The sequence below is a fragment of the Amycolatopsis sp. NPDC049252 genome (assembly GCF_043197175.1).
GTDB lineage: Bacteria > Actinomycetota > Actinomycetes > Mycobacteriales > Pseudonocardiaceae > Amycolatopsis.
Map to the genome: position 1 here is coordinate 169,324 of NZ_JBICSQ010000007.1, position 54,274 is coordinate 223,597.

General features: G+C 70.8%; 49 protein-coding genes and 1 pseudogene (1 of these 50 cut by a window edge). 28 read left to right on the top strand and 22 right to left on the bottom strand.

What is annotated here, in order from left to right:
• On the top strand, positions 1–359 hold the 3' portion of the coding sequence (locus ACGFMK_RS12770) for a hypothetical protein (protein ID WP_392761388.1). It extends 49 nt beyond the left edge of the window; the window shows 359 of its 408 coding nt (coding positions 50–408); the start codon falls outside the window, past its left edge; its stop codon occupies positions 357–359.
• Positions 360–368: 9 nt separating this feature from the next.
• On the opposite strand, the gene ACGFMK_RS12775 is transcribed toward ACGFMK_RS12770, so the two are convergent.
• On the bottom strand, positions 369–671 hold the full coding sequence (locus tag ACGFMK_RS12775; protein ID WP_323337435.1) for a thiamine-binding protein: 303 nt from the start codon (positions 669–671) through the stop codon (positions 369–371).
• 78 nt (positions 672–749) lie between these two features.
• Between ACGFMK_RS12775 and ACGFMK_RS12780 the strand changes: the two genes are divergently transcribed.
• Positions 750–1,250, top strand: coding sequence for a MarR family transcriptional regulator (locus tag ACGFMK_RS12780; RefSeq protein ID WP_323337433.1), 501 nt, complete (start codon positions 750–752; stop codon positions 1,248–1,250).
• Between the two features lie 61 nt (positions 1,251–1,311).
• Here the strand turns inward: ACGFMK_RS12780 and ACGFMK_RS12785 are convergent, their stop codons facing one another.
• The 3 genes from ACGFMK_RS12785 to ACGFMK_RS12795 all read right to left on the bottom strand — a co-directional run bounded on the left by ACGFMK_RS12785 (position 1,312) and on the right by ACGFMK_RS12795 (position 7,597).
• Positions 1,312–1,677 carry a DUF3817 domain-containing protein gene (locus ACGFMK_RS12785; protein WP_323337431.1) on the bottom strand — a complete coding sequence of 122 codons (366 nt, stop codon included), beginning with the start codon at positions 1,675–1,677 and terminating at the stop codon, positions 1,312–1,314.
• Between the two features lie 215 nt (positions 1,678–1,892).
• The gene (locus ACGFMK_RS12790; RefSeq protein ID WP_392761391.1) at positions 1,893–4,280 is read right to left on the bottom strand and encodes a GH92 family glycosyl hydrolase; all 2,388 of its coding nucleotides are present in this window, start codon (positions 4,278–4,280) and stop codon (positions 1,893–1,895) included.
• A gap of 92 nt (positions 4,281–4,372) precedes the next feature.
• Entirely contained in the window at positions 4,373–7,597 is a 3,225-nt protein-coding gene (locus ACGFMK_RS12795) for a GH92 family glycosyl hydrolase (protein ID WP_392761506.1), read from the bottom strand.
• Between the two features lie 311 nt (positions 7,598–7,908).
• Here ACGFMK_RS12795 and ACGFMK_RS12800 point away from each other — a divergent pair, with 311 nt between their 5' ends.
• The 12 genes from ACGFMK_RS12800 to ACGFMK_RS12855 all read left to right on the top strand — a co-directional run bounded on the left by ACGFMK_RS12800 (position 7,909) and on the right by ACGFMK_RS12855 (position 19,688).
• A complete protein-coding gene (locus ACGFMK_RS12800; RefSeq protein WP_392761509.1) occupies positions 7,909–8,892 on the top strand; it encodes a LacI family DNA-binding transcriptional regulator in 984 nt (327 codons plus the stop codon).
• Entirely contained in the window at positions 8,889–9,926 is a 1,038-nt protein-coding gene (locus ACGFMK_RS12805) for a class I mannose-6-phosphate isomerase (RefSeq protein WP_392761394.1), read from the top strand. The genes ACGFMK_RS12800 and ACGFMK_RS12805 overlap by 4 nt, the downstream gene beginning before the upstream one ends.
• Complete coding sequence (locus tag ACGFMK_RS12810; protein WP_392761395.1) at positions 9,923–10,687, top strand: ATP-binding cassette domain-containing protein; 765 nt, start codon at positions 9,923–9,925, stop codon at positions 10,685–10,687. Before ACGFMK_RS12805 ends, ACGFMK_RS12810 begins: the two co-directional genes overlap by 4 nt.
• Positions 10,684–11,733 carry an ABC transporter permease gene (locus ACGFMK_RS12815; protein ID WP_392761398.1) on the top strand — a complete coding sequence of 350 codons (1,050 nt, stop codon included), beginning with the start codon at positions 10,684–10,686 and terminating at the stop codon, positions 11,731–11,733. Before ACGFMK_RS12810 ends, ACGFMK_RS12815 begins: the two co-directional genes overlap by 4 nt.
• A gap of 46 nt (positions 11,734–11,779) precedes the next feature.
• Positions 11,780–12,778 carry an ABC transporter substrate-binding protein gene (locus ACGFMK_RS12820; RefSeq protein WP_392761400.1) on the top strand — a complete coding sequence of 333 codons (999 nt, stop codon included), beginning with the start codon at positions 11,780–11,782 and terminating at the stop codon, positions 12,776–12,778.
• Positions 12,779–12,968: 190 nt separating this feature from the next.
• Positions 12,969–13,661, top strand: coding sequence for a hypothetical protein (locus ACGFMK_RS12825; protein WP_392761402.1), 693 nt, complete (start codon positions 12,969–12,971; stop codon positions 13,659–13,661).
• 58 nt (positions 13,662–13,719) lie between these two features.
• Positions 13,720–14,775, top strand: coding sequence for a sensor histidine kinase (locus tag ACGFMK_RS12830; RefSeq protein ID WP_392761405.1), 1,056 nt, complete (start codon positions 13,720–13,722; stop codon positions 14,773–14,775).
• A complete protein-coding gene (locus ACGFMK_RS12835) occupies positions 14,772–15,527 on the top strand; it encodes a LytR/AlgR family response regulator transcription factor (protein WP_392761408.1) in 756 nt (251 codons plus the stop codon). Before ACGFMK_RS12830 ends, ACGFMK_RS12835 begins: the two co-directional genes overlap by 4 nt.
• A complete protein-coding gene (locus ACGFMK_RS12840; protein ID WP_392761411.1) occupies positions 15,524–15,874 on the top strand; it encodes a hypothetical protein in 351 nt (116 codons plus the stop codon). Before ACGFMK_RS12835 ends, ACGFMK_RS12840 begins: the two co-directional genes overlap by 4 nt.
• Positions 15,875–15,914: 40 nt before the next feature.
• Positions 15,915–17,639, top strand: coding sequence for a cation acetate symporter (locus ACGFMK_RS12845; protein WP_392761414.1), 1,725 nt, complete (start codon positions 15,915–15,917; stop codon positions 17,637–17,639).
• 70 nt (positions 17,640–17,709) lie between these two features.
• A complete protein-coding gene (locus ACGFMK_RS12850; RefSeq protein WP_392761417.1) occupies positions 17,710–18,060 on the top strand; it encodes a DUF485 domain-containing protein in 351 nt (116 codons plus the stop codon).
• On the top strand, positions 18,057–19,688 hold the full coding sequence (locus ACGFMK_RS12855; RefSeq protein ID WP_392761420.1) for a cation acetate symporter: 1,632 nt from the start codon (positions 18,057–18,059) through the stop codon (positions 19,686–19,688). The genes ACGFMK_RS12850 and ACGFMK_RS12855 overlap by 4 nt, the downstream gene beginning before the upstream one ends.
• 78 nt (positions 19,689–19,766) lie before the next feature.
• Here the strand turns inward: ACGFMK_RS12855 and ACGFMK_RS12860 are convergent, their stop codons facing one another.
• Together ACGFMK_RS12860 and ACGFMK_RS12865 are read right to left on the bottom strand one after the other, a co-directional pair.
• Entirely contained in the window at positions 19,767–20,507 is a 741-nt protein-coding gene (locus ACGFMK_RS12860; protein WP_392761423.1) for an isocitrate lyase/phosphoenolpyruvate mutase family protein, read from the bottom strand.
• A complete protein-coding gene (locus ACGFMK_RS12865) occupies positions 20,504–20,965 on the bottom strand; it encodes a carboxymuconolactone decarboxylase family protein (protein WP_392761425.1) in 462 nt (153 codons plus the stop codon). The genes ACGFMK_RS12860 and ACGFMK_RS12865 overlap by 4 nt, the downstream gene beginning before the upstream one ends.
• A gap of 46 nt (positions 20,966–21,011) precedes the next feature.
• On the opposite strand from ACGFMK_RS12865, the gene ACGFMK_RS12870 reads away from it, so the two are divergent.
• Entirely contained in the window at positions 21,012–22,382 is a 1,371-nt protein-coding gene (locus ACGFMK_RS12870; RefSeq protein ID WP_392761428.1) for a PLP-dependent aminotransferase family protein, read from the top strand.
• 341 nt (positions 22,383–22,723) lie between these two features.
• On the opposite strand, the gene ACGFMK_RS12875 is transcribed toward ACGFMK_RS12870, so the two are convergent.
• From ACGFMK_RS12875 to ACGFMK_RS12885, 3 genes are all read right to left on the bottom strand, one after another.
• On the bottom strand, positions 22,724–23,452 hold the full coding sequence (locus ACGFMK_RS12875; protein ID WP_392761430.1) for a peptidylprolyl isomerase: 729 nt from the start codon (positions 23,450–23,452) through the stop codon (positions 22,724–22,726).
• 291 nt (positions 23,453–23,743) lie between these two features.
• Positions 23,744–24,709 carry a methylmalonyl Co-A mutase-associated GTPase MeaB gene (gene meaB, locus ACGFMK_RS12880; RefSeq protein WP_392761432.1) on the bottom strand — a complete coding sequence of 322 codons (966 nt, stop codon included), beginning with the start codon at positions 24,707–24,709 and terminating at the stop codon, positions 23,744–23,746.
• Complete coding sequence (locus ACGFMK_RS12885; RefSeq protein ID WP_323337543.1) at positions 24,710–25,897, bottom strand: acetyl-CoA C-acetyltransferase; 1,188 nt, start codon at positions 25,895–25,897, stop codon at positions 24,710–24,712.
• 137 nt (positions 25,898–26,034) lie between these two features.
• Between ACGFMK_RS12885 and mce the strand changes: the two genes are divergently transcribed.
• On the top strand, positions 26,035–26,490 hold the full coding sequence (mce, locus tag ACGFMK_RS12890) for a methylmalonyl-CoA epimerase (protein WP_392761435.1): 456 nt from the start codon (positions 26,035–26,037) through the stop codon (positions 26,488–26,490).
• Positions 26,491–26,782: 292 nt separating this feature from the next.
• On the opposite strand, the gene ACGFMK_RS12895 is transcribed toward mce, so the two are convergent.
• Together ACGFMK_RS12895 and ACGFMK_RS12900 are read right to left on the bottom strand one after the other, a co-directional pair.
• On the bottom strand, positions 26,783–27,355 hold the full coding sequence (locus ACGFMK_RS12895; RefSeq protein WP_392761438.1) for a TetR/AcrR family transcriptional regulator: 573 nt from the start codon (positions 27,353–27,355) through the stop codon (positions 26,783–26,785).
• Positions 27,356–27,374: 19 nt separating this feature from the next.
• Positions 27,375–27,743, bottom strand: coding sequence for an SPW repeat protein (locus ACGFMK_RS12900; protein ID WP_392761441.1), 369 nt, complete (start codon positions 27,741–27,743; stop codon positions 27,375–27,377).
• A 205-nt stretch (positions 27,744–27,948) separates the two neighbouring features.
• On the opposite strand from ACGFMK_RS12900, the gene ccrA reads away from it, so the two are divergent.
• The 4 genes from ccrA to ACGFMK_RS12920 all read left to right on the top strand — a co-directional run bounded on the left by ccrA (position 27,949) and on the right by ACGFMK_RS12920 (position 32,312).
• Positions 27,949–29,289 (top strand): crotonyl-CoA carboxylase/reductase, encoded by a 1,341-nt coding sequence (ccrA, locus tag ACGFMK_RS12905; protein ID WP_392761443.1) that lies wholly within the window; start codon positions 27,949–27,951, stop codon positions 29,287–29,289.
• Between the two features lie 171 nt (positions 29,290–29,460).
• Complete coding sequence (locus ACGFMK_RS12910) at positions 29,461–30,657, top strand: chromosome segregation protein (RefSeq protein ID WP_392761513.1); 1,197 nt, start codon at positions 29,461–29,463, stop codon at positions 30,655–30,657.
• 93 nt (positions 30,658–30,750) lie between these two features.
• Positions 30,751–31,203: a universal stress protein gene (locus tag ACGFMK_RS12915; protein ID WP_392761446.1), complete on the top strand. Its 453-nt coding sequence runs from the start codon at positions 30,751–30,753 to the stop codon at positions 31,201–31,203.
• 2 nt (positions 31,204–31,205) lie between these two features.
• Positions 31,206–32,312, top strand: coding sequence for an adenylate/guanylate cyclase domain-containing protein (locus ACGFMK_RS12920; RefSeq protein WP_392761449.1), 1,107 nt, complete (start codon positions 31,206–31,208; stop codon positions 32,310–32,312).
• A gap of 239 nt (positions 32,313–32,551) precedes the next feature.
• Here the strand turns inward: ACGFMK_RS12920 and ACGFMK_RS12925 are convergent.
• The 7 genes and pseudogenes from ACGFMK_RS12925 to paaZ form a co-directional block, all read right to left on the bottom strand.
• Positions 32,552–33,443, bottom strand: a pseudogene (locus tag ACGFMK_RS12925) (IS5 family transposase).
• A 219-nt stretch (positions 33,444–33,662) separates the two neighbouring features.
• Positions 33,663–34,712 carry a 1,2-phenylacetyl-CoA epoxidase subunit PaaE gene (paaE, locus tag ACGFMK_RS12930; RefSeq protein ID WP_392761452.1) on the bottom strand — a complete coding sequence of 350 codons (1,050 nt, stop codon included), beginning with the start codon at positions 34,710–34,712 and terminating at the stop codon, positions 33,663–33,665.
• Complete coding sequence (gene paaD, locus ACGFMK_RS12935; RefSeq protein WP_392761454.1) at positions 34,713–35,201, bottom strand: 1,2-phenylacetyl-CoA epoxidase subunit PaaD; 489 nt, start codon at positions 35,199–35,201, stop codon at positions 34,713–34,715. It abuts the gene before it with no gap.
• Positions 35,195–36,052: a 1,2-phenylacetyl-CoA epoxidase subunit PaaC gene (gene paaC, locus ACGFMK_RS12940; protein ID WP_392761456.1), complete on the bottom strand. Its 858-nt coding sequence runs from the start codon at positions 36,050–36,052 to the stop codon at positions 35,195–35,197. The genes paaD and paaC overlap by 7 nt, the downstream gene beginning before the upstream one ends.
• Positions 36,049–36,333, bottom strand: coding sequence for a 1,2-phenylacetyl-CoA epoxidase subunit PaaB (gene paaB / locus ACGFMK_RS12945; RefSeq protein ID WP_247025279.1), 285 nt, complete (start codon positions 36,331–36,333; stop codon positions 36,049–36,051). Before paaB ends, paaC begins: the two co-directional genes overlap by 4 nt.
• The gene (gene paaA, locus ACGFMK_RS12950; RefSeq protein WP_392761459.1) at positions 36,330–37,271 is read right to left on the bottom strand and encodes a 1,2-phenylacetyl-CoA epoxidase subunit PaaA; all 942 of its coding nucleotides are present in this window, start codon (positions 37,269–37,271) and stop codon (positions 36,330–36,332) included. Before paaA ends, paaB begins: the two co-directional genes overlap by 4 nt.
• On the bottom strand, positions 37,268–39,298 hold the full coding sequence (gene paaZ / locus ACGFMK_RS12955; RefSeq protein WP_392761460.1) for a phenylacetic acid degradation bifunctional protein PaaZ: 2,031 nt from the start codon (positions 39,296–39,298) through the stop codon (positions 37,268–37,270). Before paaZ ends, paaA begins: the two co-directional genes overlap by 4 nt.
• 192 nt (positions 39,299–39,490) lie before the next feature.
• Here paaZ and paaI point away from each other — a divergent pair, with 192 nt between their 5' ends.
• From paaI to ACGFMK_RS12970, 3 genes are read left to right on the top strand one after another with little or no spacing between them, the layout of a single operon-like run.
• A complete protein-coding gene (gene paaI, locus ACGFMK_RS12960) occupies positions 39,491–39,886 on the top strand; it encodes a hydroxyphenylacetyl-CoA thioesterase PaaI (RefSeq protein WP_392761515.1) in 396 nt (131 codons plus the stop codon).
• Positions 39,883–41,160, top strand: a complete 1,278-nt coding sequence (gene paaK, locus ACGFMK_RS12965; protein WP_392761463.1) for a phenylacetate--CoA ligase PaaK — start codon at positions 39,883–39,885, stop codon at positions 41,158–41,160. The genes paaI and paaK overlap by 4 nt, the downstream gene beginning before the upstream one ends.
• Positions 41,157–41,750 (top strand): TetR/AcrR family transcriptional regulator, encoded by a 594-nt coding sequence (locus ACGFMK_RS12970; RefSeq protein ID WP_392761466.1) that lies wholly within the window; start codon positions 41,157–41,159, stop codon positions 41,748–41,750. Before paaK ends, ACGFMK_RS12970 begins: the two co-directional genes overlap by 4 nt.
• Position 41,751: 1 nt before the next feature.
• Here the strand turns inward: ACGFMK_RS12970 and ACGFMK_RS12975 are convergent, their stop codons facing one another.
• Positions 41,752–42,066, bottom strand: coding sequence for a hypothetical protein (locus ACGFMK_RS12975; protein ID WP_392761469.1), 315 nt, complete (start codon positions 42,064–42,066; stop codon positions 41,752–41,754).
• Between the two features lie 196 nt (positions 42,067–42,262).
• On the opposite strand from ACGFMK_RS12975, the gene ACGFMK_RS12980 reads away from it, so the two are divergent.
• The gene (locus ACGFMK_RS12980; protein ID WP_392761472.1) at positions 42,263–42,934 is read left to right on the top strand and encodes a TetR/AcrR family transcriptional regulator; all 672 of its coding nucleotides are present in this window, start codon (positions 42,263–42,265) and stop codon (positions 42,932–42,934) included.
• Here the strand turns inward: ACGFMK_RS12980 and ACGFMK_RS12985 are convergent.
• Positions 42,855–43,913, bottom strand: a complete 1,059-nt coding sequence (locus ACGFMK_RS12985; RefSeq protein WP_392761475.1) for an AraC family transcriptional regulator — start codon at positions 43,911–43,913, stop codon at positions 42,855–42,857. The two genes, ACGFMK_RS12980 and ACGFMK_RS12985, sit on opposite strands and share 80 nt — an antisense overlap.
• Positions 43,914–43,993: 80 nt before the next feature.
• Between ACGFMK_RS12985 and ACGFMK_RS12990 the strand changes: the two genes are divergently transcribed.
• From ACGFMK_RS12990 to ACGFMK_RS13000, 3 genes are all read left to right on the top strand, one after another.
• Positions 43,994–45,085 carry a winged helix DNA-binding domain-containing protein gene (locus ACGFMK_RS12990; RefSeq protein WP_392761477.1) on the top strand — a complete coding sequence of 364 codons (1,092 nt, stop codon included), beginning with the start codon at positions 43,994–43,996 and terminating at the stop codon, positions 45,083–45,085.
• A gap of 94 nt (positions 45,086–45,179) precedes the next feature.
• Complete coding sequence (locus tag ACGFMK_RS12995) at positions 45,180–46,637, top strand: flavin-containing monooxygenase (RefSeq protein WP_392761480.1); 1,458 nt, start codon at positions 45,180–45,182, stop codon at positions 46,635–46,637.
• The gene (locus ACGFMK_RS13000; protein WP_392761483.1) at positions 46,637–48,295 is read left to right on the top strand and encodes a GMC oxidoreductase; all 1,659 of its coding nucleotides are present in this window, start codon (positions 46,637–46,639) and stop codon (positions 48,293–48,295) included. The genes ACGFMK_RS12995 and ACGFMK_RS13000 overlap by 1 nt, the downstream gene beginning before the upstream one ends.
• Here ACGFMK_RS13000 and ACGFMK_RS13005 read toward each other — a convergent pair.
• The gene (locus tag ACGFMK_RS13005) at positions 48,288–50,012 is read right to left on the bottom strand and encodes a BTAD domain-containing putative transcriptional regulator (RefSeq protein WP_392761486.1); all 1,725 of its coding nucleotides are present in this window, start codon (positions 50,010–50,012) and stop codon (positions 48,288–48,290) included. The two genes, ACGFMK_RS13000 and ACGFMK_RS13005, sit on opposite strands and share 8 nt — an antisense overlap.
• Before the next feature lie 188 nt (positions 50,013–50,200).
• The gene (locus tag ACGFMK_RS13010) at positions 50,201–51,685 is read right to left on the bottom strand and encodes a chitinase (RefSeq protein WP_392761488.1); all 1,485 of its coding nucleotides are present in this window, start codon (positions 51,683–51,685) and stop codon (positions 50,201–50,203) included.
• A 160-nt stretch (positions 51,686–51,845) separates the two neighbouring features.
• On the opposite strand from ACGFMK_RS13010, the gene ACGFMK_RS13015 reads away from it, so the two are divergent.
• Positions 51,846–54,233, top strand: a complete 2,388-nt coding sequence (locus ACGFMK_RS13015) for a Tex family protein (protein WP_392761491.1) — start codon at positions 51,846–51,848, stop codon at positions 54,231–54,233.
• Positions 54,234–54,274: the final 41 nt, after the last annotated feature.

The window sequence follows — 54,274 nt, forward strand, 5'->3', positions numbered from 1 at the left end:
TCGCCTGGATCGGCGCGGTGACGCTGCTGATCGTGCACGAACCGGACCCGGGCGCGGCCTCCCCCGCCGAGCTGCGCGAGCAGCTCACCACGGCGCTCGCCGAGCACGACGCCGACGCGCTGGCCGGCCTGCTCGACTACCCCGGTTCCGGCGCGGACGACTTCGCCAAGGACTACGTCGCGGTGCTGGCCGGCAACGGCGTCCACGCCGTCACGGTCCGGCTGGCCCCGGACGACCGGGACCCGACCCGCGCGACGGTCGACGGCGTCCTCGCCGACGGCCGGCCGTTCAGCTACCCGCTGACGGTGACGACCGAAGAAGGCCGCTGGACCGTGGCCTTCACCCCGCCGCTGCCCTAGCCGGTCGCCTCAGGACTCGCGCAGGTGGGCTTCGATCCGGTCCACCTTGGCCTCGAGCTGGTCGGCGAAGCCGGGCCGGATGTCGGCCTTGAGGACGAGCCCGACGCGCGCCGAGCCCTCCCCCGCCGCTTCGACCGCGCGCTTGACGACGTCCATCACCTCGTCCCACTCGCCCTCCACGTTGGTGAACATGGCGTTGGTCGAGTTGGGCAGCCCGGACTCGCGGACCACCTTCACCGCGCGGGCGACGGCCTCGCTGACTCCGCCGTCGGGCTCCCCGCCGGACGGGCTGACACTGAACGCGACGATCATGCTCGGAAGTCCCTTCTTCGTTGCTCTTTCCGCCGGTCGTGCGACACTCGCCGGTACCCGCTGGTAACTTCGCGTGTCATGAACCGTCCGCTGCCGTTCGACCCGATCGCCCGCGCGGCACAGCTCTGGGAGGCCCGGATCGGGCCCTCCGGCACCATGGCCGCGGTCACCGGCGTGATGCGGGTCCAGCAGATCATCCAGTCCGCGGTGGACGGCGCGCTCAAGCCGCACGGCCTGACCTTCGCCCGGTACGAAGCACTGGTGCTGCTCACCTTCGCCCGCAGCGCCAGCCTGCCGATGCGGGTGATGGGCGAGCGGCTCCAGCTGCACCCCACCAGTGTCACCAACATAGTCGACCGGCTGGAGCGCGACGGGCTCGTGAAGCGGGTCCCGCACCCGACCGACCGCCGCACGACGCTCGTCGAGATCACCGACGAGGGCCGCAAGCGCCGCGAGACCGCGACCGTGGCGGTCACCGAGATCGACTTCGGGCTGAGCGGGCTGACCGAACGGCAGACCGAGCAGCTGACCGACCTGCTGACGAAGGTGCGCCGCGCCACCGGCGACTTCACCGAATAGCAACCGCGCCCGACAGCAGAAAGGCCCGCACCGAAGTGCGGGCCTTTCTCACATACCGGGATCAGGCGGCGACGGGTTCCTGCACCTGGAACAGGCCGACACCACCGTGGGACAGCCGCTGCGGGCCGTCGAGCTTGCCGTTGCGCAGCGCCCACTTCTCGAACAGCCAGGTGAACAGCGGCGGGATGCTCGCGAGCAGCGCCAGGACCAGCGTCTTCGGACGCCAGCCGAGCGGCTTCGCCACGGACAGGGAGACGACCACGTAGAGGACGAAGATCACGCCGTGCACCATGCCGATGACGGGCACGCCGCCCTCACCGGAGGAGTGCACGACGTACTTGAGGAACATCCCGACAAGCAGCGCGGCCCAGGAAAGGGCTTCGGCAACTGCGGCCACGCGGAACACTAGAGCGGCCTTGCTGGACACTTCTTCCTCCTGTGGGGTCTCACCACTTTGGTCGTGACATGAGAAAACGCCCGACACACCGTCCAAGGCGGACTGCCTGTGGACGTCAACGGCGCTGTCGGACGTGCTGATACCAGTGTGAGGCGTGATGGCCCTCACGGGAACACCGGGGCCCGTGACGATGCTCACGACCGTGGTCCACTGTGGTCTGAACCACGGCCGTGAGCGTCGGTTGTCTACTTTCCGCAGGGTGAAGTCGGTGCCGACGACGCCCACGTCGCCCACGTCGTCTTCGCGGCGTCCTCCGTGATGCCGAAGTCGAGCGTGGTGCCACGCTTCAGCTGTTCGAAGCCGACGTACACCTTGTCACTCGGCTTCGAGCCGACCTCGAGCCCCGAGACGTACTGGAGCTTCGAGCCGTCCGCGCCGGGCGCCTTGATCGTGACGTCGCGGCCGTTCTCCAGGTGCAGCACCGAGCGGGAGAACCGCGGCGCGTTGAGCACGAAGTTCCCAGTCCCCGGGACGGCCGGGTAGAGCCCGAGCGCGCTGAAGACGTACCAGGCCGACATCGTGCCGAGGTCGTCGTTCCCGGTGACGCCGTTGGGCGCGTTGGTGAACAGCGTGTGCGCCGCCCGCACGACCCCGGACGTCTTCGCCGGCTGCCCGGTGAGCGCGTACATCCACGGCGAGTGCAGGTCGGGCTCGTTGTTCGGGTTGTAGCGGAAGGCGTTGTAGTAGCTGTAGGGCCCGACCACCCAGTCCTCGCGGACGGTCTTGGCCGGGTCCTGCACCAGGTGGTCGTAGGAGAAGAAGTCGTCCAGGCGCTGACCGGTCGCCGCCGGGCCGCCCATCCGCCGCACGAGGCCGGGCACGTCCTGCTGGACCAGCCACTGGTACTGCCACGCCGTGCCCTCGTGGAAGCCGTCCTCGCCCTCCGGCGTGTACGGCCCGGTGGCGGGCGTGAACCAGGCGCCGCCCGCGACCTTCGGCCGGAAGAAGCCGGTGAAGCCGCGGTCGGTCTGCGACTCGTCCCAGAGCGTCCGGTAGGTCCGGCCCTTCTCGGCCAGCGCCGCCGCGTCGGCCTTCTTGCCGAGCGACGCCGCCATGATCGACAGCGAGCAGTCACCGAGCGCGTACTCCAGGGTGGCCGACGCGCCGTGGTTCGGGTCGGTGTCCTGCCCCTTCTTCGGGAAGTCCGGGTCGTACTGGACGAACCCGTCCTGCTGGTAGCTCGCGTTGCCCGAGCGGCCCTGGAATGGCGAGGACGCGGGCGGGATCTGCGTCGAATTCTGCAGCAACGCCTGGTAGGCGCGCATTTCGTTGCCCGACAACGCGCCGAACCGCCAAAGGTCCACCAGGAACGGCGTGACCGGGTCACCGGTCATCGTGTTCGTCTCCTGGCTCGCGTACGCCCACCGCGGCAGCCAGCCGCCCTGGTCGTGGATGGCGAGGATGCTCTTCGCGATGTCCTTCGCGCGGTCCGGCCGCAGCAGCGCCAGGAGCTGGTTCTGCGTGCGGTAGGTGTCCCACAGCGAGAAGAAGTCGTAGTACGTCCAGCCGATCGCGCGGTGCACCTGCTTGTCGAAGCCGTAGTACCGGCCGTCCGCGTCGTTCGCGGTCAGCGGCTGCAGCAACGCGTGGTACAGCGAGGTGTAGAACACGGTCCGGTCGTCGGTCGTGCCGCCCTTGATGTCCACACTGGACAGTTCACGCCGCCAGGTGCGCTGGGCGTCGGCCTTCGCCGCGTCGAACGACCGGATGTGCTCGGCGGCCAGGTTGACCCGCGCGCCCTGCGCGTCCACCTGGGAGATCGCGGTGGTCGCGGTGACCTGGCCCGCGCCGCCGAACGTCAGCCACGCGCCACGCAGGCCCGCGCCGCCGCTCGACTCCTTGCTGCCGGGCGTGCCGCCGGTCGGCGACCAGGTGCCGGACGCCTTGAACGGCTTGTCGAACTTCGTCGTGAAGTACGTCGTGTAGGCCTTGCCGCCGCAGAACGCCTGCGACTCCACTGTTCCTTCGACGGTCCGGTCGTCGACGACGCGGATGCTGCTGCCCGTCACCGGTTCCTTGTCGTTGGCCTGCCCGACGTTGACGAAGACGTTGTGGTCACCGGGTTTCGTGAACGTGTACCGCTCGGCACCCGCCCGGGTCGCCGCCGTCGTCTCGACGTCGACGCCGCCGTAACCGGTCAGGTGGACCTTGTAGTAGCCGGGCTTGCCGACCTCGCCGTCGTGGGTGAACGGCGCCGCGTACAGCTTCTGGTCGAAAGTGGACGCCTGGGTCGTGTCGAACGCCTTGCCGGGCCCGATCTCACCGGTCGTCGGCAGTGTCGAGACGAGGCCACCCTGCTCCCAGCAACCCGCGCCGGACAGGAAGAAGTGGCCGAACCCGCGGATCGCGGTGTCGGTGTAGCGGTAACCGGCGTAGTGCGAGGTGATGGGGCTGACCTGCGTCATCCCGAACGGCGCCGACGCGCCGGGGAACGTGTTGCCCTCGTCCTGCGTGCCGATGAACGTGTTGACGGCGTCGAGGGCGTCCCCGCCGGCCGCTTCCGCGACGGCAGGACTCACCCCCGTCGCCACCACGGCGAGCGTCAACGCGCTCGCCAGGACCTTGCTCCTCATCGAGCTTCCTCCCTGAAACGACGAAAAGCCGTGAAGGCCACCTTGAGGGACTCTGAGTCCCTCAAGGTGGCCTTCACGGACCGATCAAACCGCTAGCCGATGCCGATGGCGAAGACGTGCAGCACGCCGCCGCTGACGTTCGACGGCAGCGTCACGCTGGCCACCGTCTTGCCGGCGTCGAGGGTGATCGGCGCGGTGCCGAACACCATCGTGCGGATCTGCTGCGGGTCACTGCCCGCGGCGTTGCGGTACGGCGTGGACAGCACGATCCGGTTGCCGAACGACGGCTGGGCGCCGCCGCCCCCGAGCGTCCAGTCGGACGTCCCGATCGTCGCCGTCGACTTGCTGCCATCGGTGTAGGTGATGGTCAGCGTGCCCTGCGCGTTGCCGTTCGAACCGGCGCCGAGCAGCGCGAGCCGGGTGCCCGTGCCGGTGACGTTCACCGTCTGGCCGTTGGCGATGACGTTGTCGGGGTCGCCCTTCGGGAACGACGGCCAGGTGAACTTGATGCCGTCACTGGTCACCGTGCCGCCCGGGGTGGCGCCGGCCGCGGCCAGCGCGTCGGCCGAGTAGCTCCAGCCGCCGCCGTCGAAGTTGGCCGACGACGAATCGGAGTCCGGCGAGATGCCCGCGTTGTTCACGGTGGCCAGCCAGCTGTTCGGCTGCGCGACCAGCACCGTGAGCACCGCCTGCGTCGAAGCCACGCCCGGCGCCGAGAACGTCACCGGGATGCGGCAGGCGCCGTCGGCCAGGCCGGCCGGGACGGTCACCGTCACGTCGGCGTGCGCCTTGCCGCCCGCCGGCACGGCGATGCTGCCCGACGCCGGGGTCAGCGTGATCCCGTCGACGCTGCCCGCGGTGTAGGTCCAGGTCCGGGCCGTGCCGGAGAGGTCCTGGACGCCCACCGAAGCCTGCGACGTCGACCCCGCGGGGGTCACCGCGCGCGCCGGGTCCACAAAGGACAGGCTCGGCTTCTCCTGCTCGCGGAACGACGGCGGCGCGTCGGCCGCGGCGCTGCCCCACGAAGTGGCCGTGGCGGAGCGGGTGTAGTCGAGCGTGCCGCCGCTGGTGATGAGCGACTCCGGGAGCCACGCCTTCGACGCCGCGCCACCGTTGACCTTCAGGCTGCCCACGTAGTCACCGGTGCCCGGCGCGTTGACGGTGATCTTCTTGCCCGCACCGGTGGTGAGCACGGCGTGCTCGAAGCGCGGGGTGACGAGCAGCGTCTCGGCGCGGCCCGGGATTTCCGGGTAGAGGCCGAGCGCGGACCAGACGTACCAGGCCGACATCTGGCCGAGGTCGTCGTTGCCGATCAGGCCTTCGGGACGGGGGTTGTACAGCTCGTCCATCGAGCGGTGCACGATCGACTGGGTCTTGGCCGGGGCGCCCGCGTACGAATACACGTACGGCGCGTTGGAGTTCGGCTCGTTGCCCATGAAGGCGTAGGGCTCCTGCGTGCCCGCGTTCAGCTGGGTGAAGAAGGTGTCCAACCGGGACTGGGTCGCGGTGTTCCCGCCGAACGCCGTCACGACGCCGCCGAGGTCGTAGGGCACCATCCACTCGTACTGCGCGCCGTTGCCCTCGACCCAGCCCTGCGAGCTGGCGGGGTCGTAGGTGCCGGCGAACGAGCCGTCCGCGTTGCGCGGCTGCAGGTGACCGGTACCCGGGTTGTAGAGGTTCTGCCAGTTCTGCGCGCGCTTCATGAACGTCGTGTACGTCGCGCCGTCCCCGAGCCGCTTCGCGAACTCGGCGATGGAGAAGTCGGCGCTGGTGTACTCGAGCGTGTCCGCGCCGGCGCCCGGCACGTAACCGAGCTTCTGGTAGTCCTCGAGCCCCGGCCGCTCGGTGTAGCCCTGCGTCGGCTGGGTGGCGCCCTTGATCATGAGCAGCAACGCCTTCTGGGCGTCGAAGTCACGCGCGCCGAACGCGTACGCGCTGGACACGATGATGTGGTAGGGGTCGCCGTTCATCACGCCGGTGTAGTCGTTGGCCACCGTCCAGCGGTCCCACGACCCGCCCTGCTCGGCGTAGGCCATCATCGACCGGACGATGTCCGAGGTCTCCTTCGGGTCGATCGTCGCCAGGAGCGGGGCTTCCGAGCGGTAGATGTCCCAGCCGGAGAAGTTGGTGTACATCGCGTGGCCCTTGTCGGCCTGGTGGATCCGCCCGTCGAAGCCCGGGTACTGGCCGTCGACGTCGGAGAAGACGTTCGGCTGGATCAGCGAGTGGTACAGCGCGGTGTAGAACGTCGTCAGGTCGGCGTCGGAGCCGCCGGTGACGGCGATCTTGCCGAGCTGGTCGTTCCACGCCTTCCGCGCGGCCGCGGCCACGGTGTCGAACGACTTCTTCGTGTTTTCCGCCTTGAGGTTGGCTTTCGCGCCGTCGACGGACACAAAGGACAGTCCGACCTGGACGTTCACCTGCGCGCCGTTGAGGTTCGCGAAGGTGACGTACCCGCCGCTGCCCGGGCCGGACACGGTGGTGTCCTGCTGCTTGGCCTTGGCCGGGCGCGCGATCGAGGCGTTGACGCCGTTGGGCTGCGCGACCTTCGCCTTGGCGCCACCGGTTTCGGCGGACTTGCCGGGCGTCACTGCGCCGTTCTTCCAGGTGCCGATCGACTCGAACGGCGTGTCGAACTTGGCCGAGAAGTAGACGCGGTAGCTGTTCTGCGCGCCGCAGAAGCGGCCGCTGGTCGCCCAGCCGCTGATGGTGTCCTTGCCGATGGTGATCGACGCGTCGTCGGTGCCGTTGACCGAACCGGACGTGTTGACCAGCAGCGTCGAGGACGCGCCCGCCGGGTAGGTCAGCCGGGCGGAGCCGGTGCGCTGGGTCGCGCTGAGCTCGACCTTCGCGCCGCTGTCGAGGGTGACGTCGTAGGCGCCGGCCGTCGCGTGCTCGTTGGCGTGCGAGAACTTCGACGTGTAGTGCCCGGGGTCGGTCGCCGGGGACGACGAGACCTCACCCACGTACGGAATGAACGGAATGTCCTGATAGGTCGAACAGCCCGCGCCGGACAGGTGCGTCAGGCTGAACCCGGTCAGCGCGTTGTCGTCGTAGAAGTACCCGCCGGGCTGGGACTTCACCGTGTCGGGGCTCCACTGCACCATGCCGAACGGCGCCACCGCACCCGGGAACGTGTTGCCGGCACCGCCCCCGGTGCCGTGGTCGGCGCCGCCGGGGCGGGTGCCGACGAAGGGGTTGACCCACTTCGCGAAATCGGTCGCCTGAGCCGCCGCGGCAGGCATCGCGGGTGCCACCGCGGCGACAACCGCCAAGCTCAGGAAGGTTAAACCGGCTCTCCAGCGCGCTCGCGCCATCGCCATCGCCTCTCACCTCATCGGCGCGACCAGGACGGTGAATGACAACCTTGTCGCGCGCTCGGTCGAACCGGGCCACCTTGGGCAGCGGCTCACGAGACAGTCAAGAGAGCTGTCAACACCTGTCCACTTCCGGACAAGCTGATCAGCCGTCTGACCTACAACTTCGGTAGCCGAATCGGCACAATCCGCACCCAAGGCGTTGACAAGCACCGGGAGCGTGGCGTTCAATCCCGTGCACTATGACAACGTTGTCTCCACCCGGCCGGGACCGGGACGGCAGCACGCGCACCGCGAGCCGCCGGGCCACGATGAGCGACGTGGCCAGGCTGGCGGGCGTGTCGATCAAGACCGTCTCGCGCGTGGTCAACGACGAACCGGCGGTGCACCCGGACACCGCCGAGCGGGTCATGGCGGCCATCGAGCAGCTGGGGTTCCGGCGCAACCTCGGCGCGCGCAACCTGCGCCGCGGGTCGACCACCGGGACCATCGGGCTGATCGTCGAGGACGTCGGCAACCCCTTCTACTCCGAGCTGAACCGCGCGGTGGAACGCATCGCGACGTCGTTCGGCCGGCAGGTGCTCACCGGCTCGTCCGAGGAGAACTCCGACCGCGAGCGCGAGCTCGTGCTGGAGTTCTGCGCGCGACGGGTGGACGGCATCCTCGTCGTCCCGGCCGGCCTGCAGCACGGCTACCTGGTGCCGGAGATGCGCGCGGGCACGCCCGTGGTGTTCATCGACCGGCCGGCGGGCGACATCGTCGCCGACACCGTGCTCGTCGACAACCTCGGCGGCACCATCGAAGCCGTCACCCACCTGGCCAAGCACGGCCACCGGCGGATCGCCTTCCTCGGCGACAGCCCGGACATCTTCACCGCGGCCGAGCGCCTGCGCGGGTTCCGCGAAGGCTGCGTGCGCAACGGGATCTCCTACGACGAGTCGCTGGTCTCCATGCACACCCCGACGCAGGAGTTCATCGGCGACGCCGTGAAGCGCCTGCTCCACGGGCCGGACGCCGCGACCGCCGTGATCGCGGGCAACAACCGGGTCGCCGTGCACCTGCTGCGCGCGCTGGCCCACGCCGACTACCGCCCGGCGATGGTCGGCTTCGACGACTTCGAGCTGGCGGACCTGCTGGACCCGCCCGTCACCGTGATCGCCCACGACGTCAGCGCACTGGGCCACGCCGCGGCCGAGCTGCTCTTCGCCCGTGTCCAAGGAGATCAGTCCCCGCCGAGAAAGGTAGTCCTGCCCGTGCATCTCGTCGCCCGTGGTTCCGGTGAGGTCGCCCCGTGACCCTCGAACCGATCCGGCTTCCGGCCAACCAGCCGCCACAGTTCTACCGCGGGGGCGACGCCATCGCGGCGCTGCGCGGCGCCTCGTCCGACAAGAAGTTCGGCCCGGAGGACTGGGTCGCGTCGGTCAGCACCATGTTCGGCCAGGAGACCAACGGCCTGACCCGGCTCCCGAACGGCGCCTGGCTGCGCGACGCCGTCGAGGCCGACGCGTCGGCGTGGCTCGGCGCCAAGCACGTCGAGGCGCTCGGGACGTCGACCGGCCTGCTGGTCAAGCTCCTCGACGCGGGCCAGCGGCTGCCGGTGCACTTCCACCCGGACGACGCGTTCGCGAAGCAGCACTTCGACTCGCACTTCGGCAAGACCGAGGCGTGGATCGTGGTCGGCACCTACGGCGACGACCCGCGCGTCTACCCCGGCTTCAAGGAAACGCTCACCAAGCAGACCGTGTCCGATTGGACGCGGGAGCAGGACGTGCCGTCGATGCTGGGAGCGTTGAACAGCATCCCGGTGAGCGCGGGCGACACCGTCTACATCCCCTCCGGCCTGCCGCACGCGATCGGCGAGGGCGTGTTCGTCGTCGAGCTCCAGCAGCCGACGGACTTCTCGCTGACCATCGAGTGGCGTGACTTCCTCGCGTCGCCGGAGAAGGGCCACCTCGGGCTCGGTTTCGACACCGCGATCGAGGCGCTGGACACGTCCGGCTGGGACGCCGAACGCCTCGAGACCATCATCAAGCGGACCGCGGGCGACACCGCCGACACCGTCGACCTGCTGGCTGCCGGCTCGGAGCGGTTCTTCCAAGCGGAGCAGCTTCGGACGAGCAACGTGACAACGTTGTCACTCGACCCGTCGTTCGCGGTGCTGGTCGTCCTCGACGGCGAAGGCACCCTGCGCACCGAGCACGGCGGCGAACACGCGCTGGCCAAGGGCGACACGTTCGTCGTCCCGTTCGACGCGGGCCAGACCGAACTGTCCGGCACCGCGACGGTGATCCGCTGCCGCCCGCCGGCCCTCGAAGGGCGGACCGGATGAGCGAAATCCTGCTGGACGCGATCGACCTGACGAAGCACTACGGGTCGGTCGAGGCACTGCGCGGCGCGTCGTTCCAGGCCCGCGCGGGTGAGGTGACGGCGCTGATCGGCGACAACGGCGCCGGCAAGTCCACCCTGGTCAAGTGCCTCTCCGGCGCGGAGCAGCCGACGTCGGGGAAGATCCTCCTGGACGGCGCCGAAGCGCACTTCGACTCCCCCACCACGGCCCGGCGCCTGGGCATCGAGACCGTCTACCAGGACCTGGCCGTCGCCCCCGAGCTGGATCCGGCCGCGAACCTGTTCCTGGGCCGCGAAATCCACCGGAAGGGTGTCCTCGGCAAGCTCGGCATGCTGGACAAGGCCGAGATGCGCCGCCGGGCGATCGAGGAGTTCCAGCGGCTCGGCGTCACGCTGCAGAGCACCGACGTCCCGATCGGCTCGCTGTCCGGCGGGCAGCGCCAAAGCGTCGCGGTGGCGCGCTCGGTCGTCTGGGCGTCCAAGGTCGTGTTCATGGACGAGCCGACGGCGGCACTGGGCGTCGTGCAGCGCGAGCGCGTGCTGGACGTCATCAAGAAGGTGCGCGACAAGGGCATCGCCGTCGTGCTGATCAGCCACAACATGCCCGAGGTGCTGTCGGTCGCCGACCGCGTCGAGGTGCTCCGGCTCGGCAAGCGCGTGGCCCGGTTCGCCGGCCCCGACACGAAGCTGGAAGACCTCGTCGCCGCGATGACCGGCGCTCTCGTGCAGGAGGAGGCCGCGTGAGCGCGCCGGGGACCAAGACCGAAATCCAGTCCACTGTGGAGGAAGGCTTCGGCAAGCGTCCCTTGGGGAAGCGGCTGGTCGGCGCCAACACCTTCTGGATCGCGCTGGTGCTGGTGGCGCTGATCATCGTGTTCAGCGTGCTCGCGCCGGACGCGTTCCCGACGGTGTACAACTTCCAGCTGCTGCTCATCGAGACGGCCGTGCTGCTGGTGCTCTCGGTCGGCATGACGTTCGTGATCATCACGTCCGGCATCGACCTGTCGGTGGGCTCGGTGCTCATCTTCGCCGGCATGGTCAGCGGCAAGACGATGGAGGCGATGTCCGGCGGTGACGCCGCCGGCGCGGGCTGGGGCGTGATCATCGTCGGGCTGGTCGTCGCGATCCTGGCCGGGACGGTGTGGGGCCTGGTCAACGGCTTCCTCATCGCGGTCGCGGGCATCCCGCCGCTGATCGTCACCCTCGGCACGATGGGCGCGGCCCTCGGCGCGTCACTGCTGCTCAACAACGGCAGCGACGTCCGCACGGTCCCGGTCGTGCTCAACAAGCAGCTCGGGTACGGCACGTCGTTCGGCGTCGTCCCGAACCTGGTGCTGATCGCCGTGGTGATCACGCTGATCGGCGCGTGGCTGCTGCACACCACGAAGTTCGGCCGCTACACCTTCGCCATCGGTTCCAACGCCGAAGGCGCACGCCGGGCGGGCATCGGCGTCACCGCCCACCTGATGAAGGTGTACACGCTGACCGGCGTCCTGGCCGGGCTCGCCGGATTCCTGTCGCTGGCCTACTACAACTCGACGACCATCACCGGGCACACCAGCGACAACCTCAACGCCATCGCGGCCACGGTGATGGGCGGGACGAGCCTCTTCGGCGGTGTCGGCTCGGTGCTCGGCACCGTGATCGGCGTGTTCATCCCGGCGGTGCTGAAGAAGGGCTTCAACATCACCGGCGTCCCGGACTTCTGGCAGATGATCGCGGTCGGCGCGGTGCTGATCGCGGCCGTCTGGTTCGACCAGCGGCGCCGTCGCCAGCGCAACTCCCGCTGACCACCCGAGACTCCCGAGTTCCCCCGAGTACAAAGAGGTGCTTCCGATGAACTTGACCAAGACGCTCGTCGCGGCCGGGGCGCTGGCGTCCGCCGCCGCGCTGCTCACCGCGTGCGGTTCCGGCACGGTGGGCGACACCGGCGGCGGCAGCAGCCAGGCCAACTCGGCCAACGCCAAGAAGCTCGCGCTGATCCCGGGTGTGCAGGCCGAGCCGTTCTACATCTCGCTGCAGTGCGGCGCGCAGGCCGAGGCCAAGAAGCTCGGCTACGAGCTGACCACGCAGGCGCCCCAGAAGTTCGACGCGCCCCTGCAGACCCAGCTCGTCAACGCGCTCGGCGCGAACCCGCCGGCCGCGCTGCTCATCGCCCCGACCGACGACACGGCGATGCTCGCGCCGATCCAGCAGGTCAAGGCGCGCGGCACGAAGATCGTCGAGGTCGACACCTCGCTCAAGGACACGAGCGTCGCGGAGTCGTCCGTCTCCTCCGACAACGCCGCGGGTGGCAAGCTCGCCGCCCAGACCATGGCCAAGCTGGCCAACGGCAAGGCCGGCTCGGTGCTGGTCCTCGACACGATCGCCGGGACGTCGACGACGGCCGCCCGCGTCAAGGGCTTCGAAGACGAGCTGAAGAACACGCCGAACCTGAAGTCCGTCGGCGTCCAGTTCACCCAGAACGAGCCGGACCAGGCCGCGTCCAAGGTGACGGCCGCGCTGGCCGCCAACCCGGACCTCATCGGCGTCTTCGCGACCAACCTCAACACCGGCGAAGGCGCGGCGACCGGCCTCCGCAACTCCGGCAAGGTCGGCGCGGTCAACCTGATCGGCTTCGACGCCAGCCCGTCCGAGGTCGAGGGCCTCAAGAGCGGCCAGTACCAGGCCCTGATCGCCCAGGACCCGGCGTCGATCGGCACCCAGGGCGTCGACCAGGCCGTCGCGGCGCTCGAGGGCAAGCCGGTGACGCGGAACCTGACCGCGCAGCTGCACTCGATCACCAAGGACGACATGGCAGCCAACTCCCAGTACTTCTACAAGCAGAGCTGCTGACCTGTCCGTCAGAGGCCCCGTGAGAGGTGTGCGCACCTCTCACAGGGCCTCTGAACTGGGCTTTCCCTCGTCTGCCGGTCACCGTGGCGGGGGAACCGTTCACCGCATCACCCATTCCCCCGGACGGTCGCCTTGCGTCACAGTGGCTGCACATGCATCGGCACATGCATGAGTCGCCGGGAGGGGTGCGATGAGGTACGAACGGCCGGCGGTGCACCGGACGATCTTCGCGGTGGACGTGGAGGGGTACGGCGACCCGCGCCGGACCACGCCCCACCGTCTGGCGCTGCGCGACGGCCTCTACCGGGCACTGCGCCGGGCCTTCGACGACGCCGGTGTCCCGTGGGCGGGCTGCCGGACCGACGACTGCGGCGACGGCGTCTTCGTCCTGGCCCCGCCGGAGATCCCCAAGGGACCGTTCGTCGAGTTCCTGCCGAACGCGCTCGCCGTGGCGCTGCACCGCCACAACCGGACCCACCACGCCGAGGCGCGGATCCGGCTCCGGATGGCCCTGCACGCGGGCGAAGTCGCCTACGACGACAACGGCGTCACCGCGCCGGCGATCAACCACTCGTTCCGGCTGCTGGAGGCGCCTCCGCTGAAGAAGGCGCTCAGGACGTCGCGAGGCGTGCTCGCGCTGATCACGTCGGCGTGGTTCTACGACGAGGTCGTCCGGCACAGCGACGACCTCGACCCGACGACGTTCCGGCCGGTGCGGGTGGAGGTGAAGGAGACCCGCACGACGGGCTGGATCTCGCTGCCGGACCGGCCCTTCCCGAGCCGCCTGGCCGAGGTGCCGGCCCCCGCGAGCGGCGAATACAGCACGTGGCGCCGCTTCCGGCGGCACGCCAAGGTGCTCGCCGACCAGGACGAGGCCCTCTAGCCCGAAAGCGACGTCGTAGGATCTACTGCCCTGGACACCGTCGCCGAGGGGAGGCCCGATGACCGTGCTGCGCCTGGGGGCGGCGTCCCGTGCCGACCCGCTGCCGGTGCTCGCCGCGGCCCGCCGGATCACCGACGACCTGCGTGACGGCCTGTCCGGCGCCCGCGCCCGCCGCGCCGCGCACGGCCTGCGGCGGCTGTTCGGCTTCCCCGGCCTCGGCCTCACCGACCTGTCCGGGGTGCTGCTGTGGTCGGGCCGTCCCGGGCCGGACGAGGTCGTCGCGACGGTGCTCGACAGCGTGCTGCACAGCGAAGAACCGGGCTCCGCCGACGACGTCCTGGTGCTGCCGCTGCACGTCCACGACGAACTCGCCGGCGCGCTGCTGGTCGTCGGCGACGTCCGGGACTCGGTGGCGGGCCAGGCCGCGGACCTCGTCGTGCGGGCACTGGAGCGCGGCCGGCTCGAGGCGTCGGCCGAGCAGGCCGCCCAGGCCGAGCTGCGCGCGCTGCGGGCGGAGATGTCGCCGCACTTCGTCTACAACGCCCTCACCGTCATCGCGTCGCTGGTGCGCTCGGACCCCGACCGCGCCCGTGACCTGATGCTCGACTTCGCCGACTACACGCGCTACAGCCTGTCCCGGCACGGCGAGTACACCGTCGTCGCCGAGGAGTTCCGCGCGATCGAGACGTACCTGGCGCTGCAGCGGGCGGTGCTCGGCGAACGGCTGCGCGTCCAGGTGCGGGTGGCGCCGGAGATCCTCGCCGTCGCCGTCCCCTACCTCGTGCTGGAACCGTTGGTGGAGAACGCGATCCGGCACGGCATCGAGCCGCGCCCGGAGGCCGGGCTGGTCCAGGTGCACGGGCAGGCGGAAGGGAACGACTGCGTGATCTTCGTCGAGGACGACGGGGTCGGCATGGATCCGAAGCGGGCCGCGGACCTGCTCGCCGGGCGGCTCGGGGACGACGACCCGGCCGGGCTCGGACTGGCCAATGTGGACAGACGGCTGCGGGACGTCTACGGCGCCTGGTACGGCCTGACCGTCGAGACCGAGGTCGGCGCCGGCACCCGGGTGATCGTGCGGGTGCCGCGGTTCCAGCCGGGGGTGCTGCCGTGACGGGCCTGCGGGTGCTCGCCGTCGACGACCTGCCGCCGGCGTTGGACGAACTGTGCACGATGCTGGGCGAAGCCCCCGAAGTCGGCGAAGTCGTCGGCGCGGGTGACGCGCTGAAGGCGTTGAAGCTGCTTCAGGCCGACCGGTTCGACGCCGTGTTCCTCGACATCTCGATGCCCGGCCTCGACGGGCTCGAACTGGCGTCCCTGCTGGCGAAGCTGAGCGAGCCACCGGTGATCGTGTTCGTCACGGCGCACGACGGCCACGCCGTCACCGCGTACGGCATCGGCGCGGTCGACTACCTGCTCAAGCCGGTCCGCGCCGAACGGCTGGCCGCGGCGCTCGCGAAGGTCGGCCGGATGGCGACCCCGGCCGGCCGCCCGACCCCGGACGCGATGGCCGCGCTCCCGGTCGAGTCCGGCGGCCGCACCCGCTACGTCCGCCGTGACGACGTCCTCTTCGTCGAGGCGCACGGTGACTACGTCCGGCTGCACACGCGCGGCGGCGTGCACCTGGTGCGGATGCCGATCTCACGGCTCGAGGAGTACTGGGAGGGCACCGGGTTCAGCCGGGTGCACCGCGGGTTCCTGCTCGCCGTCGGCGCGGTGCTGGAGCTGCGCAGCGACAGCGCGGGCGGCCTGCTCGCGCACACCGAGGCGGGGGACGTCCCGGTCAGCCGGCGCCACGCCCGCGACCTGCGCGACAGGCTGCTCGAAGCCGCCCAGCGCGGCCAGCTCGGGCCGGGCGCGCGATGAGCCGGATCCGGCGGGTGGCCGTCACCAGCCCGCAGACCCGCCTGGCCCACGCGCGACGTCGTTCGCGCGGCCGCTGGCGGGTCCCGCGGCTGCCGCCGGCGGAGACCCAGCGCGCCACGGCGCTGTACCGGGCGCAACGCCGTAGCGGCCTTCCCGCGCTGGTGCTGATGTTCGCGCTGCTGCTGGGCCTGCCGGGCGTGTTCGCGCTCTTTCCGGGCCTGGACTCGGTGCGGCTGCTGGGGATTCCGCTGTCCTGGCTGATGATCGCGGTTCTGCCGTACCCGTCGATGGCGCTGCTGGCGCGCTGGCAGCTGCGGCGCGCCGAGCGTCTCGAGGACGACCAGTGACCCGCCGGCCCCGAGCGCACTGGTCAGGCAGGGCGGGCTAGTGGGGGTCGCGCTCGCCGTCGCGCCGGTCGTGCTCGTGACGCTGCTGATCGGCGTCCGCGGGGTCGCCGCGATGCGCACGACGTCGGACTTCCTGGTGGCGTCCCGGCGGATCTCGCCACTGGTCAACTCCGCCGCGGTGTCCGGCGAGTACCTGTCGGCGGCGTCGTTCCTCGGCGTCGCCGGGCTCGTCGTCAAGGACGGCATCGGCGCGCTCTGGTACCCGGTCGGCTTCACCGCCGGCTACATCGCGATGCTCGTGCTGGTCGCGGCGCCGATGCGGCGCTCGGGCGCGCTGACCGTGCCCGACTTCGCCGAGGCCCGGCTCAACTCCCCCGCCCTGCGCCGCCTCGCCGCGGTGGTGGTGCTGGTGATCGGCACGATCTACGTCGTCCCGCAGTTCCGCACCGCCGGCCTGGTGCTCACCGCGGTCGGCGGCACGCAGTACTGGGTCGGCGTGGTGCTGGCCGGCGCCGCGGTCAGCGTCACCCTGGCCCTGGGCGGGATGCGCGCGGCGACGTACGTGCAGGCGTTCCAGTTCGTGCTGAAGCTGCTGCTGTTCCTGATCCCGGCGATCTGGCTGGTGCTGCAGGCGGGCGCGGTCAACCGGGCCGACGCGCTGAACCCCGTCGAGTTCACCCACTTCACCCGCGAGACGTCGGTGAAGTTCGAGGTCGACGTCACCATGGTCATCCGCGAGCCGACCGCGGTCCGGCGCAACAACGTCGCGGAAACGTTGCCGCCGGGGGAATTCACCGCGCACAGCCAGGACGTCGTCGTGTTCGGCGAGGGCACGGCGGTCCCGGCCGTCCGCGGCGGCGCCCCGCTCGGCGGCCCGGACTGGCGGCGCCCGCTGCTCGACCTCGGCGACCAGGGTTATCCGCTGCTCGGCACCTGGTCGGTGCTCATCGCGACCATGCTCGGCACGATGGGCCTGCCGCACGTGCTCATGCGCTTCCACACCAGCCCGGACGGGCGCGCCGCGCGCCGCACCGCCGCGATCACCGTGGCCCTGCTGGGGATCTTCTACCTCTTCCCCGGCGTCTACGGCGTCCTCGGCCGGGTCCTGGTCCCCGGGCTCTACCTCTCCGGCGCGACCGACACCGTCGTCGTCGCCCTGCCGTACCAAGTGGACAGTGGCTGGGCCGGAGGCCTCTTCACGGCGTTGCTGACCGCGGGCGCGTTCGCCGCCTTCCTGGCGACGTCGCTCGGGCTGCTGCTGGTGATGTCCGGGGCGCTGGCCCACGACCTCGTGCCCGGCGGGCTGCGCCGGCTGCGGTTCGCGGTGTTCGGCGTCGCCGCCGTGATGGTGCTGCTGGCGCTGCGTTCGGCCGAGCTGGACGCCGGGGTGCTCGTCACGTGGGGCTTCACCGTCGCCGCGTCGACGTTCTGCCCGCTGCTGGTGCTCGGCATCTGGTGGCCGCGGCTGACCGCGGCCGGCGCGATCGCCGGGGTGCTGACCGGGCTCGTCGCGTCGTCCGGCTCGATCCTGTTCGCCCTCGCCGGCCCGCGGCTGCACGGCTGGGTGGCGATCTTGGTGCAGCAACCGGCACCCTGGTCGGTACCGCTGGCGTTCGGCGTAATGGCGTTGGTCTCCCTGCGCGGGCGGCCCCCGCTCTGGGCGGCGTCCGCGATGCTCCGTCTGCACCTGGACGAACCCCGTTCGGCCAGGCCGCGCGACCGTTCGTCAACCGTTCGTCGTCTCGCGAGGCTGTTGAGCCGCTGATTCTTCACGCGAGCCTCACCTCTCCCTACGGTGACCCGGACCACATTCCGCAACGTCGCGAGGGAGCAGCATGAGCACGACGGAACCCGGCGGCCCCCCGGAAACGGCTGAAGCCGTCTGGGAACGCGCGCACAACAGCACCGAGTTCCGCGAGCTGCGCAGCCGCCTGCGCCGGTTCGTCTTCCCGATGGCGGCCGTGTTCCTGCTCTGGTACCTGCTGTACGTCCTGCTCGCCGACTACGCGCACGGCTTCATGAGCACGAAGGTGTTCGGCAACGTCAACGTCGGCCTGATCTTCGGCCTCCTGCAGTTCGTCTCGACGTTCGTGATCACCGGGCTCTACGTCCGCTACGCGAACCGCCGTCTCGACCCGATCGCGGAGAAGATCCGCGAGGACATCGAAAAGGAGGAGCGGGAATGAAGACGCTCGCCGCGGGAGTCGAAGGCAGCAACCCGCTCCTCAACATCAGCATCTTCGGCGTGTTCGTGATCATCACGCTGGTGATCGTGTTCCGGGCCAGCCGCAACAGCAAGACGGCGTCGGACTACTACGCCGCCGGCCGCGCGTTCACCGGCCCGCAGAACGGCATCGCGATCTCGGGTGACTACCTGTCCGCGGCGTCGTTCCTCGGCATCGCGGGCGCGATCGCCATCTACGGCTACGACGGCTTCCTCTACTCCATCGGCTTCCTCGTGGCCTGGCTGGTCGCGCTGCTGCTGGTGGCGGAACTGCTGCGCAACACCGGCAAGTTCACGATGGGCGACGTCCTGGCGTTCCGGATGAAGCAGCGCCCGGTGCGGGCCGCGGCCGCGACGTCCACGCTCGTGGTGTCGTTCTTCTACCTGCTGGCCCAGATGGCCGGCGCGGGCGGCCTGGTCGCGCTGCTGCTGGGCATCGAGGGCAAGACCGGCCAGTCGCTGGTGATCGTCATCGTCGGCGTGATCATGATCGCCTACGTGCTCATCGGCGGGATGAAGGGCACCACCTGGGTCCAGATCATCAAGGCCGCGCTGCTCATCGTCGGCGCGCTGGTGATGACGCTGTGGGTGCTGGGCAAGTACGGCTTCAACTTCTCCTCGCTCCTGCAGGCCGCCGTCGACAAGGGCGGCAAGACCGGCGAGGCGCTGCTCGGCCCGGGCAAGCAGTACGGCGCCACCGGAACGTCCAAACTGGACTTCTTCTCCCTCGGCATCGCGCTGGTGCTGGGCACCGCAGGCCTGCCGCACGTGCTGATGCGCTTCTACACCGTGCCGACCGCCCGCGACGCGCGCCGTTCGGTGGTCTGGGCGATCGTGCTGATCGGCGTGTTCTACCTGTTCACGCTGGTGCTGGGCTACGGCGCGGGCGCGCTGGTCGGGCCGGACAAGATCAAGGCCGCCCCGGGTGCCGCCAACTCCGCGGCGCCGCTGCTGGCGCTCGAACTGGGCGGCCCCGTGCTGCTCGGCCTGATCGCGGCGGTCGCGTTCGCCACGATCCTCGCCGTGGTGGCGGGCCTGACGATCACGGCGTCGGCGTCGTTCGCCCACGACGTCTACGCCAACGTGATCAAGAAGGGCAAGGCGACCCCGGGTTCGGAGGTGAAGGTCGCCCGGATCACCGCGCTGGTGATCGGCGCGGTCGCGATCCTCGGCGGCATCCTGGCCAACGGCCAGAACGTGGCCTTCCTGGTCGCGCTCGCGTTCGCGGTGGCGGCGTCGGCGAACCTGCCGACGATCCTCTACTCGCTGTTCTGGAAGCGGTTCAACACCCAGGGCGCGCTGTGGTCGATCTACGGCGGCCTGGCCGTCACGATCGTCCTGATCGTGTTCTCGCCGGCCGTCTCCGGCAAGCCGGTGGACCCGAAGACACACAAGAGCGCGTCGATGCTCCAGGGCGTCGACTTCCACTGGTTCCCACTTGACAACCCGGGCCTGGTCTCGATCCCGATCGCGTTCTTCCTCGGGTGGCTCGGCACCGTGCTGTCGAAGGAGCACAACGAGAAGAAGTACGCCGAGATGGAGGTCCGCTCCCTGACCGGCGCGGGCGCCGAGAAGGCCGTCTCCCACTAGCGGCCGCCGACCAGCGGCCATTGACACCGAAGGCCGTCGCGAGGGTGTTCCCGATCCCCTCGCGGCGGCCTTCGGCCATCAGTACGGCAGGTTTCCCCTGGCGACCTCGGCCAGCGTGTCGGCCAGGAACTTCCGGGTGTGGCCCCACAGGCCACCGCCCAGCGAAATCCGCGCCACGCCCAGCTCCGCGAGCCCGGCGATGCCGGGGCTGCCCGGCCACGCGGGCGCGTTGACGGCGCCGCCGACACCCTGCACGAACTCCGCGAGCACGTCCGACGTCCGCAGGTGGATCGGGTAGACGCAGTCGGCACCGGCCGCGAAGTACGCCTTCGCCCGGGCGACGTTGCCGGCCAGCACCTCACGGGGGTCGCTCGCGCCGCGGAAGGCGTCGAGGCGGGCGTTGATCACCAGGCCGTCACCGGCCGCCTCGCGCAGGGCGGCGATGCGCTCCGCCTGCACGGCGACCGGCCGGACCTGCCCGGTGGCGCTGTCGGTGTCCTCGAAGTTGAGGCCGGCCGCGCCGAGGTCCAGGAGCCGGGCCGCCAGCTCGGCGCCGTCCAGGCCGTAGCCGGATTCGGCGTCCACCGTCACAGGCACGCCGACTGCCTTCACGATCCGGGCGGCGGCCGCGAACATCTCGTCGGCCGGTGCCTGCTCCCCGTCGGGGAAGCCGAGGGCGGCCGCGACGGCGACCGAGCTGGTCGCGATCGCCGGGAACCCGGCCGCCTCGACGGCCTTCGCGGTGTCGGCGTCCCAGGCGTTCGGCAGGACCAGCGGCCGGCCCGGGACGTGCAGGGCCTTGAGCGCGGCGGCGCTCACGCGTCGCGCTTCGGCAGCGGCGAGTGGCTGGTGACGGCCACCCGGTTCCAGCTGTTGATCGCGATGACCTGCCACGCGACGGCGCGGTACTGGTCCTCGGTGAGCACCCGCACGGCCTCGTCGTAGACGTCGTCAGGGATGCTCTGGGTCGCGGCCAGCTTGGTCATCGCCTCGGTGAGGGCGAGAGCGGCCTGCTCCTGCTCGGTGAACAGGGTCGTCTCACGCCAGCCGTCGAGCACGAACAGCCGCCGCGGCGACTCGCCCGACTCGAGCGCGTCACGGCTGTGCATGTCGAGGCAGAACGCGCAGCCGTTGAGCTGCGACGCGCGCATCTTCACCAGCTCCATCAGCTTGTGGTCGACCCCCGCGTTCGCGCCGGCCTTGTCCACCTCGGCCTGCACGTTCGCCATCGCCTGGTAGATCTCGGGCGCGTGCCCGAGTCCGATCCGTTTCGTCATGGTGTCCACGCTAGCTCGCACTGGTCCACGAGTATGGTCCAGTCACATGGCAGATTCGTGGTCCAGTTCCGGCCTCGACGTCCACCTCGGCTGGCAGCCCGAGACCGGGCGCACCGGCCTGGCCGCGGCGATCCGGGCGGCCATCCGCGAAGGCCGCTGGCAGCCCGGGGCGGCCGTGCCGTCGACCCGGGCGCTGGCCCAGGACCTGGGCGTCGCCCGCGGCACGGTCACCCGCGTCTACGCCGACCTCGCCGCCGAGGGCTACCTGCGCACCGCCCAGGGCGCGCCGACCCGGGTCGCGACGGCCGGCGCCCTCCCCCAGTCCGCCCCGAGGCCGGCGCCCCGCGACCCGGCCCCGCGCTGGGACCTGCGGCCGGGGCGCCCGGACCTGACGGCGTTCCCCCGCCAGGCCTGGATCACGGCGACCCGCCGCGCGCTGCTGCGCACCCCGGCGGCGGCGTTCGGCTACGAGTCCGAGCTGGGCGCCCCGGAGCTGCGCGACACGCTGGCGGCGTACCTGGCCCGCAGCCGCGGAGTGGTCGCGGACCCGGCCCGGATCGTGGTGTGCCACGGCTATTCCCACGCGATCGCCGTCCTGGCGCGGGCCCTTCGCGGGCTCGACATCAACGAGATGGCGTTCGAAAACCCGTCCCTGCGCATGTACCGCGACATCGCCGCGGCGCAAGGCCAGCGAATCGCCGGCGTGGACGTCGACGAACACGGCGTCGACGTGTCCGCATTGGACAGTCCGGCGGTGGTCGTCACGGCGGCACACCAATACCCCACCGGCGTGACCCTCGCTCCCCACCGCCGCACCCAGCTGGCCCGCTCAGGCGCCCTGATCCTGGAAGACGACTACGACGGCGAGTTCCGCTTCGACCACCAGCAGGTGGGTGCGCTACAAGCCTTGGCACCAGAACGGGTCGTCTACGCGGGCACAGCAAGCAAAACCCTCGCCCCGGCATTGCGCCTGGCCTGGCTGGTCCTGCCACGCGCCCTGGTCGAACCGGTCCGCGCAGCCATGGCCGACAGCGGTTCCCGCCCGGCGATCCTGAACCAGCTGGCGCTGGCGGAGCTGCTCGACTCGGGCGGCTACGACCAGCACGTCCGCCGCAGCAGGGCGGAGTACCGCTCCCGCCGCGCCCGCCTCCTGACGGCCCTACCGGACTCAGTGCGTCCCCACGGCATAGCGGCGGGCCTGCACCTCCTGCTGATGCTCCCACCCGACGGCCCCACGGAAACAGAAGCGCTGGCGGCCTGCCGCCGCCGCGCAATCGGCATCGAAGGCCTCGGCACGTACTGGATGGACGAAAACCGCCCAGGAGGCCTGATAGTCGGCTACGCCGCCCCGCCCAAGCACGCCTTCGCGAGCGCAGTCCAAACCCTGATCGAGGCCCTCTGGGAAATCAACACCTGACCGCCTCGCCCAAACCGCCCCTCCATGAACGCGAGCCGACCCACCGGGTACGCGAGCCGACCCCTCAATCACACGTGATGCCTCGCCAATCACGCGTGATGCCCGTTAAATCACGTGAGATGCCCGCCGATCACGCGAATCCCGCCGCCCACCACACGAGTTCCGCCTCTGATCACACGAGTTCCGGCCCCAATCACGCGAGCTCCAGCCCCAGCCACGCGAGCTCCGGCTCCGGCTCCGGCTCCGGCTCCGGCTCCGGCTCCGGCTCCGGCTCCGGCTCCGATCACGCAAGCCCGCGCCGAGCCCGCGGGTCACCCTGTCGAGGTGACCCGCGGCGCAAGTCAGAACCAGCAGTCGGGCCGTACCCGGAGCAGTTCCGTCTTCAGCACCGGCGTCCCGTCCACCGGCGCCGGGTCGTCGGCGGTCGGCTGAATGCCACCCGCGGCGACCTTGTCCAGCGTCCGCAAGCCCGCTGCGCCGACCGTGCCGAACACCGTGTAGTTCGGCCGCAACGCGGAATCGCCGTACACGACGAAGAACTGCGAGCCGTTCGTGTCCGGGCCCGCGTTCGCCATCGCCAGCAGGCCCCGCGCGTAGACGCGACGGGCGCCGGTCGGGTCCGTCGGCGCCGGCGGCAGGTCCACCGGCAGCTCGTCCTTGTACTTGTAGCCCGGTCCGCCCTCCCCGGTCGCGGTCGGGTCGCCGCACTGCAGGACCTTCAGCGTCGGGTACGACGTCAGCCGGTGGCACACCGTGCGGTCGTAGAACCGGTGCTGCGCCAGGTGCAGGAAACTCTGCACGGTGCAGGGCGCCTCCGCACGGTCCAGCCGCAGCGGGAGCGCGCCCTGGGTGGTCGGGACCGAGACGTCCACCTTGCCGTGGCTCGGCGTGTGCCGCGGGTCGGGCGGCAGCGGCACCGGCCGCGAAGCCGGCTCGCCCGGCGTCTCGGTGTACTGGCAGGGGCCGTGTGTGGTCTTCGGTGGTGGCGGGGTGTCGTCCGCGGCGGCGACGCCACTCCCGGCCGCGAACAACGCGCCGACGGCCAGCGCGGTGACCAGTGCTTTCTTCATCCTGCACGCCCTCCCAGTGATCGCCCGGTTCCGGAGCGCCCCGCAGTCTAGGGCGCGGCACCGACAGGAATAACCGGCGAAAGTCGCCCATGTCATCCGGTCGGGTGAACCGCGGCAACGACCTCGGGAAATTGTCGGACCCCCCGAGCACGATGTCGATCACACGGCAAAGCGCCGCACCGCGAAGGGAGAGCCATGACGAAGCACGCAGGCGCAGAAAGTGTTTCACAGCAAGGGGATCACGGCCGTCGGCGACGTCGAAGACCTGTCGAAACCGTCGATCCGCCGGCGTCAGCCGCGCAGGTCCGCGATCAGCTCGTCGGCGGCGGCGAAGGGGTCCAGCTCCCGGGCCACGACCCGCTCGGCCACCCCCGACAGCCGGCCGCCCCCACGCAGGTCGGCCAGCTCGGCCCGCAACCGCCGCAGCGCGATGGCCTCGACCTCGTCACGGGCCCGTGCCACCCGGCGGCGGCCCAGCTCGTCGTGCGCGACCAGCCAGGCGTGGTGGTCGGCGAGCGCGCGGACCACCTCGTCGACGCCTTCACCCTTGGCCGCGACCGTCCGGACGATCGGCTGGCGCCAGCTCGGTCCCCGGATCTCCCGGCGCGCCAGCGAGATCAGCTGCTTGAGGTCGTGCACGGTGGCGTCCGCGCCGTCGCGGTCGGCCTTGTTGACGACGAAGACGTCGGCGATCTCCAGCACCCCGGCTTTCGCCGCCTGGATCCCGTCGCCCATGCCCGGCGCGAGCAGGACCACGGTGGTGTCGGCCAGCTTCACGACGTCCACTTCGGACTGCCCGACCCCGACGGTCTCGATCAGCACCACGTCGAAGCCGGCCGCGTCGAGCACGCGCACCGCCTGCGGAGTGGCCCACGAGAGCCCGCCGAGGTGCCCGCGCGTGGCCATCGACCGGATGAACACACCGGGGTCGGTGGCGTGCTCGGTCATCCGGATCCGGTCACCGAGCAGCGCCCCGCCCGAAAACGGCGAAGACGGGTCGATCGCGAGCACCCCGACCCGCTTGCCCTCCGCGCGCAACGCGGTGAGCAGGGCCGACGTCGAAGTCGACTTGCCGACGCCGGGTGGCCCGGTGAGCCCGACGATGCGGGCCCGCCCGGTGTGCGGGGTCAGCGCCCGCGCGATCTCCGCGACGCGGGGGTGGGCGTCCTCGACGAGGGAGAGCAGCCGCGCGACGGCACGGGGCTGCCCGTCCCGCGCGCGGCCGACCAGGTCGTCGAGGTCGAGTGGTGGGGTCACCTACGCCGTCGGCACCCGCAGCAGCAGGGCGTCACCCTGGCCACCGCCACCGCACAGCGCGGCGGCACCGAGCCCACCACCGCGGCGGCGCAGCTCGTGGATCAGGTGCACGGCCAGCCGTGCCCCGGACGCCCCGATCGGGTGGCCGAGGGCGATGGCACCGCCGTTGACGTTGACCTTCTCCGGGTCGACGCCGAGCTTGTCGGTCGACACGAGGCCGACGGCGGCGAACGCCTCGTTGATCTCGATCAGGTCGAGTGCGTCGGCGGCGAGCTTCTCCTTCGCCAGCGCGGCGAGGATGGCGTTCGACGGCTGCTCGTGCAGGCTCGCGTCCGGCCCGGCGACGACCCCGTGCGCGCCGATCTCGGCGATCGCCGTGAGGCCCAGCTCCTCGGCCTTGGCCTTGCTGGCGACCACGACGGCGGCGGCGCCGTCGGAGATCTGCGACGCCGAACCCGCCGTGATGGTGCCGTCGGAGGCGAAGGCGGGGCGCAGCCTCGCGAGCCCCTCGGCCGTAGTGTCGGCGCGGACGCCCTCGTCGGTGTCGAAGACGACCGGGTCACCCTTGCGCTGCGGGATGGAGACCGGCGCGATCTCGTCGGCGAAGTAACCGTTCTTGATGGCTTCGGCCGCGCGCTGGTGGGAGCGCGCCGAGAACGCGTCCTGCTGCTCACGGGTGACCCCGTAGCGGGAGTTGTACTTCTCCGTCGAGGCGCCCATGGCGACCTGGTCGAAGGCGCAGAAGAGACCGTCGTAGGCCATGTGGTCGACGAGGGTGGTGTCGCCGTACTTGAAGCCGGAGCGGGACTTGGGCAGCAGGTGCGGCGCCTGGGTCATCGACTCCTGGCCGCCGGCGACCACGATGTCGAACTCGCCGGCGCGGATCAGCTGGTCGGCCAGGGCGATGGCGTCGAGGCCGGAGAGGCAGACCTTGTTGATCGTCAGCGCGGGCACGCTCATCGGGATGCCCGCCGCGACCGCGGCCTGGCGGGCCGGGATCTGGCCGGCGCCGGCGGTCAGCACCTGGCCCATGATCGTGTACTGCACCGCGTCCGGGGCGACCCCGGCGCGTTCGAGGGCGGCCTTGATGGCGACCCCGCCCAGCTGCGCGCCCGTGAAGTCCTTGAGGGACCCCAGCAGGCGCCCGATCGGTGTACGGGCGGCACCCAGGATCACGGAACCGGACACGGCGTCCTCCAAGCTTCGGCGCATGGGCAGTTCGTTCGACCATACCCGGGGTACTGCCTTCTTGATGGAGCCAGTGTGAGGCGGGGCACGCGACGATTCCGCCTCGCCGCGAGGCCGCGGCCCCCTATCCTGCCTCCATGAATGACGCCCTGCGGCCGTTCGTGACGGCCATCGACCACGTCGGCATCGCGGTCCCGGACCTGGACGCGGCCATCGAGTTCCACCGCGCGCACTTCGGCCTGGAAGTGGCGCACGAGGAGGTGAACGAAGAGCAGGGAGTGCGCGAGGCGATGCTGCGCGCGCCCGGCACGGCGGGCACGGAGACGCAGATCCAGCTGCTGGCGCCACTGCGCGACGACTCGGCGATCGGCAAGTTCCTGGCGAAGAGCGGCCCGGGGCTGCAGCAGCTGGCGTACCGCGTGTCCGATGTGGACGCGGCGGCGGCCGCCCTGCGCGACCAGGGCCTGCGCCTGCTGTACCAGGACGCGAAGCGCGGCACGTCCAACAGCCGGGTGAACTTCGTCCACCCCAAGGACGCGGGCGGCGTGCTCGTCGAACTGGTGGAACCGGCCAAGAACGGCTCCGCGCACTGAACGCACCCGTTCCGGCGCAACAGGTTCGGCGCGAAAGGTCCGCACGCACGTGACACAAGAGGGGCGGGGCGGGGCGGGGCGGGGCGGGGCGGGGCGGGGCGGGGCGGGGCGGGGCGGGGCGGGGCGGGGAAGCATGACCCGCACCGCCGGGCAGCCGCCACCGTGGCCGTTGGCCACCGCAACGGCCACGCCGGGCGCGAAGGCCGTCGGCGAAGGCTTGTCGGCGCATGCCCTCCGCATCACGCCACCGAACTCGGGCCCGGCCGTCGTGATCGATCGGCGGCACCGGTTCCTAAGCGGGCGCGACCTTGGCGGCCAGCGATTCCGCGATGAAGGTGAGCTCGCCGTCGAACTCGGCGGGGAGGTCGTTCTCCGCGTGCCTCGCCGTCGCGTGGCGGTGGCTGACCGCGCGGGCGAGCAGGCCCGACGCGCGGTCCACGTCGACCACCGGCAGCCGGTCGCCGGTGGCGGCCAGGATCACCGAGCGGACCTGGCGCACCAGCACCTGGAAGCGCTCGTGGAGGGCGTCGCGGACGACGTGGTGGGTGTCGGCCTCGCGCCACAGCAGGTGCGAGAGCCCGAGTGACCGGCTGAAGCGGTGGTCCAGTTCGCGGACGAGCCGCCGCAGGCTGCCGGCCAGGTCGCCGGGGACGACGACCACCGCCGGCTCGATGCGCTCGTCCGGGAGGCGCTCGACCAGGGCCGTGAGCAGGTCCGCCTTGTGCCGGAAGTAGTAGTGCACCAGCCCCTTCGGCACCCCGGCCCGCTCCGCGATGCGGGAGGTCGGGGTGGCGTCGAAGCCGGATTCGGCGAAGAGCGCCTCGGCTGCGCAGAGAATGCGCTCCTTCGCCGAATCCTCGGTCATTCCGGTGCCTCCTGGTCGGTCAGTGCTGGCCTGCCGTGCGGTGCGCGGCGCTCGCGACCGGCATCGCTGCCGCGCCGGCGACGACCGTCAGCACCCCGGCGATCCAGGACGTCCAGGACGCGCCGTTGAACTCGGTGTATCCCATCACCCACGGCGCGATGAAGAGCAGCACGCCGAGTGCGATCTGGATGCCTTCGCCGTAGACGACCCCGGGCAACCCGAGTGAGACCAGGCCGTCGAGGGCGATCAGCGCTCCCAGGACGACCATCGTCCACATCACGGTGCTGTCCGTGCTCAGCCAAAGGGGTGAAAGAGCGGCGACGACCCCGATGACGACCTCGGCCCAGTCGTGGGGCCGGGTCCACGCGCGCGTAGAGACTTCACTCATTCGTGCTCACCTCCGTAGGTGATCCTGCTGGTCGGGTGGTGTTCCCGACCTCGATCATCCGCTTTGACTGGCCAGCCGGTCAAGATTGATCCGTCACAGTTGAGGGTGTAATCGTGCCGCTCGTCTCGTACAGTTGTGGGCCAGAGTTACCGGCGAGTAATTTCGGCCGACAACGCCGTTGACCCCCATTTTCGCGGAGGAACCGATGACGCAGCTCGGCGAGATCCAGCAGGCCATCCTGAACGGCGAGTCCGCCGCGGTCGGCTCGCTGCCCGTGCCCGAGAGCTACCGGGGGGTGACCGTCCACGAGGACGAGGTCGACATGTTCGAGGGCCTCGAGAGCCGGGACAAGGACCCGCGCAAGTCGCTGCACGTGGACGACGTGCCCGTCCCGGAGCTGGGCCCCGGCGAGGCGCTCGTCGCCGTGATGGCGAGCGCGATCAACTACAACACCGTGTGGACGTCGATCTTCGAGCCGATCCCCACGTTCAAGTTCCTCAAGAAGTACGGCAAGCTCTCGCCCCTGTCGAAGCGGCACGACCTGCCGTACCACGTGGTCGGCTCGGACCTGTCCGGCGTCGTGCTGCGCACCGGCGTCGGCGTGCACAACTGGAAGCCGGGCGACGAGGTCGTCGCGCACTGCCTGAACGTCGAGCTGGAGAGCCCGGACGGGCACAACGACACGATGCTCGACACCGAGCAGCGGATCTGGGGCTTCGAGACGAACTTCGGCGGGCTCGCCGAAATCGCGCTGGTCAAGGCGAACCAGCTGATGCCGAAGCCGGACCACCTCACCTGGGAGGAGGCCGCCTCCCCCGGGCTGGTCAACTCCACCGCCTACCGCCAGCTCGTCTCGCGCAACGGCGCGGACATGAAGCAGGGTGACGTCGTCCTGATCTGGGGCGCTTCGGGCGGCCTCGGCTCCTACGCGACGCAGTACGCGCTGAACGGCGGGGCCATCCCGGTGTGCGTCGTGTCCAGCCCGGAGAAGGCCGCGATCTGCCGGAAGCTCGGCGCCGAGCTGATCATCGACCGCAGCGCCGAGGCGTACAAGTTCTGGAAGAGCGACACCGAGCAGGACCCGAAGGAGTGGCAGCGCCTCGGCGCGAAGATCCGCGAGCTGACCGGCGGCGAGGACCCGGACATCGTGTTCGAGCACCCGGGCCGGGAGACGTTCGGCGCGTCCGTCTACGCCGCACGCAAGGGCGGCACGATCGTCACCTGCGCGTCGACCTCGGGATACATGCACCAGTACGACAACCGCTACCTGTGGATGAACCTGAAGCGGATCATCGGCTCCCACTTCGCGAACTACCGCGAGTCCTGGGAGGCGAACCGGCTGATCGCCAAGGGTCTGATCCACCCGACGCTGTCGAAGACGTACTCGCTCGAGGAGACCGGGCAGGCCGCGCTGGACGTCCACCGCAACGCGCACCAGGGCAAGGTCGGTGTGCTCGCGCTCGCGCCGCAGGAAGGCCTCGGCGTCCGTGACGAGGAGAAGCGCGCGAAGCACCTCGACGGGATCAACGCGTTTCGCGGCGCCTGAGCGGAAAGGGGCCGGATCGCGGCGTCGGGATCCGCCGGGATCCGGCCCGATCCGGCAAGATCCTTTCGCCGCATCAGGCGGCACTTTCGGCGCAGGCCCCGGGTGCTCACCCTTCCGTGACCCGGCTGCGACTACGGTAGGCGCATGAGCCTTGGCGATGAACGGGAGCTTGTGCCGCTGGGAGCCGGCTTCGACGTGGCGAAGCGCGGGTACAGCCGAGCACAGGTCGACGAGCACCTCGAACGGCTGGACGCCGACCTGAAAATGCTCACCGCGGATCGGGACGCCGCCATCGCGCAGGCCGGCGACCTGGCCCGGCAGCTGGAGATCGCGCGCGGCGAGATCGCGGACCTGCGCGGGCAGGTCGACCGGCTGGCCCAGCCGCCCACCAGTGTCGAAGGCCTCTCGGAGCGGCTGCAGCGGATGCTGCGCCTGGCCCAGGACGAGTCCGCGGACACGCGGGCCCGCGCCGAGGCCGAAGCCGGCCACATCCGGGCCAAGGCCGAGACGGACGCGAGCGCCATGCGCGCCCGCTACGAGCAGCTGCTCACCGAGCTCGACCTGCGCCGCAAGGAGATGGAGGCGGAGCACCGCAAGGTGCTCGAGGACGCCCGCGCCGAGGCCAAGGAGATCACCGACAAGGCCGAGGCCGAGCGCACGAAGCTCGACACCGAGTCGTCGGACCGGCGCACGAAGGTCGAAGAGGACTTCGAGATCGCGATGGCTTCGCGCCGCACCGAGGCGATGCGCGTGCTGGCCGAGCAGGAGGCCGCGAGCAAGGCCGAGGCCGCGCGCCGCGTCCAGGAGGCCACCCAGGACGCCGCCGACATCCGCGCGAAGATCCTCGAGGAGGAGACCTCCGCGAAGGCCGAGATCGAACGCCGTCAGCGGGAGTCGGTCGCGGACGCGAACAAGCGCCGTCAGGACTCGATCAACGAGGCGAACGCCCGGCTCGCGGAGGCCGCCGACGAGGCGCGCCGCCGCGTCACGACGGCGACCGAGGAGTCGAACCGGCGGATCACCCAGGCGAACGAGCGCGTCGACTCGCTGCGCAAGGTGCGCGGCGGGCTGGCCGAGCAGGTCCGCGCGGCGCGGGCGGTGCTCGCCGAGGCGCACACCGTCCTGGGCGACGACGTGAAGGTGCCCGCGGAGGTCACGACCGACCTGAAGGCCGCGGACCTGAAACCGGACCGGCCGGCGGCCGAATCCGACACCGGGAAAACGAAGCCGGTGAGCGACGTCGAAGAGACCATCCGGATCCGGGCCTCGGACGTTCCGAAGCCGAAGCCGGCCCCCAAGCAGGCGGCGAAGCCCGCGCCGAAGCCCAGTCCGCGGCCAAGCGGAGCGCAGAAAGCGACTGGCGAGTAACCTTCCACCCGACACGAGCGCGGACGAGCCTGCGCGGTCGACTCCGACCGGCTGTCGTCCCTGCTCACGCGGGATCACCTGGAGGTTTTGCGCATGGGTGCGGCATATCGGACCGTGGTGGTGGGCACGGACGGCTCGGAGTCGTCGTTCGCGGCGGTGGACCGCGCGGCGGCGGTGGCCGGCGACGCGGGGGCGACGCTCGTCATCGCGTGCGCGTTCTACCCGGCCAGCAAGACCGACGTCGACAAGGCCCAGGACGTCCTGGGTGACGAGGCCTACCAGGTCGTCGGCTCGGCACCGGCCGAGGACACGCTGCAGTCCGCCCGGGACCGGGCGGTGCGCGCGGGGGCCGAAAAGATCGACACCATCGCGGTGAAGGGCGACCCGGTCGACTCGCTGCGCAAGGTCGTGCACGAGCGCGAGGCCGACCTGCTGGTGGTCGGCAACCGCGGGCTGAACACGATCGCGGGCCGGATCCTCGGCTCGGTGCCGTCGGAGGTGGCCCGCAAGTCCGGTGTGGACGTGCTGATCGTCCACACGACCTGAGCGTGACCGATTCGAGTGAAGAACTTCAGCAGCGGCTCGAGCGCATCCTGCTCGGCGGCAGGCGGAAGTACACCCGGCTCGAAGTGGCCGAGAAGGCCGGCGTGCCCGACGATCGGTCGCGCCGGCTCTGGCGTGCGCTGGGGTTCGCGACGGTCGCCGACGACGAGGTGGTCTTCACCGACGCCGACGTCGAGGCGATGCGGACGGCGGACCAGCTGGTGCAGTCGGGCCTGATCGACCCGAGCATCGAAGTGGCGGTGACACGCGCGCTCGGCCAGCACCTGTCGCGGCTGGCCGAGTGGCAGGTCGACATGCTGTTCGAGCTGATCAAGGAGCAGCCGGAGCTGGGCCGTAGCGAGCGCCAGGTGGCCCGGCTCGTCGACCGGCTGCTGCCGGAGCTCGAGCAGGTGCAGAACTTCGTCTGGCGGCGGCACCTGGCGGCGTACGCCGGCCGGGCGTTCGCGGCGCCGGACGAGAACCTCGAGACGCGCACCCAGGTGGTCGGTTTCGTGGACATGGTCGGCTACACGCGCCTGACGCGCCAGATCGACGAGGACGAGCTGAGCCGGATGCTCGACGCGTTCGAGCTGCTCGCGACGGAGACCATCGCCGAGCACCACGGCCGGGTGGTCAAGATGATCGGCGACGAGGTCCTGTTCGTCGCCGACTCGGCGGTGGCCGCGGCGGAGATCGCGCTGGCCCTGACCGAGCGCACGTCGGCGGACGAGAGCATCCCGGCGGTCCGCGCGGGCATGGCGTCCGGCCGCGTCTTGAACCGCTTCGGCGACGTCTACGGCTCGGTGGTCAACCTGGCGGCCCGCCTGACGTCGGTGGCCCGCCCGGGCACGATCCTGATCGACCGCGAACTGGCGACGGAGCTGGCGGAGGAACCGGCGTACGAGCTGCGCCAGCGCCGCCCGGTGACGGTCCGCGGCTACAACCGCCTCCGCCCGTCGGCGCTGCGCCGCGCGCGCGAGGCCCCGACAGGCGCCTTCGCGAGCTCACAGCAGCTGGCGGCGGAGATGCTGGGCCTCACCGAACCAGCGCCGGCGATCGAGCCGGAAGACCCGCCCCACCCTCGCCGACGCCGACGGCGCCGCATGCTCTGACGCCGCCCGGCCTGCCGGACCTCCACGGAGTGCTTCGGCCGCTCTCCACGAGGCCGCCGTCCGGGCCGATCAGGCTTCCCGACCCCGAAGCCGAGCGGCAGCACCACCGGGGCTGAGCGCCCCTCACCCCGTCAACGACGACGCACGTTTTGGCCCCACCGCCGAGAACCCACCGAAACTCCCCCGCCGCTCCCAGGGGGGCGTCCCCAGGTCCAGTCTAGGGCCTGTATCGAAGTTGGTCAGAGCCATTCGTTGATTGCCGCGATCTGGACGGTGGCCTCGTACCGAACCGCGAGCTTGTCATAACGGGTAGCCACCCCACGGTGACGTTTGAGCCGGTTGATGCCGCACTCCACCGCATGACGCTGCTTATAGACCTCGGGTCGAAGGCCGGTGGCCGACCGCCCGTCGACCCCTTGGCCTTGCGGTGCGCGTCCTGATCAGCCTTGCTCGGTATCGTCGCCTTAATCCCGCGACCGCGCAGGTGAGCCCGGTTGGCTTTCGAGGTGTAAGCCTTGTCCGCAAGCACCCGATCAGGACGCGTCCGCGGCCGCCCACCAGCCGGTCGAGGCACCCGGATCCCGGCCAGGACCGGAATGAACTGCGGGCTGTCGCCACGCTGTCCAGCGGTCAGCACGATCGACAACGGCTTCTGCCCCTGCTCACACCCCAGATGCACCTTTGTGGTCAGCCCACCGCGGGATCGGCCCAACGCGTGATCATCAGGCTCGACGATGGTCCCGCCTGGCGGCTCGGCCTGCAGATCCCCCTTTTCCGCGCACCCGCCGCATGCTGATGCGCCCGCGCGATCGTCGAGTCCACGCTGACATCCCACGTGATCCACCCCTCGGCTTCGGCCACAGCCTGCACCGCGGTCAGGACCGCCTGCCAGACACCAGCGCGTTGCCACCGCCGGAACAGTCCATAAACCGCAGCCCAGGACCCATACCCTGCGGGCATGTCCCGCCACGGAGCACCGGTGCGCACCCGCCACCGGATCCCGTCGATCAGCTGCCGCCTGCTCCACAACGACGGCCGACCCAGCCGCGACGGCGCAGCCAGCAACGGCTCCAGCGTTGCCCACTGCTCGTCGGTCAGGTCGAACCGCCCCGTCACCGCTAGGGTGTTCATGAGGTCTCCGGTGTTCAGGTTCTTCTTGGTCGACGAACCAGCTACCGGAGACCTCACCTATGTCGACCACCGACACGCCCGACAGCGTCAGCTCCAGCTCAACCAGCTCGAGACGACTTCGATACAGGCCCTAGTGGCGGCCACCGTCCGGAACCGGGGAAACGGGTCTGCGGGGCCGAGTTGTCCACAAGTGAGGGGGGCCTGTGGACAAACCCGGTGTCAGGCGTCGTAGTCCACCGTGATCGTCTCCGAGACCGGGTAGGACTGGCACGTGAGCACGAAACCCGCCTCCACCTCCGCGTCCTCCAGGGCGAAGTTGCGGCGCAGGTCCACCTTGCCCTCCGTGACCCGGGCCCGGCACGTGCCGCAGACGCCGCCCTTGCAGGCGAACGGGAGGTCCGGGCGGAACTTCTGCGCGCCGTCCAGGACCGATGCCGAACGGGGCAGCGTCACCGTCGACGAGCGGCCGTCCAGGACGATGCGGACCTCGGACGATTCGCCGGCCACCGCCGGGTCGTCGTGGGTCACCGGCGCCGGCGGGGTGTCGACGTAGAACAGCTCCTGGTGGATCCGTGACCGCGGTACGGAAAGCGACGTCAGCAGCTCCTGCGCGCCCATCACCATCTCGAACGGGCCGCACAGCCACCAGTGGTCCACTTCGGACACCGGCACCAGCGAGTCGAACAGCTGCCGCAGCTTCGGGGCGTCCAGGCGGCCGGTGAACAGCTCCGCCTCGCGCGGCTCGCGGGACAGGACGTGGATCAGCTCCAAGCGCGACGGCGCGCGGTCCTTCAGGTCCGCCAGCTCGTCCGCGAACATCACCGTGTCCGTGCGGCGGTTTCCGTACAGCACCGTCACCGTCGCGTCCGGGGTGGCCAGCAGCGACGACACGATCGACAGCACCGGCGTGATGCCGGAGCCCGCCGCGATCAGGACGTGGTGACCGCCCTCGGACAGGTCCGGGGTGAACGAGCCCGTGGGCGGGGCGACCTCGATCGTGTCGCCAGCGCGGACGTCGTTCAGCAGCCACGACGAGAACAGCCCGCCCGGGACCAGGCGGACGCCCACCCGCGGCGCCGTGCCCGCCGCCGCGCAGATCGAGTACGAACGGCGCTCGTCGCGGCCGTCGACGGAACGCCGGAGCGTCAGCGACTGCCCGGGTTTGAAGTCGAAGTCCGAGGCCAGAGAGGAGGGCACGTCGAACGTCACGGCGACCGCGTCGTCGCACAGGCGCGCGATGCCCGCGACCTTCAAGGGGTGAAACGCCACCTAGATCTCCTTGACGTGCTCGAAGGGCTCCTGGCACGACCGGCAGCGCCGCAGCGCCTTGCACGCCGTCGCGCCGAAGCGGGACTGCTCCTCCGTGTCCGTGGACCCGCACAGCGGGCACGGCACCGCCGACACCGGCGCCGACAGCGTCAGCGGGATCGGGCCCGACCGCCGCGGCGCCGCACCCGGCGGCGCGATCCCCGCTTCGGCCAGCTTGCGGCGGCCCTCCGGTGTGATCCAGTCCGACGACCACGACGGCGAAAGCTGCGTCCGGATCTCGACGTCCGCGTAACCCGCGCCGACCAGCGCGTGCTCCAGGTCGTCGCGCATCGTGTCCATCGCCGGGCAGCCGGTGTACGTCGGCGTGATCGCGACGACCACGCGGCCGCCGTCCTCGGACACCGAGCGCAACACACCCAGGTCGGCCAGCGTCAGCATCGGCAGCTCGGGATCGGTGACCGTCGCGGCCACCGCCGACGCCGTCACCACTGCGCGTCCGGCATCGCCCGGGCCACGCTCTGCAGCTCCGCCAGCAGGAACCCCAGCTGCTCGGTGTGGACGCCGTCGCGGCCCGTCCGGCCGGACACCCCGGCGATGTCACCCGCGAAAGGCCGGGTCAGGGTCGACGCCGCGAGCACCTGGTCCAGCACCGCATCGAACTCCGGGCGCAGCGAAGCCGCGTCCACCAGCTCGAGCGGGTGCGTGCGGAACAGCTCGCCGACGTACGGCCACACCGCGTCGAGCCCTTCCTGCATCCGTTCGTGCGACAGCGGTGTGCCGTCGCCGAGCCGGACCAGCCACTGCCCCGCGTAGTCGCGGTGGTAGGTGACTTCCTTGACGCCCTTGTCCGCGATCGCCGCCAGCACCGGGTCCACCGACGACACCAGCCGCTGCAGCAGCGCCAGGCGCCACGTCGAGAACACGAACAGCCGCGCGATCAGGTGCCCGAAGTGGCCGCCGCCCAGCTCGGCGAGCCGGACGTTGCGGAACTCGTTTTCGACGCGGTCGAACGCGAACGAGTCTTCCGAACGCGAAGAGCCGTCGGCCTTGCCGGCGCGCGCCAGCAGCAGCCGCGCCTGGCCGAGCAGGTCGAGGCCGATGTTCGCGAGCGCGACCTCGTCCTCCAGCTCGGGCGCGTTGGTGCACCACTCCTGCAGCCGGTGCGAGAAGATCAGCGCGTCGTCACCCAGCATCAGGCAGTAGGCCGCCAGCGAAGCACCGTCCACACCGGACGGTACCGAAGTGTCCACTCCGGACAGCGGGTCCTCGAAGCCGGTGCCGAACGCCCAGCGGGCGTCGTTCTCCTCCGTCAGCGACTCGTAGACGTTGTCGAAACTCATATGTGCGGCACCTCCTCGGGGATGTCGTAGAACGTCGGGTGCCGGTAGACCTTGTCGCCGCTCGGCGCGAAGAACGGGTCCTTCTCGTCCGGCGAGGACGCCGTGATGTCGGCGGCGCGCACGACCCAGATCGACACGCCTTCGTTGCGCCGCGTGTACAGGTCACGCGCGTGGTGCAGCGCCATCTCGTCGTCGGCCGCGTGCAGCGAGCCGACGTGCACGTGGTTCAGCCCGCGCTTGCCCCGGACGAACACCTCGTACAACGGCCAGTCGTGCTTCATCGCGAACCCTTCTTTTCGGCGTGCGCCACGGCGGCTTCGCGGACCCAGGCACCTTCGTCGTGCGCACGGCGCCGGTGCGCGATCCTCGACGCGTTGCACGGGCCGTTGCCCTTCAGCACGTTCTTGAACTCGTCCCAGTCGACCGCGCCGAAGTCGTAGTGCTCCCGCTCGGCGTTCCAGCGAAGATCCGGGTCCGGGAACGTGACGCCGAGTGCGGCGGCCTGCGGCACCGACATGTCGACGAAGCGCTGCCGCAGCTCGTCGTTGGTGTGGCGCTTGACCTTCCACGCCATCGACTGCGCGGTGTTCGGCGAGTCGGCGTCCGGCGGGCCGAACATCATCAGCGACGGCCACCACCAGCGGTTCACGGCCTCCTGGACCATGTCCCGCTGCTGCTGGGTGCCCTTCATCATCGTCATCAGCAGCTCGTAACCCTGCCGCTGGTGAAAGGACTCTTCCTTGCAGATGCGGATCATCGCCCGCGCGTACGGCCCGTAGGAGCTGCGGCACAGCGGCACCTGGTTGCAGATCGCCGCGCCGTCGACCAGCCAGCCGATCACGCCGACGTCGGCGAAGGTCAGCGTCGGGTAGTTGAAGATCGACGAGTACTTCTGCTTGCCGGTGATCAGCTTGTCGGTCAGGTCCGCACGGTCGGCGCCGAGCGTCGCCGCCGCCGAGTACAGGTAGAGCCCGTGGCCGGCCTCGTCCTGCACCTTGGCGAGCAGGATCGCCTTGCGGCGCAACGAAGGCGCGCGCGTGATCCAGCGGCCTTCGGGCTGCATGCCGATGATCTCCGAGTGCGCGTGCTGCGCGATCTGCCGGACCATCGTCTTGCGGTACCCCTCGGGCACCCAGTCACGCGGCTCGATGCGCTGGTCACGCTCGATGACGGCTTCGAACTGTTCTTCCAGCGAGGCGACAGCACTGTCCAAGGTCACGGCTGCTCCTTCGACACGAGGGTCAGGACGTCGTACTTCGCGACGGAGTCGCCGTCCTGGTTGGTCACGTCGGCGTCCCAGCGGACCTCGCCGTACTCCTGGTCGATGCGCGGCGTGATCTGCTTGGCGGTCAGGGTCACGGTCAGCGTGTCGTCCACCTTGACCGGCGTCAGGAACCGCAGGTTCTCCAGGCCGTAGTTGGCCAGGACCGGGCCGGGCTCGGGCGAGACGAACAACCCGGCCGCGAACGAGACGACCAGGTAGCCGTGCGCGACGATCCCGCCGAACAGCGGGTTCGCGGCCGCGGCCTCGGGGTCGGTGTGCGCGTAGAACGTGTCGCCGGTGAACTCGGCGAAGTGGTCGACGTCGGACTGGCGGACCGTGCGCGGCCCGGCGACCACCGAGTCGCCGATCTTCAGCTCGGCCAGGGACTTGCGGAACGGGTGGACCTCACCCTCGGTGCGCGGCGCTCCGGTGACCCAGCGGCCGGTGACGGCCGACAGCACCGCGGGCGAGCCCTGCACAGCGGTGCGCTGCATGTGGTGCAGCACGCCGCGGATGCCGCCCATCTCCTCGCCGCCGCCCGCGCGGCCCGGGCCGCCGTGGACCAGCTGCGGCATCGGCGAACCGTGACCGGTGGACTCCTTGGCGTCGTCGGCGTCGAGGACCAGCAGCCGGCCGTGGTACGGCGCCGCGCCGAGGACGACGTCACGCACGAACTCCTTGTCGGCACTGACGATCGAGCCGGCCAGGCTGCCGCCGCCGCGTGCCGCCAGCTCGATGACCTGCTCGGTCGACGTGTACGGCAGCAGCGTCGAGACCGGGCCGAACGCCTCGACCTCGTGCGGCTCGGAGCGCTCCGGGTCGGCCTTCAACAGCACCGGCGAGAGGAACGCGCCACGCTCGGCGTCCGCGTCGACGACCTCGACCTTTTCGGGGTCGCCGAAGACGACGCTGCCCGCGTCGAGCAGCGCCTTGAGCGAGCGCCGGACCTCTTCGCGCTGCTCCAGGCTGGCCAGCGCGCCCATCCGGACACCCTCGGCGGCCGGGTTGCCGACCGTCACCTTCGCGAGCCGCGCCGAAGCCGCCGCGGCAACGTCGTCGAGCAGGTCGGCCGGGACGAAGGCGCGGCGGATGGCGGTGCACTTCTGGCCGGCCTTGACCGTCATCTCCGAGGTCAGCTGCTTGACGTAGAGGTCGAACTCGGTGGTGCCGGGTCGTGCGTCCGGGCCGAGGATCGAGCAGTTCAGCGAGTCGGCCTCGGCGTTGAAGCGGACGGCGTTGCGGATGATCGCCGGGTGCGCGCGCAGCTTCTGCGCGGTGGACGCCGAGCCGGTGAACGACACCAGGTCCTGCGCGGTCACGTGGTCGAGCAGGTCGCCGACGCTGCCGGCGACGAACTGCAGCGAACCCTCCGGCAGGATGCCCGACTCGAAGATCAGCTCGACCAGGCGGGCCGTGAGGTAGGCCGTCTGGCTCGCGGGCTTGACCAGGCTCGGGACGCCCGCGAGGAACGCCGGGGCGAACTTCTCCAGCGGGCCCCAGACCGGGAAGTTGAACGCGTTGATCTGGACCGCGACGCCCCGCAGCGGGGTGGCGATGTGCTGGGCGACGAACGTGCCGCCCTTGCTCAGCGGCTCGACGTTGCCCTCGACGTAGACGGTGTCGTTCGGCAGCTCGCGCTTGCCCTTGGAGGCGTAGCTGAACAGGACGCCGATGCCGCCGTCGATGTCGAACTTGGAGTCACCCAGCGTGGCACCGGTCCTCGCGGACAGTGCGTACAGCTCCTCGCGGTGCTCGCGCAGGTGCGACGCCAGCGCCTTCAGCAGCGCGGCACGCTGGTGGAACGTCAGCTCGCGCAGCGCCGGGCCACCCACGCGGCGGCCGTACTCCAGGGCGCCCGCGAAGTCGACGCCCGCCGACGAGACCCGGGCGACCTCTTCCCCGGTGGTGGCGTCGTGCAGCGGGACACCGTCTTCCGCCGCCGTGTGCCACCCGCCCGAGACGTAGCTGCGCAGCAAACCCATCGAGTCCGACCTCTCCACCGAATTACCTACCGGACGTTCAGTAATTCCATCGTAGCCGCTGGCCGCCGGGATCGGAAGGCCCCGGTGCTTGACACCGGCCCGGACCAGTGCCTTTACTGAGCCGCACCACGAGGTGACCGTCCATTCGGTCGGTCAAGACGGAGGGGTGCATTGACCAACGCCGCGCACACCATGTTCGCCGCCGACGAGGCGTCCCGCGCGCTGGGCATCACCCTCGTCGAGGCGGGCGACGGGCGCGCGGTCGCGACGATGACGATCACCGCGTCGATGGTCAACGGGCACGACATCGCCCACGGCGGTTACGTCTTCCTGCTCGCCGACACCGCCTTCGCCTGCGCCTGCAACACCCACGGCCCGGTCACCGTCGCCGCGGGCGCCGAAATCTCCTTCGTCGCCGCCGGCCGGCTCGGCGACCACCTCGTCGCGACGGCCACCGAGCGCACCCGCTACGGCCGCAACGGCATCTACGACGTCACCGTCCACCGGGAAACCCTCGCGGGGCCGGAAGTCGTCGCCGAATTCCGCGGCCGCAGCCGCGTCATCTCCGGGAAACGGGACGAAGCATGATCGAGGCGAACCCCTCCGCCGACGAGCTGGCCGCGCTGCAGCTCGAACGTCTGCAGTGGACACTCAGACACGCCTACACGAACGTGCCCGCGTACACGAAGAAGTTCGACGACGCGGGCGTCCACCCGGACGACTGCAAGGAACTCTCCGACCTCGCGAAGTTCCCGTTCACCACCAAGCAGGACCTGCGCGAGAACTACCCGTTCGGGATGTTCGCCGTGCCGCAGGACCAGGTGCGGCGGATCCACGCCTCCAGCGGCACGACCGGCAAGGCCACCGTCGTCGGTTACACCGAGCAGGACATCGACACCTGGGCCACGGTGATGGCCCGCTCGATCCACGCGGCGGGCGGCCGGCCGGGCCACAAGCTGCACAACGCGTACGGTTACGGCCTGTTCACCGGCGGTCTCGGCGCGCACTACGGCGCGGAAAAGCTGGGCTGCACGGTGATTCCGGCCTCCGGCGGGATGACGGCGCGGCAGGTGCAGCTGATCACCGACTTCCGGCCCGAGATCATCATGGTGACGCCGTCGTACATGCTGACACTGCTCGACGAGTTCGAGCGCCAGGGTGTCGACCCGCGCGAGAGCTCACTGAAGGTGGGCATCTTCGGCGCCGAGCCGTGGACCGAGCAGATGCGGTCGGAGATCGAGGAGCGGTTCGCGATCGACGCCGTGGACATCTACGGGCTGTCCGAGGTGATGGGCCCCGGTGTCGCGCAGGAGTGCGTCGAGACCAAGGACGGCCTGCACATCTGGGAGGACCACTTCTACCCCGAGGTGATCGACCCCTTCGAGGAGAACGTGCTGGAAAGCGGTGAGACCGGCGAGCTGGTGTTCACGTCGCTGACCAAGCAGGCGCTGCCGATCATCCGTTACCGCACGCGTGACCTGACGGCGCTGAACCCGGGCACCGCGCGGCCGGCGTTCCGGCGGATGGACAAGGTCACCGGGCGCACCGACGACCTGATCATCCTGCGCGGGGTCAACGTCTTCCCGACGCAGATCGAGGAGATCGTGCTGCGCACCGAGTCGCTGAGCCCGCACTTCCAGCTCGTCCGGTCCACCCGCGGGCGCCTCGACCACCTGACCGTGCTGGTCGAAGCCCGGCACGACGCTTCGCCCGCCGACCGCGAACTGGCCGCTTCCTCGCTGGTGACCGGCGTGAAGGACGGCGTCGGCGTGACGGTGTCGGTGGACGTCGTCGACCCGGACACGCTCGAGCGGTCGATGGGCAAGATGCGGCGGATCGTGGACCAGCGGGAGAAGCCGTGACGGCACCCCGGCGCGGGCGTCCCGGTTACGACCTCGAATCACTGCTGCAGGTGGCGGTGAAGCTGTTCAACGAACGCGGGTACGACGGCACGAGCATGGAGGACCTCTCCCGCAAGCTCGGCATCACGAAGTCGGCCATCTACCACCACGTGCCCAGCAAGGAGGAACTGCTGCGGCTGTCGGTGGACCGGGCCCTGGACGGGCTGTTCGCCGTCGCCGCGGAGGCCACCGAGCTGGACGGCCGGGCGGTCGACCGGCTGGAGCACCTGGTGCGCGGCAGCGTGCTGGTGCTGGCCGACCGGCTGCCGTTCGTCACGCTGCTGCTGCGGGTGCGCGGCAACACGAAGGTGGAGCGCGCCGCGCTGGCCCGCCGGCGCGAATTCGACCTTCTGGTGACGGACCTGGTGAAGCAGGCCGAAACCGAGGGCGACATCCGCCCGGACGTCGACCCGGCGGTGACCGCGCGGCTCATCTTCGGCATGGTCAACTCGCTGATCGAGTGGTACCGCCCGCGGCGTGGCTCGTCGGCGACCGAAGTGGCGGACGCGGTGTGCAAGGTGGCGTTCGAAGGCCTGCGCACGGAGTCCTAGGTCACTCGCCGGACGCTTCCTGGGGCGGGCGCCCCGCTTGCCAGAGAAGGGCTTCCCGCAGCTGCTCGATGAGTTCTTCGTCGTCGGCTTCGGACGGGTCGATGCCGAGCGGGATCCAGCGCTCGGCGATCTTCGAGCCCTCGTCGTAGCTGGTGATCACGATGCCGGAGTAGGACACGGAAGCCTCGTCCGCGCAGTCACCGTCGGGCAGCGGCTCGTCGGCTTCGAAGGCGTCGTCGAAGCTGACGTGACGATGCTGCAGGCGGACGCTCACCCAGCGTCCGGCCGGCCGGATCGGCGCGCCGTCTTCGGTCATCTGTTCCTACCCCCGGTCACACGGACCCCCTGCCGTCTCGTCGCGTCCCGGCGCCGGGAAGTTACCGGCGGGTTGTTCCGGTTGCGTAACGACAGTCGTTGACGCGAAACTTCGGTTGCCCGCCACCGGAGTCACTCTCTTGACGAGAAGTCAACTACTTGTTGACAGCGTGCCGCTCCCCCGCGAGGCTGAGCGGGTGACCAGCGGAACGCGGCCCCGCAGACGGCGGCTCGAACCGGCCGAGCGGCGTGCCGAGATCCTCGCCGCCGCCCGGCGGCTGTTCGGCGCGGGCAGCTACGCGTCGGTGTCCACTTCGGACATCGCCGCCGCGGCCGGGGTGGCCCGCCCGCTGATCAACCACTACTTCGGCGGGAAGCGCGAGCTGTACCTGGAAGTGGTGCGGCAGATGATGATCGTGCCGGCGCCGGTCACCGAGGCGCTGCCGGACACCACCATGGAGCAGCGGCTGGCGATCGGTGTCGAACGCTGGATCGACGTCGTCGACCGCAACCGCGACGCCTGGCTGACCGCGATCGGGCCGGAGTCGGCGGGCCGCGACCCGGAGATCGAGCGGATCATGCTGGAGGCCGACGAGATCGCCGCCGACCGCGTGCTCGAAGCCGCGTTGATGACGGACGTGACCGAAGGCCGCGAAGAGCTGCGCGCGATGATCCGGTCGTTCGGCGGGATGCTGCGGGCGGGGTCGCGGGAATGGCTCATCCGCGGCACCTTGGACCGGTCGGCGTTGCGTGTGTTCCTCACCGATTCGATCCTCAACCTGCTGAAGCTCACCTACCCGGCGGTGCTTGACGAGCGGCGCGGAAGCGGCGGGCGAACGCCGCGGGCGTCATCCCGGTCCAGCGCTTGAACGCGTAGATGAAGCTCGACGCCTCGGCGTACCCGAGCCGGTACGCGACGTCCTCGACGGACAGCACGCCGGTGTCGAGCAGTTCCTCGGCGAGCGCCTGCCGGACCTCGTCGACGAGCGCGCGGTAGTTCGTCCCGGCCTCGGCCAGCCGGCGCCGGAGGGTGCGGGTGCTGAGCGTGAGCTGGCGGGCGATCTCGTCCATCCCGGCGTCGACCCCGCCGAGGCGCACCAGGCGTTCGCGCACCTGCTGGGAAATCCCGGACCGCTGCCGCTTGCGGGCGACGAGGACCTCACACTGCGCGGCGCAGAGCGCGACGGTCTGCTCGTTGGCCTGCGGGAGCGGCAGCGCGAGGAACGCCGGGTCCAGGGTGGCGCGGCAGGCGTCGGCGCCGAACCGGGGCTCGACCCCGAACGCCGTCACGTAGGCGTCCACTGTGGACGCGTCGTGGCGGAAGGTCAGCTCGTCCAGCGCGATCTCGGGCAGCAGGTCGCGCATCACGGCGAAGATCGCGGACAGGTCGCGCAGCACCAGGAACCGGGCGACGTCGGCGGGCACGCGGCTGTCGTCGAGCTCCAGGATGATCCGGTCGCCCTCGGTGACGACGTGCGGGATGCAGAACGCGAAGCTGAGGTCGAAGTAGCGCAGCGCGAACAGCATCGCGTCGCGCAGGGTGGGGCTGCTGATGCAGGCAAACCCGAAGATACCGAAGGTGGTGACGCGGTAACGCCGCCCGAGTTCGAGGGCCGCCGCGTCGGAACCGTCCAAGGCGACCAGCGCGCGGACGACGGCGAGCTCCTGGCGCGCGTCGACCTGCGCGGCGGGGTCGGCGAGCAGGTCCGGCGACAGCGACGTCGCCGAGAGCAGGCGTCCGGCGGCCCGCGCGTCGCGGTCGGCGGCGAACCGGGTCATCAGCTCGATGCTGGCGGTACCGCGCGGGAAGTCCCAGTCCCCAACGGCGGGGGCGGCGAGCTCGGCCATGGCCGGAAGTATGGATCACGGCCTACGGACGCGTCGAATCGAGGACCGGAACTGTCCGGGGTGATCGTTAGGGTGGCGCTGTGACGACGTTGAGCCGACGCGCGCTGAACCGCGCGACGCTGGAGCGCCAGCTGCTGCTGCGCCGCGCGAAGATGTCCGCCTACGACGCGGTGGAGCACCTGGCCGGGCTGCAGGCACAGGCGCCGTTCCCGCCGTACTACGCGCTGTGGGCGCGGCTGCAGGGCTTCAAGCCTTCGGAGCTGGCCGAGCTGCTGGAGAGCCGGCGGGTGGTCCGGATCGCGCTGATGCGCGGCACGGTCCACCTGGTGACGGCGGCGGACGCGCTCGCGTGGCGGCCGGTGGTGCAGGGGCTCTACGACCGCGACCTCAAGCAGAACACCCTGCACGCGCAGGCGCTGACCGGGCTGGACCACGACGCCGTCGCCAAGGTCGCGCGGGAGCTGCTCGTGGCGTCACCGCTGTCGAGCACCGCGCTGGGCGCCGAGCTGGCGCGGCGGTGGCCGGACGTCGCGACGGCGTCCCTCACGCACCTCGCCCGGGGGCGGCTGCCGCTGGTGCAGGTCCCGCCGCGGGCGATCTGGGGCAAGGCCGGGCAGACGACGTACGCGTGTCTGGACCAGTGGGTCGGCGCTCCCCTGTCGGCACCCTCGCCCGCGGGGCTGATCGCGCGGTACCTGCGCGCGTTCGGCCCGGCGTCGGTGGCGGACGTCCAGGCGTGGGCGGGCATCACCCGGCTGGGCGAGGTCGCGGCGGAGATGGACCTGCGCCGATACCGGGACCCGGACGGCCGCGAGCTGATCGACCTGCCGGAGCTGACCCTGCCGGACGAAGACGTCCCGGCGCCGCCGCGGCTGCTGGGGCCGTTCGACCAGACGATCCTGTCGTACGCGGACCGCACCCGGGTGATCAGCGACGAGCACCGCAAGCGCGTGATCACGCAGAACGGCCTGGTCAAGGGCACGCTGCTGGCGGGCGGGTACGTCCGCGGCCGGTGGGAACTCCGGAAGGACCGCAAGGCGGCGGTGGTGGAGCTGACGCCGTTCGAGAAGCTGCCGAAGCGGGATCTGGAGGCGCTGGAGAGCGCGGCGGCGCGGCTGCTGAGCTGGGCGGAGCCGGGCGCGGAGACGCACGAGGTGCGCGTCCTGGCGTGATGCGTCCAGGTATGACTCGCCTGGCCGGAAATCTCGATCGCGTGACCGTTCGTGTCCTGTTGTCACAGGGTCCGGATGGGTAGCTTTCTTCAGCATGACTGGTTCGGCGAAGGGGCCGTCGGTGCTGATCGTGGGCACCGGGTTCGGCGGCATCGGCACCGCCATCGAGCTCAAGCGCGCCGGGTTCAGCGACTTCACCATCCTGGAGAGCGCGGCCGAGCCCGGCGGTGTCTGGCGGGACAACACCTACCCGGGTGCCGCCTGCGACATCCCGTCGCCGCTCTATTCGTTCTCCTTCGAGCCGAACCCGCGCTGGCCCAAGCGGTTCTCCCACCAGCCGGACATCCTGGCCTACCTGCGCGGCGTCATCACGAAGTACGGCCTCGAGCCGCACATCCGGTACGGCACCGAGGTCACCGGGGCCGCGTTCGAGGATGGCGGCTGGCGCGTCGAGACCAAGGACGGCGAGACGTTCGAGGCCGACGTGTTCGTCCCGGCCGTCGGGCAGCTGTCGCGGCCGGTCCTGCCGGCCATCCCCGGGCGGGACCGGTTCGCGGGAGCCGCCTTCCACTCGGCGCGCTGGGACCACGACGTCGACCTGCGCGGGAAGCGCGTCGCCGTGATCGGGACCGGGGCCAGCGCCGTCCAGTTCGTCCCCGAGCTGCGCAAGCAGGCGAAGCACGTGACGGTCTTCCAGCGCACGCCGCCGTACGTCATGGCGAAGTCGGATCCGACCTACCGCGGCTGGCAGCACTGGCTGTTCGAGCACCTGCCGCCGACGCAGCTGCTCGGCCGGCTGCGGATCTTCCTGCTCGCCGAGTACGCGACGTACGCGATGACGCGCCACCCCGTGCTGGCGAAGATGTTCGAGCTCCGGACCGCGCAGCTGCGCCGCCGGCACATCAAGGACCCGGCGCTGCGCGCGAAACTGACCCCGGACTACCCCTTGGGCTGCAAGCGGATCCTCTTCACCAACGAGTACCTGCCCGCGCTCGCGCAGCCGAACGTCGGCGTCGAGACGGCGCGGATCAGTGAGATCACGGAGGCCGGCGTCCGGACCGAGGACGGCGTCGAGCACGAGGCGGACGTCATCGTCTACGGCACCGGGTTCGCCGCGACCGACTTCCTGGGCCGGATCGACGTGCGCGGGCTGGCCGGCCGGCCGCTGAAGGACGCGTGGGCGGGGGGCGCGCGGGCCTACCTGGGGATCACCGTGCCCGGGTTCCCCAACATGTTCTGCGTCTACGGGCCGAACACGAACCTCGGCGCCGGGTCCATCATCTACATGATCGAGCGGCAGGCCCGGTACATCCGCCAGGCCGTGGCCCAGCTGGCGCGCCCCGGAGTGTCCTATCTGGACGTTCACCCCGAGGTCGAGGCGCGCTACGACGACGAGGTGCAGGCGCGGCTGGGCCGGAGCGTGTGGAGCGCGTGCACGAGCTGGTACCGCCAGGCCGACGGCCGGGTCACGACCAACTGGCCGGGCCTGGTCACCGAATACGACCGCCGGACCCGGCGGCTCGACCCCGCGGACTTCCGGGTGGTGGCGTGATGGACTACGACGTCCTCGTGATCGGTTCCGGCTTCGGCGGCAGCGTCACCGCCCTGCGGCTGACCGAGAAGGGCTACCGCGTCGGGGTGCTCGAGACCGGCCGGCGGTTCGCCGACGACGAGTTCGCGAAGACGTCGTGGCGGCTGCGGAAGTACCTGTGGGCCCCGAAACTCGGCTGTTTCGGCATCCAGCGGCTGACGCTGCTGAAGAACACCTTCGTGATGAGCGGCTCCGGCGTCGGCGGCGGGTCGCTGGTGTACGCGAACACGCTGTACGAACCGCCGGACAAGTTCTACGCCGACCCGCAGTGGGCGCACATCACGGACTGGAAGGACGAGCTGGCGCCGTACTACGACCAGGCGAAGCGGATGCTCGGCGTGGTCGAGAACCCGGCGACGACGGCCGCGGACCGCGTGCTGCGGTCGGTGGCCGAGGACATGGGCGTCGGGCACACGTACCGCCGAACGCCCGTCGGCGTCTACTTCGGACAGTCCGGAGTGGACCCGTTCTTCGGCGGTGCCGGCCCGGTCCGGCAGAAGTGCACGCTGTGCGGCGAGTGCATGACCGGCTGCCGCGTCGGCGCGAAGAACACGACCGTGAAGAACTACCTGTACCTGGCCGAAAAGGCGGGTGCCGTGGTGCATCCGCTGACCACGGCGGTTTCCGTCCGGCCGATCGAGGGCGGCTACGCGGTCGACACCGTGCGGACCGGGCGCCGGGCGCGCCGGACGTTCACCGCGTCGCAGGTGGTGTTCTCGGCGGCCTCCCTGGGCACGCAACGGCTGCTGCACCGCTTGCGCGACGACGGCACGCTGCCACTGCTGTCGCCGCGTCTCGGCTTGCTGGCGCGGACGAACTCCGAGGCGGTGCTGGCCGCACGGTCGCTGCGGGACGACACGGACTACACGCGTGGCGTCGCGATCACGTCGTCGATCCACCCGGACGCCGTGACGCACGTGGAGCCGGTGCGGTACGGGCGCGGCAGCAACTTCATGGGCCTGCTGACGACGGTGCTGGTGGACGCTCAGACCGGCAAGCGGCGGTGGGTGCTGGGGGCGCGCGAGCTGTGGCGGCAGCGGCGGAACGTCGTCAAGCTGCACAACCCGCGGCGCTGGTCGGAGCGGATGATCGGGCTGCTGGTGATGCAGACGCTCGACAACTCCGTGACGACGTACACGAAACGCGGCCTGTTCGGCCGGCGCATGACGACGAAGCAGGGCGCGGGCGACCCGAGCCCGTCGTGGATCCCGGCGGGGCACGAGGTGACGCGCCGGGTAGCGGAGAAGATCGGCGGCCTCCCGCAGGGCGCGTGGACGGACCTGGCGAACATCCCGATCACGGGCCACTTCATCGGCGGCTGCGCAATCGGCGACTCGCCTGCTACCGGGGTGGTGGATCCCTATCAGCGGCTGTACGGGTATCCGGGCCTGCACGTGGTGGACGGCTCGGCGATCTCGGCGAACCTGGGCGTGAACCCGTCGCTGACGATCACGGCCCAGGCAGAGCGGGCGATGGCCTTCTGGCCGAACCACGGTGACGCGGATCCACGGCCTTCGCTGGGCGCGGCGTATCGGCGGGTGGCGGCGGTGGCGCCGCGCAACCCGGTGGTGCCGAGCGACGCACCGGGCGCGCTGCGGTTGCCACTGGCGCCTAAGTGAAGTGCGGGTCGGCCGTCAGCTCCGTCGTCACCGTGACGTAAGCGCGGATCGCTTCGTTCTCCTCCGACGCCCGCCACACCGGGACCGCGATCATCGGCGGGATGTCCGTCACCGGGACCACCGTCAGGCACGGGAACGGGTAGCGCTCCAGCAGCGACAGCACCGTGATGTGCAGGCCGATTCCGCGCGCCACCAACGAAAGCATGTCCTCCGGGCCGATGCGGGTGCGGCCGATCAGCTGGGGGACGTCGTCTTCCGTGCGGGGGATCGGGCGGCCCGACGGTGTCCGGGGCGGGGCCCACTGGTCGCGGGCCACCGGGTTCAGGGACTTGCTCGGGTCCAGCAGGCGGTAGTCCGCGATGTCCTCGAGAGTCACCGTCGCGCGTGACGCCAGCGGGTGGTCCTCGGGCATCAGCAGGCCCCGGGGCTGCGACAGCAGCGGCGGGCCCGTGCGCAGGTTCGGCAGGTCGAACGACCGCGTGTCGCCGCCCGGGGCCCAGTGCAGCACCAGGTCGAGGTCGCCCTCCTCGAGCAGGTCGTGTTCGTTCCAGCGGGCGCCGATGCGGATCGGGGTCAGGCTGACGCGGCACGCCGGGTGCCGACGCTCGAACTCCGCCGTCAGCCGGTTCACCAGGTCGCCGCCGAGGCTCGCGACGTAACCGACGCGCAGCCGGCCGCCGATCCGGCGCCCGGACACGCGGGTCTCGCTGAAGATCGCCGCCAGTTCCGCCACCCCCGCGCGGGCGCCCGTGCGCAGCCGCTCCCCCAGCTCCGTCAGCCGGACACCGGCGTCGTCGGGCACCACCAATGGCCCGCCGATCTCGGCTTCCAGCTCGCCGATCTCCTTCTCCAGCGCGTCCGCCGTGCTGCGCACCCGCCGGGCCGCGGCCTCGAAGTCGCCTTCGCGCGCCACGATCAGCAGCGTCGCGACGGCACGGATCGCGGCCAGCTCCATGAGCGACCCCGTCCGCACCTCGTGGCGTGCGGCCGGCGGCGGCTCCAGTCCCGGGTCGCCCGCGAGGATCCGCCGGTGCAGCTCACGCAGGCGCGGCCCGGGGTCGGCGCCGAGGTACTCGACCAGCCGGCGGCGGACGCCTTCGAAGTGCGCGAGCGCGTCGGCCTGCCGCCCGCTGCGGTAGTAGGCGAGGATCAGCTGCCCGGCGAGCCGCTCGTCGAACGGGTGCGCCGCGGCCAGCTGCGGCAGCGTCGCCAGCAGGTCCGCGTGCCGGCCCAGCCGCAGCGAGACGTCGTGGCGGTCCAGCCGCGCCGCGTGCCGCTCGGCTTCCAGCCCCTCGCGGACGCCGGTCAGCCACGGCGAGTCCAGCCCGGCGAACGGTTCCCCGCGCCACAGCGCGAGTGCTTCGTCGAACAGCTCGGCCGCGGTGACGTCGTCGGCCGCCGCCCGCGCCCGGGCCACCTTCTCCCGGAACCGGTGCAGGTCGACCGACGCCGGCTCGGCCCGCAGCACGTAGCCGTGCGCGGTGCGCTCGATCGCGCACCCGGCGGCCCGCAGCCGCGAAAGGTAGCTCCGCAGCGTCGCCGTCGCGCGGTGCGGCGGGTGCCCGCCCCAGACCCGGGTGACGAGCTGGTCCGGCGGCACCGGCCGGTTCGGGTCCGCCAGCAGCGCCGCCAGCACGTACCGCTGGCGCGCGTGGCCGATGTCGAGGGCGGCCCCGCCGGATTCGGCTTCGAGGGTGCCGAGGACGCCGAACCGCACCACCGCACTCCCTCCCGGAAACCACCCCGACCTGCGGATTCCACGTTTCCACAACGAACCCGCACACGCTGTCCTGCAGTGTAGGGGCCACGGGCGCGCGGCCGGGGGGTCTGCGCGTGCGGCTGGGGGTGTCATGAAGGGGGCCCTTCCGGATCTGGTCCGGAAGGGCCCCCTTCATGGCGTGTGCGTCACGGCAGACCGGCGAGGCCGGCCGAGACCGTGTTCGAGAACGCGTACCCCGCGGTCGCGTCCCAGTTGATCGACCACGTCATCGCGCCACGGATCGCCGGGTAGGTCGCCGACGGCTTGAACGAGCCGCACGACGTGCCCTTGGCCAGGCAGTTCAGCGCCGCGACCGTGTTGGCCGGGGCCTGGTAACCGCCGCCCGCCGCCTGCGACGACGCCGGCAGCCCGAGCCCGACCTGGTCGGCCCGCAGGCCACCCTGCAGCTGGATGCAGGCCAGCGCGGTCAGGAAGTCCACCGTGCCCTGCGCGTAGACGCTGCCGTTGCAGCCGAGCATGGTGCCCGAGTTGTAGTACTGCATGTTGACGATCGTCAGGATGTCCTTGATGTTCAGCGCGAGCTGGAAGTAGCCACCGCCGGTGGACTGCATGTCGATCGTCTGCGGCGCCATCGTGATGACCTTGCCGCCGCCGTTGTAGATGCTGCGCAGCGCCTGGCCCATGTAGGTGGCGTTGACGCCGTTCTCCAGGTCGATGTCGACGCCGTCGAAGCCGTAGTTCGTGATCAGCGACTTGATCGAGTTCGCGAAGTTGTTCGCCGAGTTCGAGTCGCCGACGCTGATCGTGCCGTTCTGGCCGCCGACGGAGATGATCACCTTCTGGCCGCGCGCCTGCACGGTCTTGATGTCGGCCTTGAACTGCGCGTCGGTGTAGCCGCCGAGCTGCGACGACAGGCCGGAGTCGAGCGTGAAGCTCACCGCGCCCGGCGTGCCGGTGGCGTCCGCGAAGGACACCGCGATGATGTTGTACTTCGTCGGGACGTCGGCCAGCTTGAGGGCCTTCGCGCCGTTGTAGAAGTTCTGCCAGTAGCCGGTGAGGACGTGCTTGGGCAGGTCACCCTGGGTCGGCGGCGGCGTGGTCGTCGTCGGCGGGGTCGTGGTGGTCGGCGGGGTGGTGGGCGTCGTCGGGGTGGTCGGCGTCGTGGGCGTCGTCGGCGGCGGGGTGCCCGGGCCGTCGAGGTTGACGTCGTCGGCGAAGTACGTCGGCTGGCCGTACCAGCCGTGCAGGTAGACCGTCAGCGACGTGCTCGCGCCGGTCGTGAAGCTCAGTGAGAGCTGCGAGTAGCCGCTGGTGCCGGGCGTCCACGTGCTGGTGGTCGCGGATCCGGAAACGCCCAGGTAGACGTAGCTGCCCTGCACCCAGGCGGACAGCTTGTAGGCGGTGTTCGCCGAGACGGTGAGCGTCTGCGAGCACTGGGCGTTGTCCGACGACGTCGGCGTCGCGCTCAGGGCCCGGCTGCCGCTGTGGACCGGGGTGCTCACCGCGGTCGGGACGGCGGTGCAGGTCCACCCCGAGGTGCCGGACTCGAAGCCGGGGTTGGCGAGGATGTTGGCCGCCGAAGCGCTGCCGGCGAGCACGAACGTCACGCCGAGACACAGCGCGACCGCGGAAAGTAACGACAACAGGGCTAGACGGGCTTGGGGGACCACGGGGCGACCTCCACTGGTCGTGAGGCAGGTCACCACAAAATGGACTAGACCAATACGGTTGTCAAGAACACCGATGTCAGCCCCATCCGAAAGTCGGGGTGGTCGGAACGGCAGAATGTGAGGATCGGATCCACCGAAGGCGAAGCAGGAGCGTGTTGCAGTGAGCGTGTCGGTCGAGCAGAGGATCGCCGAAGAACTGGGCGTGCGCGAAGGACAGGTCAAGGCCACCGTCGAGCTGCTCGACGGCGGTTCGACCGTCCCGTTCATCGCGCGGTACCGCAAGGAAGTCACCGGCATGCTCGACGACGCGCAGCTGCGCACGCTCGAAGAGCGGCTGCGCTACCTGCGGGAACTCGACGAGCGGCGGCTCGCGGTGCTCGAGTCCATCCGCAGCCAGGGCAAGCTGGACGAGGCCCTCGAAGCCTCGATCCTCGCCGCGGACACGAAGTCGCGGCTGGAGGACATCTACCTCCCGTTCAAGCCGAAGCGCCGCACGAAGGCGATGATCGCGCGTGAGGCGGGCCTCGAGCCGCTGGCCGACGGCCTGCTGAACGACCCGACGACGGACCCGCAGGCCGCGGCCGCGGTGTTCGTCGACGCGGACAAGGGCGTCCCGGACGCGCAGGCCGCCCTCGACGGCGCCCGCTCGATCCTCGTCGAGCGCTTCGCCGAGGACGCCGACCTGATCGGCGACCTGCGCGAGAAGATGTGGGGCCAGGGCCACCTCGTCGCCAAGGTCCGCGCCGGCAAGGAAGAGGAAGGCGCGAAGTTCTCCGACTACTTCGACTTCTCCGAGCCCTACACGAAGCTCCCCTCGCACCGGATCCTCGCGATGCTGCGCGGCGAGAAGGAGGAGGTCCTCGACCTCACGATGTCGCCGGACGAGCCCACCGACGAGCCGCAGGTCGGGCCGACCGAGTACGAGACGCGCATCGCCGCGAAGTTCGGCGTCACCAACGAGGGCCGCCCGGGCGACAAGTGGCTCAACGACACCGTGCGCTGGGCGTGGCGCACCAAGATCCTCCTGCACCTGGGCATCGACCTGCGGATGCGGCTGCGCCAGGCGGCCGAGGACGACGCCGTGCGCGTGTTCGCCTCCAACCTGCGCGACCTGCTGCTGGCCGCCCCGGCCGGCACCCGCGCCACGATGGGCCTCGACCCGGGCTTCCGCACCGGCGTCAAGGTGGCCGTCGTGGACGCGACCGGCAAGGTCGTCGACACCCACGTCATCTACCCGCACCAGCCGGCCAACAAGTGGGACCAGTCGATCGCCGAGCTGGCGGCGCTGTGCGCCCGCCACCACGTCGACCTGGTGTCGATCGGCAACGGCACGGCGTCGCGCGAGACGGACAAGCTCACCCAGGAGCTCATCAAGAAGCACCCGGAGCTGAAGCTGACCAAGGCGATCGTGTCCGAGGCGGGCGCGTCGGTGTACTCGGCGTCGGCGTTCGCCTCGGCGGAGCTGCCGAACATGGACGTCTCGCTGCGCGGCGCGGTCTCGATCGCGCGCCGGCTGCAGGACCCGCTGGCCGAGCTGGTGAAGATCGACCCGAAGTCGATCGGCGTCGGCCAGTACCAGCACGACCTGTCCGAGGTCTCGCTGTCCCGTTCGCTCGACGCGGTGGTCGAGGACTGCGTGAACGCGGTCGGCGTCGACGTCAACACGGCGTCCGCGCCGCTGCTGACCCGGGTTTCGGGCATCACGACCGGGCTGGCGGAAAACATCGTCTCCCACCGCGACACGAACGGCCCGTTCCGTTCGAGGATGGCGCTGAAGGAGGTCGCACGGCTCGGCCCCAAGGCGTTCGAGCAGTGCGCGGGCTTCCTCCGCATCCCGGACGGCGACGACCCGCTCGACTCGTCGTCGGTCCACCCGGAGGCGTACCCGGTGGTCCGCCGGATCCTGTCGAAAACCGGCACGGACCTGCGGTCTTTGATCGGCAACACGCGGACGCTGTCGTCTCTTCGTCCTGCTGAGTTCGTGGACGAGACGTTCGGCCTCCCGACGGTGACGGACATCCTGGCGGAGCTGGACAAGCCGGGCCGCGACCCGCGCCCCGCGTTCAAGACGGCGACGTTCGCGGAGGGCGTGGACAAGATCGGCGACCTGAAGCCGGGAATGCGCTTGGAGGGTGTCGTCACGAACGTGGCGGCGTTCGGCGCGTTCATCGACGTGGGTGTCCACCAGGACGGCCTGGCGCACGTTTCGGCGCTGTCGAAGAACTTCGTGAAGGACCCGCGCGAGGTCGTGAAGCCCGGGGACATCGTGAAGGTGAAGGTGCTGGACGTCGACGTGCCGCGGAAGCGGATCTCGCTGACCCTGCGGCTGGACGACGAGCCGGGTGCTCCGTCGGCCAACCGCGGTGGCGGTGGCGGCGGTGGCCGTGACCGGGGCCAGCAGGGAGGTGGCGGCGGTCAGCGCCGGGGCGGCACGGGTGGCGGCCAGCGCTCCGGCGGTGGCGGCGGCGGCCGGGGCGGCAACTCGAGCTCCTCGGGCGGCAGCGGCTCGATGGCGGACGCGCTTCGCCGGGCCGGCTTCGGCAAGTAGGACCAAGATCCGTGAAGGTGACCACGCGGGCCGCAGAGGCC

What these genes read in the sequence shown, in the direction of transcription:
- ACGFMK_RS12825 (WP_392761402.1), top strand. Translation starts at nt 12,969, where the DNA reads ATGAGGTACGAACGGCCGGCGGTGCACCGGACGATCTTCGCGGTGGAC.
- ACGFMK_RS12985 (WP_392761475.1), bottom strand. Translation starts at nt 43,913, where the DNA reads ATGGCCGAGCTCGCCGCCCCCGCCGTTGGGGACTGGGACTTCCCGCGC.
- ACGFMK_RS12840 (WP_392761411.1), top strand. Translation starts at nt 15,524, where the DNA reads ATGAGCCGGATCCGGCGGGTGGCCGTCACCAGCCCGCAGACCCGCCTG.
- ACGFMK_RS12775 (WP_323337435.1), bottom strand. Translation starts at nt 671, where the DNA reads ATGATCGTCGCGTTCAGTGTCAGCCCGTCCGGCGGGGAGCCCGACGGC.
- ACGFMK_RS12820 (WP_392761400.1), top strand. Translation starts at nt 11,780, where the DNA reads ATGAACTTGACCAAGACGCTCGTCGCGGCCGGGGCGCTGGCGTCCGCC.
- paaB (WP_247025279.1), bottom strand. Translation starts at nt 36,333, where the DNA reads ATGAAGCACGACTGGCCGTTGTACGAGGTGTTCGTCCGGGGCAAGCGC.
- ACGFMK_RS12865 (WP_392761425.1), bottom strand. Translation starts at nt 20,965, where the DNA reads ATGACGAAACGGATCGGACTCGGGCACGCGCCCGAGATCTACCAGGCG.
- ACGFMK_RS12900 (WP_392761441.1), bottom strand. Translation starts at nt 27,743, where the DNA reads ATGAGTGAAGTCTCTACGCGCGCGTGGACCCGGCCCCACGACTGGGCC.
- paaZ (WP_392761460.1), bottom strand. Translation starts at nt 39,298, where the DNA reads ATGGGTTTGCTGCGCAGCTACGTCTCGGGCGGGTGGCACACGGCGGCG.
- paaK (WP_392761463.1), top strand. Translation starts at nt 39,883, where the DNA reads ATGATCGAGGCGAACCCCTCCGCCGACGAGCTGGCCGCGCTGCAGCTC.
- ccrA (WP_392761443.1), top strand. Translation starts at nt 27,949, where the DNA reads ATGACGCAGCTCGGCGAGATCCAGCAGGCCATCCTGAACGGCGAGTCC.
- ACGFMK_RS12780 (WP_323337433.1), top strand. Translation starts at nt 750, where the DNA reads ATGAACCGTCCGCTGCCGTTCGACCCGATCGCCCGCGCGGCACAGCTC.
- ACGFMK_RS12830 (WP_392761405.1), top strand. Translation starts at nt 13,720, where the DNA reads ATGACCGTGCTGCGCCTGGGGGCGGCGTCCCGTGCCGACCCGCTGCCG.
- ACGFMK_RS12975 (WP_392761469.1), bottom strand. Translation starts at nt 42,066, where the DNA reads ATGACCGAAGACGGCGCGCCGATCCGGCCGGCCGGACGCTGGGTGAGC.
- ACGFMK_RS12790 (WP_392761391.1), bottom strand. Translation starts at nt 4,280, where the DNA reads ATGAGGAGCAAGGTCCTGGCGAGCGCGTTGACGCTCGCCGTGGTGGCG.
- ACGFMK_RS12895 (WP_392761438.1), bottom strand. Translation starts at nt 27,355, where the DNA reads ATGACCGAGGATTCGGCGAAGGAGCGCATTCTCTGCGCAGCCGAGGCG.
- ACGFMK_RS12855 (WP_392761420.1), top strand. Translation starts at nt 18,057, where the DNA reads ATGAAGACGCTCGCCGCGGGAGTCGAAGGCAGCAACCCGCTCCTCAAC.
- mce (WP_392761435.1), top strand. Translation starts at nt 26,035, where the DNA reads ATGAATGACGCCCTGCGGCCGTTCGTGACGGCCATCGACCACGTCGGC.
- ACGFMK_RS12800 (WP_392761509.1), top strand. Translation starts at nt 7,909, where the DNA reads ATGAGCGACGTGGCCAGGCTGGCGGGCGTGTCGATCAAGACCGTCTCG.
- ACGFMK_RS12870 (WP_392761428.1), top strand. Translation starts at nt 21,012, where the DNA reads ATGGCAGATTCGTGGTCCAGTTCCGGCCTCGACGTCCACCTCGGCTGG.
- ACGFMK_RS12995 (WP_392761480.1), top strand. Translation starts at nt 45,180, where the DNA reads ATGACTGGTTCGGCGAAGGGGCCGTCGGTGCTGATCGTGGGCACCGGG.
- ACGFMK_RS12810 (WP_392761395.1), top strand. Translation starts at nt 9,923, where the DNA reads ATGAGCGAAATCCTGCTGGACGCGATCGACCTGACGAAGCACTACGGG.
- paaI (WP_392761515.1), top strand. Translation starts at nt 39,491, where the DNA reads ATGTTCGCCGCCGACGAGGCGTCCCGCGCGCTGGGCATCACCCTCGTC.
- ACGFMK_RS13000 (WP_392761483.1), top strand. Translation starts at nt 46,637, where the DNA reads ATGGACTACGACGTCCTCGTGATCGGTTCCGGCTTCGGCGGCAGCGTC.
- ACGFMK_RS12915 (WP_392761446.1), top strand. Translation starts at nt 30,751, where the DNA reads ATGGGTGCGGCATATCGGACCGTGGTGGTGGGCACGGACGGCTCGGAG.
- ACGFMK_RS12795 (WP_392761506.1), bottom strand. Translation starts at nt 7,597, where the DNA reads ATGGCGCGAGCGCGCTGGAGAGCCGGTTTAACCTTCCTGAGCTTGGCG.
- ACGFMK_RS12875 (WP_392761430.1), bottom strand. Translation starts at nt 23,452, where the DNA reads ATGAAGAAAGCACTGGTCACCGCGCTGGCCGTCGGCGCGTTGTTCGCG.
- ACGFMK_RS12850 (WP_392761417.1), top strand. Translation starts at nt 17,710, where the DNA reads ATGAGCACGACGGAACCCGGCGGCCCCCCGGAAACGGCTGAAGCCGTC.
- paaC (WP_392761456.1), bottom strand. Translation starts at nt 36,052, where the DNA reads ATGAGTTTCGACAACGTCTACGAGTCGCTGACGGAGGAGAACGACGCC.